The 55918-nt window shown below is 59.3% G+C and carries 54 protein-coding genes and 1 other RNA gene (2 of these 55 running past the window's edge); 32 read left to right on the top strand and 23 right to left on the bottom strand.

Going from position 1 to position 55918, the window contains the following annotated elements; all coding sequences use genetic code 11:
• The 4 genes from FCH38_RS08510 to FCH38_RS08525 all read right to left on the bottom strand — a co-directional run.
• Positions 1-432, bottom strand: partial view of a glycosyltransferase family 25 protein gene (locus tag FCH38_RS08510; protein WP_149900208.1) — the 5' portion only. It extends 381 nt beyond the left edge of the window; only the first 432 of its 813 coding nucleotides appear in the window; it begins with the start codon at positions 430-432; its stop codon lies off the left edge, out of view.
• A 105-nt stretch (positions 433-537) separates the two neighbouring features.
• Positions 538-3012, bottom strand: a complete 2475-nt coding sequence (locus tag FCH38_RS08515; protein ID WP_174373482.1) for an ATP-dependent helicase — start codon at positions 3010-3012, stop codon at positions 538-540.
• 183 nt (positions 3013-3195) lie between these two features.
• Complete coding sequence (locus FCH38_RS08520) at positions 3196-3717, bottom strand: DUF4304 domain-containing protein (RefSeq protein ID WP_153515069.1); 522 nt, start codon at positions 3715-3717, stop codon at positions 3196-3198.
• A gap of 38 nt (positions 3718-3755) precedes the next feature.
• Positions 3756-4166, bottom strand: coding sequence for a carboxymuconolactone decarboxylase family protein (locus FCH38_RS08525; RefSeq protein WP_174373483.1), 411 nt, complete (start codon positions 4164-4166; stop codon positions 3756-3758).
• Positions 4167-4392: 226 nt separating this feature from the next.
• On the opposite strand from FCH38_RS08525, the gene FCH38_RS08530 reads away from it, so the two are divergent.
• The 4 genes from FCH38_RS08530 (at position 4393) to FCH38_RS08545 (ending at position 14051) form a co-directional block, all read left to right on the top strand.
• Positions 4393-5559, top strand: a complete 1167-nt coding sequence (locus FCH38_RS08530; RefSeq protein WP_174373484.1) for an efflux RND transporter periplasmic adaptor subunit — start codon at positions 4393-4395, stop codon at positions 5557-5559.
• Complete coding sequence (locus FCH38_RS08535; RefSeq protein WP_174373485.1) at positions 5556-8705, top strand: efflux RND transporter permease subunit; 3150 nt, start codon at positions 5556-5558, stop codon at positions 8703-8705. The genes FCH38_RS08530 and FCH38_RS08535 overlap by 4 nt, the downstream gene beginning before the upstream one ends.
• Positions 8706-8839: 134 nt before the next feature.
• On the top strand, positions 8840-10252 hold the full coding sequence (locus tag FCH38_RS08540) for an FAD-binding oxidoreductase (RefSeq protein WP_174373486.1): 1413 nt from the start codon (positions 8840-8842) through the stop codon (positions 10250-10252).
• A gap of 91 nt (positions 10253-10343) precedes the next feature.
• Entirely contained in the window at positions 10344-14051 is a 3708-nt protein-coding gene (locus FCH38_RS08545; RefSeq protein WP_174373487.1) for an AsmA-like C-terminal region-containing protein, read from the top strand.
• Positions 14052-14293: 242 nt separating this feature from the next.
• On the opposite strand, the gene FCH38_RS08550 is transcribed toward FCH38_RS08545, so the two are convergent.
• The 5 genes from FCH38_RS08550 to ssrA form a co-directional block, all read right to left on the bottom strand.
• Positions 14294-14623 carry a hypothetical protein gene (locus FCH38_RS08550; RefSeq protein ID WP_174373488.1) on the bottom strand — a complete coding sequence of 110 codons (330 nt, stop codon included), beginning with the start codon at positions 14621-14623 and terminating at the stop codon, positions 14294-14296.
• Between the two features lie 212 nt (positions 14624-14835).
• Complete coding sequence (locus FCH38_RS08555; RefSeq protein WP_065113731.1) at positions 14836-15045, bottom strand: ribbon-helix-helix domain-containing protein; 210 nt, start codon at positions 15043-15045, stop codon at positions 14836-14838.
• 105 nt (positions 15046-15150) lie between these two features.
• On the bottom strand, positions 15151-15354 hold the full coding sequence (locus FCH38_RS08560) for a DUF4169 family protein (RefSeq protein ID WP_149900216.1): 204 nt from the start codon (positions 15352-15354) through the stop codon (positions 15151-15153).
• A gap of 41 nt (positions 15355-15395) precedes the next feature.
• A complete protein-coding gene (locus FCH38_RS08565; RefSeq protein ID WP_174373489.1) occupies positions 15396-15908 on the bottom strand; it encodes an SspB family protein in 513 nt (170 codons plus the stop codon).
• Between the two features lie 229 nt (positions 15909-16137).
• Positions 16138-16510: a transfer-messenger RNA gene (gene ssrA / locus FCH38_RS08570) on the bottom strand.
• Between the two features lie 142 nt (positions 16511-16652).
• Here ssrA and FCH38_RS08575 point away from each other — a divergent pair.
• From FCH38_RS08575 to FCH38_RS08605, 7 genes are all read left to right on the top strand, one after another.
• Complete coding sequence (locus FCH38_RS08575) at positions 16653-16961, top strand: DUF2853 family protein (RefSeq protein WP_153515074.1); 309 nt, start codon at positions 16653-16655, stop codon at positions 16959-16961.
• Positions 16962-17053: 92 nt separating this feature from the next.
• A complete protein-coding gene (locus FCH38_RS08580; RefSeq protein ID WP_174373490.1) occupies positions 17054-17848 on the top strand; it encodes a thymidylate synthase in 795 nt (264 codons plus the stop codon).
• On the top strand, positions 17845-18372 hold the full coding sequence (locus tag FCH38_RS08585) for a dihydrofolate reductase (RefSeq protein ID WP_174373491.1): 528 nt from the start codon (positions 17845-17847) through the stop codon (positions 18370-18372). Before FCH38_RS08580 ends, FCH38_RS08585 begins: the two co-directional genes overlap by 4 nt.
• A gap of 143 nt (positions 18373-18515) precedes the next feature.
• Positions 18516-19637 carry an FtsH protease activity modulator HflK gene (gene hflK, locus FCH38_RS08590; RefSeq protein WP_149900220.1) on the top strand — a complete coding sequence of 374 codons (1122 nt, stop codon included), beginning with the start codon at positions 18516-18518 and terminating at the stop codon, positions 19635-19637.
• Between the two features lies 1 nt (position 19638).
• Entirely contained in the window at positions 19639-20565 is a 927-nt protein-coding gene (gene hflC, locus FCH38_RS08595; protein WP_174373492.1) for a protease modulator HflC, read from the top strand.
• Positions 20566-20849: 284 nt separating this feature from the next.
• Positions 20850-22394 (top strand): Do family serine endopeptidase, encoded by a 1545-nt coding sequence (locus FCH38_RS08600; protein WP_174373493.1) that lies wholly within the window; start codon positions 20850-20852, stop codon positions 22392-22394.
• Positions 22395-22483: 89 nt separating this feature from the next.
• Positions 22484-23233 carry an SDR family oxidoreductase gene (locus FCH38_RS08605; RefSeq protein ID WP_174373494.1) on the top strand — a complete coding sequence of 250 codons (750 nt, stop codon included), beginning with the start codon at positions 22484-22486 and terminating at the stop codon, positions 23231-23233.
• A 24-nt stretch (positions 23234-23257) separates the two neighbouring features.
• Here the strand turns inward: FCH38_RS08605 and FCH38_RS08610 are convergent, their stop codons facing one another.
• Together FCH38_RS08610 and serB are read right to left on the bottom strand one after the other, a co-directional pair.
• On the bottom strand, positions 23258-23830 hold the full coding sequence (locus FCH38_RS08610) for a GNAT family N-acetyltransferase (protein ID WP_174373495.1): 573 nt from the start codon (positions 23828-23830) through the stop codon (positions 23258-23260).
• On the bottom strand, positions 23827-24717 hold the full coding sequence (gene serB, locus FCH38_RS08615; protein ID WP_174373496.1) for a phosphoserine phosphatase SerB: 891 nt from the start codon (positions 24715-24717) through the stop codon (positions 23827-23829). Before serB ends, FCH38_RS08610 begins: the two co-directional genes overlap by 4 nt.
• Between serB and miaA the strand changes: the two genes are divergently transcribed.
• Positions 24716-25612 carry a tRNA (adenosine(37)-N6)-dimethylallyltransferase MiaA gene (miaA, locus tag FCH38_RS08620; protein WP_174373497.1) on the top strand — a complete coding sequence of 299 codons (897 nt, stop codon included), beginning with the start codon at positions 24716-24718 and terminating at the stop codon, positions 25610-25612. The two genes, serB and miaA, sit on opposite strands and share 2 nt — an antisense overlap.
• Before the next feature lie 9 nt (positions 25613-25621).
• Here miaA and FCH38_RS08625 read toward each other — a convergent pair whose 3' ends face one another.
• The gene (locus FCH38_RS08625) at positions 25622-27631 is read right to left on the bottom strand and encodes a helicase HerA domain-containing protein (protein ID WP_174373498.1); all 2010 of its coding nucleotides are present in this window, start codon (positions 27629-27631) and stop codon (positions 25622-25624) included.
• Between the two features lie 381 nt (positions 27632-28012).
• Between FCH38_RS08625 and FCH38_RS08630 the strand changes: the two genes are divergently transcribed.
• Positions 28013-29806, top strand: coding sequence for an acetolactate synthase 3 large subunit (locus FCH38_RS08630; protein WP_153515081.1), 1794 nt, complete (start codon positions 28013-28015; stop codon positions 29804-29806).
• Positions 29807-29825: 19 nt separating this feature from the next.
• Positions 29826-30398 (top strand): acetolactate synthase small subunit, encoded by a 573-nt coding sequence (gene ilvN / locus FCH38_RS08635; protein WP_003513099.1) that lies wholly within the window; start codon positions 29826-29828, stop codon positions 30396-30398.
• Positions 30399-30470: 72 nt separating this feature from the next.
• Here the strand turns inward: ilvN and FCH38_RS08640 are convergent, their stop codons facing one another.
• On the bottom strand, positions 30471-31649 hold the full coding sequence (locus FCH38_RS08640) for a hypothetical protein (protein ID WP_174373499.1): 1179 nt from the start codon (positions 31647-31649) through the stop codon (positions 30471-30473).
• Between the two features lie 326 nt (positions 31650-31975).
• Here FCH38_RS08640 and FCH38_RS08645 point away from each other — a divergent pair, with 326 nt between their 5' ends.
• Both FCH38_RS08645 and FCH38_RS08650 read left to right on the top strand, forming a co-directional pair.
• On the top strand, positions 31976-32344 hold the full coding sequence (locus FCH38_RS08645; protein WP_174373654.1) for an ArsR/SmtB family transcription factor: 369 nt from the start codon (positions 31976-31978) through the stop codon (positions 32342-32344).
• Positions 32337-32870, top strand: coding sequence for an SRPBCC family protein (locus FCH38_RS08650; RefSeq protein ID WP_174373500.1), 534 nt, complete (start codon positions 32337-32339; stop codon positions 32868-32870). Before FCH38_RS08645 ends, FCH38_RS08650 begins: the two co-directional genes overlap by 8 nt.
• 133 nt (positions 32871-33003) lie before the next feature.
• Here FCH38_RS08650 and FCH38_RS08655 read toward each other — a convergent pair whose 3' ends face one another.
• Positions 33004-33849: an aldo/keto reductase gene (locus tag FCH38_RS08655; protein WP_153515084.1), complete on the bottom strand. Its 846-nt coding sequence runs from the start codon at positions 33847-33849 to the stop codon at positions 33004-33006.
• Positions 33850-34012: 163 nt separating this feature from the next.
• Here FCH38_RS08655 and FCH38_RS08660 point away from each other — a divergent pair, with 163 nt between their 5' ends.
• Complete coding sequence (locus tag FCH38_RS08660; protein WP_174373501.1) at positions 34013-34606, top strand: LysE family translocator; 594 nt, start codon at positions 34013-34015, stop codon at positions 34604-34606.
• A 6-nt stretch (positions 34607-34612) separates the two neighbouring features.
• Here the strand turns inward: FCH38_RS08660 and FCH38_RS08665 are convergent, their stop codons facing one another.
• The 3 genes from FCH38_RS08665 to FCH38_RS08675 are packed head-to-tail and all read right to left on the bottom strand — an operon-like array spanning position 34613 to position 36319.
• Positions 34613-35401, bottom strand: coding sequence for an anti-sigma factor family protein (locus tag FCH38_RS08665; protein ID WP_174373502.1), 789 nt, complete (start codon positions 35399-35401; stop codon positions 34613-34615).
• Positions 35398-35955: an RNA polymerase sigma factor gene (locus FCH38_RS08670; protein ID WP_174373503.1), complete on the bottom strand. Its 558-nt coding sequence runs from the start codon at positions 35953-35955 to the stop codon at positions 35398-35400. Before FCH38_RS08670 ends, FCH38_RS08665 begins: the two co-directional genes overlap by 4 nt.
• On the bottom strand, positions 35939-36319 hold the full coding sequence (locus FCH38_RS08675) for a COG4315 family predicted lipoprotein (RefSeq protein WP_369809542.1): 381 nt from the start codon (positions 36317-36319) through the stop codon (positions 35939-35941). The genes FCH38_RS08670 and FCH38_RS08675 overlap by 17 nt, the downstream gene beginning before the upstream one ends.
• A 143-nt stretch (positions 36320-36462) precedes the next feature.
• On the opposite strand from FCH38_RS08675, the gene FCH38_RS08680 reads away from it, so the two are divergent.
• Both FCH38_RS08680 and FCH38_RS08685 read left to right on the top strand, forming a co-directional pair.
• Entirely contained in the window at positions 36463-36825 is a 363-nt protein-coding gene (locus FCH38_RS08680; protein ID WP_174373504.1) for an ArsR/SmtB family transcription factor, read from the top strand.
• Entirely contained in the window at positions 36822-37304 is a 483-nt protein-coding gene (locus tag FCH38_RS08685; RefSeq protein ID WP_174373505.1) for an SRPBCC family protein, read from the top strand. The genes FCH38_RS08680 and FCH38_RS08685 overlap by 4 nt, the downstream gene beginning before the upstream one ends.
• Before the next feature lie 6 nt (positions 37305-37310).
• Here the strand turns inward: FCH38_RS08685 and FCH38_RS08690 are convergent, their stop codons facing one another.
• Complete coding sequence (locus FCH38_RS08690) at positions 37311-37793, bottom strand: DUF2269 family protein (protein ID WP_174373506.1); 483 nt, start codon at positions 37791-37793, stop codon at positions 37311-37313.
• The gene (locus tag FCH38_RS08695) at positions 37793-39079 is read right to left on the bottom strand and encodes an SDR family oxidoreductase (protein ID WP_174373507.1); all 1287 of its coding nucleotides are present in this window, start codon (positions 39077-39079) and stop codon (positions 37793-37795) included. The genes FCH38_RS08690 and FCH38_RS08695 overlap by 1 nt, the downstream gene beginning before the upstream one ends.
• A 124-nt stretch (positions 39080-39203) precedes the next feature.
• Between FCH38_RS08695 and FCH38_RS08700 the strand changes: the two genes are divergently transcribed.
• On the top strand, positions 39204-40331 hold the full coding sequence (locus FCH38_RS08700) for an ATP-dependent DNA helicase (RefSeq protein ID WP_174373508.1): 1128 nt from the start codon (positions 39204-39206) through the stop codon (positions 40329-40331).
• 72 nt (positions 40332-40403) lie between these two features.
• Here FCH38_RS08700 and FCH38_RS08705 read toward each other — a convergent pair whose 3' ends face one another.
• On the bottom strand, positions 40404-41099 hold the full coding sequence (locus FCH38_RS08705; protein WP_174373509.1) for a MerR family transcriptional regulator: 696 nt from the start codon (positions 41097-41099) through the stop codon (positions 40404-40406).
• 233 nt (positions 41100-41332) lie between these two features.
• Between FCH38_RS08705 and FCH38_RS08710 the strand changes: the two genes are divergently transcribed.
• A complete protein-coding gene (locus FCH38_RS08710) occupies positions 41333-42088 on the top strand; it encodes a pyridoxine 5'-phosphate synthase (protein ID WP_149900241.1) in 756 nt (251 codons plus the stop codon).
• Positions 42089-42160: 72 nt separating this feature from the next.
• Entirely contained in the window at positions 42161-43426 is a 1266-nt protein-coding gene (locus tag FCH38_RS08715) for an NAD(P)/FAD-dependent oxidoreductase (RefSeq protein WP_174373510.1), read from the top strand.
• Positions 43427-43504: 78 nt separating this feature from the next.
• Here the strand turns inward: FCH38_RS08715 and FCH38_RS08720 are convergent, their stop codons facing one another.
• Entirely contained in the window at positions 43505-44551 is a 1047-nt protein-coding gene (locus tag FCH38_RS08720; protein ID WP_149900243.1) for an NAD(P)-dependent alcohol dehydrogenase, read from the bottom strand.
• 192 nt (positions 44552-44743) lie between these two features.
• Here FCH38_RS08720 and FCH38_RS08725 point away from each other — a divergent pair, with 192 nt between their 5' ends.
• From FCH38_RS08725 to FCH38_RS08745, 5 genes are all read left to right on the top strand, one after another.
• Positions 44744-45649 carry an AraC family transcriptional regulator gene (locus FCH38_RS08725; protein ID WP_174373511.1) on the top strand — a complete coding sequence of 302 codons (906 nt, stop codon included), beginning with the start codon at positions 44744-44746 and terminating at the stop codon, positions 45647-45649.
• Between the two features lie 387 nt (positions 45650-46036).
• The gene (locus FCH38_RS08730; RefSeq protein ID WP_110760222.1) at positions 46037-46690 is read left to right on the top strand and encodes a TetR/AcrR family transcriptional regulator; all 654 of its coding nucleotides are present in this window, start codon (positions 46037-46039) and stop codon (positions 46688-46690) included.
• A gap of 47 nt (positions 46691-46737) precedes the next feature.
• Complete coding sequence (gene ilvC, locus FCH38_RS08735) at positions 46738-47757, top strand: ketol-acid reductoisomerase (protein WP_149900245.1); 1020 nt, start codon at positions 46738-46740, stop codon at positions 47755-47757.
• A gap of 136 nt (positions 47758-47893) precedes the next feature.
• The gene (locus FCH38_RS08740; RefSeq protein WP_142840208.1) at positions 47894-48148 is read left to right on the top strand and encodes a type II toxin-antitoxin system Phd/YefM family antitoxin; all 255 of its coding nucleotides are present in this window, start codon (positions 47894-47896) and stop codon (positions 48146-48148) included.
• Complete coding sequence (locus FCH38_RS08745; RefSeq protein WP_149900246.1) at positions 48145-48414, top strand: Txe/YoeB family addiction module toxin; 270 nt, start codon at positions 48145-48147, stop codon at positions 48412-48414. Before FCH38_RS08740 ends, FCH38_RS08745 begins: the two co-directional genes overlap by 4 nt.
• 4 nt (positions 48415-48418) lie before the next feature.
• Here FCH38_RS08745 and FCH38_RS08750 read toward each other — a convergent pair whose 3' ends face one another.
• Entirely contained in the window at positions 48419-48868 is a 450-nt protein-coding gene (locus tag FCH38_RS08750; protein WP_174373512.1) for an RbsD/FucU family protein, read from the bottom strand.
• A gap of 276 nt (positions 48869-49144) precedes the next feature.
• Here FCH38_RS08750 and FCH38_RS08755 point away from each other — a divergent pair, with 276 nt between their 5' ends.
• From FCH38_RS08755 to FCH38_RS08775, 5 genes are all read left to right on the top strand, one after another.
• The gene (locus tag FCH38_RS08755; protein WP_149900248.1) at positions 49145-50389 is read left to right on the top strand and encodes a PLP-dependent aminotransferase family protein; all 1245 of its coding nucleotides are present in this window, start codon (positions 49145-49147) and stop codon (positions 50387-50389) included.
• Positions 50390-50727: 338 nt separating this feature from the next.
• Positions 50728-51711, top strand: a complete 984-nt coding sequence (locus FCH38_RS08760) for an ABC transporter substrate-binding protein (RefSeq protein WP_174373513.1) — start codon at positions 50728-50730, stop codon at positions 51709-51711.
• 9 nt (positions 51712-51720) lie between these two features.
• Positions 51721-53415 (top strand): ABC transporter permease, encoded by a 1695-nt coding sequence (locus FCH38_RS08765; RefSeq protein WP_174373514.1) that lies wholly within the window; start codon positions 51721-51723, stop codon positions 53413-53415.
• Entirely contained in the window at positions 53403-54431 is a 1029-nt protein-coding gene (locus FCH38_RS08770; protein ID WP_174373515.1) for an ABC transporter ATP-binding protein, read from the top strand. Before FCH38_RS08765 ends, FCH38_RS08770 begins: the two co-directional genes overlap by 13 nt.
• 59 nt (positions 54432-54490) lie before the next feature.
• On the top strand, positions 54491-55600 hold the full coding sequence (locus tag FCH38_RS08775; RefSeq protein WP_153515099.1) for an endonuclease/exonuclease/phosphatase family protein: 1110 nt from the start codon (positions 54491-54493) through the stop codon (positions 55598-55600).
• Positions 55601-55730: 130 nt separating this feature from the next.
• On the opposite strand, the gene FCH38_RS08780 is transcribed toward FCH38_RS08775, so the two are convergent.
• Positions 55731-55918: the final stretch of a GGDEF domain-containing protein gene (locus FCH38_RS08780; RefSeq protein WP_174373516.1), read on the bottom strand. The gene runs 1552 nt beyond the window's last position; the window shows 188 of its 1740 coding nt (coding positions 1553-1740); its start codon lies off the right edge, out of view; it ends in the stop codon at positions 55731-55733.

Genomic DNA, 55918 nt, shown 5'->3' on the forward strand with positions numbered 1-55918 from the left:
ATTGGAAAGCGGGCGAAACGGGAATTTGCGACCGTTGCTGACTGTCGTCAGCCGCAGCAAATCCCAGTCGCCACCATTCAGCACCGCCTCATCGACTGCATTCAGAAAATCATTGTCGAAGACCACGTCGTCTTCAAGGATGAGCGCGATATCGGCGTCGCCATCCATGAATTTATTGGCGCAGGCGACATGGCTGAGATAACAGCCGATTTCCGGCGGTGACGTGCGCCGGCCATGCATGAGCATGTAGGAAATCTCGCTGAATTCCGGGATCGGATAATTCAGTTCGCGGCCATTGACGCCGGCGATACGCACCGCCTGCAGTCCGATGGCGTCGAGCCGGGCAGTCATATCCTCAAGGCGCTTGGTGGCGCTATCCATGTTGATCAGGAAAACGGCAAGCTTGCGCTGGCTTTTCGGTAAAATATGCAAAGCGGTCCTCGCCCGGTTTTCACTGTCGTGTAGCAATTTCTTTATTGCAACGGCATGACGTGGGCTATGGAAAAAGCTGTCTTGAACCTGTCTTAACCGTTCGAATCAAACCTTTTCCACAAATCCATCCAGCACGCGCTTTTGTCCGGCGCGGTCGAAATCGATGGTCAGCTTGTTGCCCTCGATGGCGGAGATATTGCCGTTGCCAAACTTCATGTGGAAAACGCGGTCGCCGACGAAGAATTTCGACGGGGTATCGGCAACGGACTTGGCCACCAGCTCGCCATCAATCGTGCGGGTGCGCGGGCCGCTTTCGCCATAACCGATCCGCTCGACCGCATGGCCGGAGCGTGTGCCCCAGTTATCGCGGGTGGCGTCCGACTTGTTGGCCTGCGCCCGTTTCCAGCCGGGGGTGGAATAATTATTGGCGAAGGGTTCCGCCTTGTCGAAGCGGGACTGGCCATAGCCGCCGCGTCCGCCATAACCGCCGTAATTGCTGTCGGAGGCCGCAACATCCACATGGGCGGGCGGCAGTTCTTCCAGAAAACGCGAGGGCAGGGTGGATTGCCATAAACCGTGGATACGCCGGTTCGACACGAACCAGATATGGCAAAGCTTCTTGGCGCGGGTGATGCCGACATAAGCAAGACGGCGTTCTTCCTCGAGACCGGAGCGGCCGCCTTCGTCCAGCGCCCGCTGATGCGGGAACAGGCCTTCTTCCCAGCCGGGCAGGAAGACGGTGTCGAATTCCAGACCCTTGGCGGAATGCAGCGTCATGATGGACACGGCATCCAGTTCCGCATTCTGTTCCGCGTCCATGACGAGTGCGACATGTTCGAGAAATCCGCGCATGCTTTCGAAGGATTCCATCGAACGGATGAGTTCCTTCAGGTTCTCCAGCCGTCCGGGGGCTTCCGCCGTCTTGTCGGCCTGCCACATGGCGGTGTAGCCGCTTTCGTCGAGGATCTGCTCGGCAAGCGTGGTGTGCTCGGTGTTTTCCAGGAGGCCCTGCCAGCGGCGGAAATCCTGCACCACATCGAACAGCGCCTTGCGCGCCTTTGGTTTCAACTCGTCAGTCTCGATGATGTCGGCCGCTGCCGCCAGCATCGGAATATCGCGGGCGCGGGCGTAGTCATGCAGGTTGCGAATCGTCGTATCGCCGAGGCCGCGCTTAGGGGTATTGACGATGCGCTCGAAGGCGAGATCGTCGGCCGGCTGGCAGACCAGCCGGAAATAGGCCATGGCGTCGCGGATTTCGAGGCGCTCATAAAAACGCGGACCGCCGATGACGCGGTAATTGAGGCCAAGCGTGACGAAACGGTCTTCGAATTCGCGCATCTGGAAGGAGGCGCGAACGAGGATGGCCATGTCGTTCAGCTTGTGGTTCTTGCGCTGGAGCTGCTCGATTTCTTCACCGACGGCGCGGGCTTCCTCTTCGGAATCCCAGGCAGCATGCACCATGACTTTTTCATCGTCCGGGCTGCTGCGTTCGGTGAACAGGGTCTTGCCGAGACGCCCTTCATTATGGGCGATCAGATGGCCGGCTGTTCCGAGAATATGTTCGGTGGAACGGTAGTTGCGTTCCAGCTTGATGACCTTTGCACCGGGGAAATCCTTGTCGAAACGCAGGATATTATCCACTTCGGCCCCGCGCCAGCCATAGATCGACTGGTCGTCGTCGCCAACGCAGCAGACGTTCTGCGGTTCGCCTTTCGGGCGCTGCGCAAGCAGCCGCAGCCACATATATTGGGACGTGTTGGTGTCCTGATATTCGTCGACCAGAATGTAACGGAACTTCTGGTGATATTCGTTCAGGATATCGGTGTGACGACGGAAGATGCTGATCGGGTGCAGCAGCAGATCGCCGAAATCGCAGGCGTTCAGCGTTTTCAGCCGCGCCTGATAGGCGGCATAGAGTTCGCGGCCCTTGCCGTTGGCGAAGGCACGGCTGTCGCCCTCCGGAATATCCGGCGGCGTCAGGCCCTTGTTCTTCCAGCCGTCGATCATGCCGGCGAATTGTTTGGCCGGCCAGCGCTTGTCATCAAGACCTTCGGCCTGGATGAGCTGTTTCAAAAGCCGCACCACATCATCGGTATCGAGAATGGTGAAATCCGACTTCAGGCCGATCAGTTCGGCATGGCGGCGCAGAAGCTTGACACCGATGGAGTGGAAGGTGCCGAGCCACGGCATGCCCTCAACGGCGCCACCGACCAGAACGCCGATACGTTCCTTCATCTCGCGGGCGGCCTTGTTGGTGAAGGTCACGGCAAGGATTTGGCTCGGATAGGCGCGGCCGGTCGCCAGAATATGGGCGATGCGGGTGGTCAGAACGCGGGTCTTGCCGGTGCCGGCGCCGGCCAGCACCAGAACAGCGCCATCCAGCGTTTCCACGGCCTCACGCTGTTCCGGGTTGAGGCCCGAAAGATAGTCGGGTGTCGGCCGGGCCTGATCGCGCGCCGCCATGGCGCGCGCGGCAATGCCAAGCCCGCCGCCGCCTTCCGAAGGGGCATTGTTCGTCGCCCTGCGCGGCGTCACGGGTTCTTCATCGAAGAACGGCATATCGTCAAAACTATTGCTCATGCGGCCCAATGTAGTGATTCGGTATGTAAAGGCCAGAACTCTGTTCTGCTTTTATTCCGGTATCAACCGTCAAAACGCCTATTCCAAGGCATTTTCTTTGCGACGTGCTGGAGAACACGACGCAAAACAGCAATGGCGCAGATCCGGTCGCGACGTGAGTAGCAGCGGTTTCAGCTGGGATGCTCAATCCTTTACAACGCGCGCTTCTTTCAATTTCTTGAGGTAGATCGCGCATTGTTTCGAAGTCAGTCCCGGCGACCTATCTGATTCCCACAATGCAATAAGCTCATTGATGTTGAGATAAGGTTCGAGGTAAGGCGCGGCCTTGTCGGCTATCAGGCCAGAAACTTCATTCGCCAATGCAATTGGATCTGTTGCGCCGGTAATCTCCCACCATTTGTCATGCGGCTCCGGCAACAGCCGACCTATTCTTAACCTCAAATGGCCATCTGTGCTTGTCGTCTTTTCCAGGTGAGAGCACGACCCTTCCTGAAGTTCGCCATAAACAACTGCGAGATTGACGGTGAAAAGCAATCTTTCCGATGTGTTGGACCTGCTTTTCTGAAATTCGATGATTGCAACATTGTCGTCCATCCTCTTCCTGAGGGAGTTACGGCGTTTGACAAATCCGCTGTTCACGACTTTTCCAGCGGACGAACCAATGACGTGCTTAAAAATATCTGGAATGGGGTTAAGCTTCGTCATCTATCTCTCACAATGGATTGCAGGTTTGATCATTCACTTTAAGCCTGCCTGTCGGCATCGAAAGCGGCATCCACCGGCAATTGCAGTGCCACGGCGAGCTGGTTGGTCTTGGCGGCAAGGGCGATGACACGCAGCAGGTCGGCATGCTGTTCGGTGGTCATGCCCTTGGCTTTTGCGGCCGCCGTGTGGGAATGGGCGCAATAGGAGCAGCCATTGGTGACGGAGACGGCGATGTAGAGCATTTCCTTCACCACGGGATCGAGCGCCGAAGGTGTCGCCATCACGGCCTTGACCTCGGCCCAGGTCTTTTCAAGCAGGTCGGGATCAAAGGCGAGATAGAGCCACATATTGTTGATGAAATCCGATTTGCGGGTGGTGCGGATATCATCGAACACGGCTTTGACGCGTGGGTCGGCTTGCGGGTTTTCGGCTTTCGTCACGGTGCTCATGGCTTCCTCCGGGAATGGTTTTCGGCTTTTAGAGTAACCGATCGGCGGAGATTTGCGACAGAAACGGTTGCGCGATGCTTTCCGACGAAAATTCATCACAAATTACAATTATGTAAGGAACGGTTTTGTGCGTTGCCTTCGTTAAGGCAAGCAGGAATACTTTGCGCGTTCCAACAGGGTTCGGTTTGGAACTCCATTTTACTGAGCGGATCAACCGGAGAAATATATGCGGGTCTGGAAACAGGTGGGTGTCAGTGTTGCCGTGGTGGGAGCGGGGCTCTGTCTTTGGGGCTTTTATTCGCCCGAAGCCCGCAATGTTCTCGCTGCCATCGGGCTTGGCAAAATGCCGGCCGGCTCGATCGAGGTTGCCGCATCCGGCGCCGGAAGCCCTAGCACGCCAGCGGGCCAGAATGCCGGTGGTGCGCGTCGCAACAGCAACGCGACCTTGGTGGTGATGGCTCCCGTCAAAAAAGGCACGGTCAATGATCGCCTGAATGCCATTGGCAACGGCGAGGCGATCCAGTCGGTCGTCGTCATGCCGCAGGTCTCCGGCACCGTTTCGGAAATCCGCACCTCCTCCGGTGCCCGTGTCGTGAAGGGGCAGGTCCTTGCAAGGCTCGATGATGAGGAGCAGGTGATCGAACGGGACAAGGCGCAGGTCACGCTGCGCAGCGCGGTTGAAAAATCCAGTTCCTATAAGAACCTGAAATCCGTCTCCCGTCTTGACGTGCTGGATGCGGAGATTGCCGAAGAGGCTGCCAAACTTGCGCTGAGCACTGCTGAGCTGAACCTCAAGCGTCGCGACATCGTCGCGCCGATCGAAGGCGTTGCGGGTATCGTCGCTGTCAATATCGGTGACAATGTCACCACGCAATCGACCATCGTCAGCATTGACGACCGCTCCGAAATTCTCGTCAATTTCTGGGCTCCCGAGCGTTTCGTAACCGCGATCAAGGTCGGCATGCCGGTGGAAGCGACGTCGATTTCCCGGCCCGGTGAGACCTTCAAGGGTGAGATCGAGGCCGTCGATAACCGCGTTGACGAGGCAAGCCGCACGATCCGTATCCGGGCGAAGTTTGGCAATGAGAAGGATGAGCTGAGGGCCGGCATGTCCTTCGGCGTCACCATGCGTTTTGTCGGCGAAACCTATGCCTCGGTCGATCCTCTGGCCGTGCAGTGGGACGCGGAAGGCTCCTATGTCTGGCGCGTTGCCGATAACAAGTCGCACAAGGTGCGGGTACAGATCGTGCAGCGCAACCCCGATGCGGTTCTGGTCAAGGCCGAGTTGGCGGAGGGCGAGCCTGTCGTGATCGAGGGTCTGCAGCGTGTGAGAGAAGGCGGCGCGGTTCGCGTCGGCAATCAGCCAAAGCCTGAAGAGGTTGCCAGCCAATGACGACGCAACCGCCTGCCGGTCAAGATTCCAAGATCGCCTTTACCGCCTTGTTCGTCCGCCGGCCTATTCTGGCGGCGGTTCTCAACACTTTGCTGGTTGTTGCCGGCCTTGCCGCGCTGGTCGGCGTCGAAGTGCGCGAACTGCCTGATGTCGACCGACCGACGATCAGCGTCAGGACCACCTATGAGGGGGCGGCACCCGAGACCATCGATCAGGAAGTGACGCAGACCATCGAAGGCGCGGTTGCGCGTGTCAGTGGCGTCAAATCCATCTCTTCCAATTCGCAGTTCGGCACAAGCCGTGTGACACTGGAATTCGGCGACAATGTCGATCTGCCGGTTGCCGCAAACGACGTGCGCGATGCCATCGGCCGCGTCACCAACCAGCTGCCTGACGATGCCGACGAGCCGCAGATCATCAAGGCGGATTCCGACAGCCAGCCGATCATGCGCCTTGCCGTCACCTCGACCACGCTCAGCATGGAAGACCTGACCAAGCTGGTGGATGACGAGATCATCGACCGTCTGGCCGCCGTCGACGGTGTAGCGGATGTGGAGCTTTACGGCGATCAGGAAAAGGTTTTCCGCGTCGATCTCAATCAGGCGGCACTTGCCAGCCGTGGGCTGACGGTCACGGATGTTTCGAACGCGCTCGCGAGTGCTGCCCTCGACGTGCCGGCGGGATCGCTAAAAAGCACGACGCAGGATATCGTCGTGCGCGCCACGGCCAGCCTGACGAAGCCCGAAGATTTCTCCAATCTTTTGATCAAGAACAATATTCGCCTGAGGGACGTCGCGACCGTCATGCTGGGCGCGGATGATGAATCCACCTCGCTGCGTTCCAACGGCGTGCAGGGCGTCGGTCTCGGCGTCATCCGGCAGGCGCAGTCGAACACGCTCAGTATTTCCACGGGCGTGAAGGCCGCTGTTGATGCCATGTCGGCCAACCTGCCGGAGGGCACGCGTATTGTTGTTACCAGCGATGACGCCGTCTTCATCGAAGGCGCGCTGCACGAGGTCGAACTGGCGCTCGGACTTTCCGCGCTTATCGTCGTCGTCGTGCTTTACCTGTTCCTGCGCGACTGGCGTGCCACTCTCATTCCAGCGATCACCATGCCAGTGGCGCTGATCGGCACCATTGTCGCCATCTATATGGTCGGCTTTTCGGTCAACATCCTGACGCTGCTCGCCATCGTTCTGGCGACCGGTCTCGTGGTCGACGACGCCATCGTGGTGCTGGAAAACATCGTGCGCCGCCGTGCGGAAGGCATGGGGCCGCGGGCCGCAGCCGTTCTCGGCACGCAGGAAGTCTTCTTCGCGGTCATCGCAACGACGGCGACGCTTGCCGCTGTGTTCATTCCGCTTTCCTTCCTGCCGGGCCAGCTTGGAGGTCTGTTCCGTGAATTCGGGTTTGTGCTGGCCTTCGCGGTGGGCTTGTCTTCAATTGTGGCCTTGACGCTTTGCCCGATGCTGGCCTCGCGCATGCTCAAGGAAGGGTTGAAGGAACCGACGGGACCGCTTGCCTGGTTCGGCAATGTCTTTGCCTCCACCTATAAGACGACGCTTGCCGCCTGCCTCAACAATCCGCTGATTGTCATCGTTGTGGCGCTGATCTTTTCCGGCCTGTCGTGGATCGCCTTCGGCATGATCCAGAACGAGCTGACGCCGCGCGAGGACCGTGCATCGATCATGATGCGGGTGACAGCGCCGCAGGGCGTCAGCCTCGAATATACCCGCGACCAGCTGCAGCGGATCGAGGAAAACCTGCAGCCACTGCGCGACAGTGGCGAAATCCGCAATATCTACTCCATCACCGGCATGAACGGGTCTTCCAATACCGGTTTCATGGTGCTGACGCTCGCCCCGTGGGCCGATCGTGAGCGCACGCAGAACCAGATCGCTGCCGACGTCACCTCCGCCGCCAACAGCGTACCGGCGCTGCGCGGCAATGCGATGCAGCCGAACAGCCTCAGAATTCGCGGCGCCGGCAACGGGTTGCAGATGGCTATGGTCGGCAGCAATTATCCGGCGCTGACGGCGGCGACGCAGAAATTGCTGCTTTCCATGGAAGAAAGCGGCCTGTTCGACACGCCGCGCTTCGACAACGAGCCCAATCAGGCGCAAATCTCCGTCTCCATCGACCGTGAACGCGCGTCGGATCTCGGTATTGATATCACCGGCCTGTCGCGCGCCATGCAGTCGCTGCTGGAAGGACGCTCGATCGTCGATGTCTTCGTGGATGGCGATGCGATCCCGGTGCGGCTGCTATCGTCTACCCGGCCGATCAACGATCCGACCGATCTTGAAAACGTTTTCCTGAAAACGGGCGACGGCAAGATCGTGCCGATGTCGGTCATTGCCACGCTCAAGGAAAATGCAGTTGCCCCGCAGCTGAACCGCGAGCAGCAGCTTCCCTCCGTCGGCTTCACCGCCAACCTCAAGGACGGCGTTTCGCTTGGTGAGGCCCTTCAAAAGGTGAATGAGCTGTCGCAATCGGTAATGCCGCCCGGCGCCCGCCTGCTGCCGCTCGGTGAAGCGGCGACGCTTGAGGAAAATTCGAGCGGCATGTTGCTGACCTTCGGTTTCGCCATCGCCATCATCTTCCTCGTGCTCGCCGCACAGTTCGAAAGCGTGCTGAGTTCGGTTATCATCATGTCCACGGTGCCGCTCGGTCTTGCCTGCGCGGTCATCGCGCTGCTGGTTACCGGATCGAGCCTCAACGTCTATAGCCAGATCGGTCTCGTGCTGCTCGTCGGCGTGATGGCCAAGAACGGCATCCTCATCGTCGAATTCGCCAACCATCTGCGCGATCAGGGCGCAACCGTGCGCGAAGCCATCGAAAAGGCCACCAGCATCCGCCTGCGCCCCGTGATGATGACGATGATCGCCACCATTCTCGGCGGCGTGCCGCTGGTGCTGGCGCAGGGGGCGGGTGCGGAAGCGCGCATCGCGCTCGGCTGGGTCATCGTCGGCGGTCTCGGTTTTGCGACGCTGGTGACGCTTTATATCACCCCGGTCTCCTACCTGCTGATCGCCCGCTTCGCCAAACCGCAGGCGGATGAGGAAATCCGCCTCCACCGCGAACTCGAACTTGCGGCCCGCCGCAAGGCGCTGGAAGAGGACAAGCCGCTGCTTGCGGCGGAGTAGAACGAGGTTTTCGCTAAACCGCGTCCGGCGCAATTCCGATGCTGGACAAAGGGTTAACCTTATCCCATACCACCTGACGGAATTTTGTGACGGATCTGCTCCGTTACGGGCGGATGTTGCTGTGGAGATGGATGATGGCGCTGAAAGATGTGGTGGCGGGTGAGCGGAACGAAGAGGGTATTGCCTCGGTGCTCGCAGTGCTAAAACAGCAGCTGGGCGAAAGGCTCCAGACCGGACAGGCGTTTCGCGAGCAGCATGGCCACACCACAACTTACCTGACCCTGCAGTCGCCGGATGGCGTTGTCTTTGCCGAAAGCGCTGACGATGTGAAAGCCGTGGTGAAGGCCTGTGCGCAATATAAGGTGCCGGTCATTCCCTTTGGAACGGGGTCTTCGCTCGAAGGTCAGGTCAACGCGCCGAATGGCGGAATTTGCATCGATTTCAGCCGGATGAATCGCATCATTGAGGTGAATGCCGAAGATCTTGACGTGACGGTGGAGCCGGGAGTGACGCGCGAGGACCTCAATGTCTACCTGCGCGATACCGGCCTGTTTTTCCCGATCGATCCGGGCGCCAATGCCTCGATCGGCGGCATGGCCTCGACGCGGGCTTCCGGCACCAATGCCGTGCGTTATGGCACGATGAAGGACAATGTGCTCGCCGTTACCGCCGTTGTTGCCAATGGCGAAGAAATCCGCACCGCGCGCCGCGCCCGCAAGTCGTCGGCCGGTTACGATCTGACCCGGCTTTTTGTCGGGGCCGAGGGGACGCTCGGGGTTCTGACGTCGGTGACGCTGCGGTTGCAGGGCATACCTGAAAAGATCGCCGGTGGGGTCTGCACCTTCGACAGTATCAAGGCGGCCTGCGACGCCGTCATCATGACGATCCAGATGGGTGTACCGGTTGCCCGCATCGAATTGCTGGATGAGGTGCAGGTGCGCGCCTGCAACGCCTATTCCGGTCTGAACTACGCGGAAAAGCCGACGCTGTTCGTGGAGTTTCACGGCACGGAAGAGACGGCGGCGCTGCAATCGCAGCAGTTCGCCGAGATAGCCGCCGAATGCGGCGGCGTCGATTTCCGCTGGACGGGCGATGCCACTGAGCGCAACAAGCTGTGGAAGGCGCGGCATGATGCCTATTGGGCCGCGCGGGCGCTTGCGCCTGATCTCGATGCGCTTTCCACCGATGTCTGCGTGCCGATTTCGCGGCTGGCGGATTGCGTGCTGGAAACGCAGCAGGATATTGCTGAAAACGGCTTCTTGGCGCCAATCGTCGGCCATGCGGGCGACGGGAACTTTCATGTCCTTATTCTGTTCGATGGCAAGAATGCCGAAAGCGTTGCGAAAACCGAAGCTTTCGTCGCCCGCCTCAACCGCCGGGCGATCGCCATGGATGGCACCTGCACCGGCGAACATGGCATCGGCCAGGGCAAGATGAGTTTTCTGGCCGAAGAGGCAGGAAATGCGCTGGATGTGATGCGCATCATCAAAACGTCGCTCGATCCGGATAATATCTTTAATCCGGGCAAATTGTTCCGTCTTGTCTGATCATCCTCACATTTGATTGGTACAAAAGGCTGCTTGCCGTTAAGGCAGAAAAGAATAGGTTTGCAGCGTTCGCGAAGGGAGATGCAGGTCAGTGCTCGGGCGTATTCTGGTTTTTCTGGGCGGACTGCTGGCCTTGGTGCTGTTTTCGGCGCTGCTCATTCCCTATTTCGTCGACTGGACGGATTTCCGCCGCGATTTTGAAGACCAGGCAAGCCGCATTCTGGGCAAGAAGGTGGTGGTGCACGGTCGTGTCGAGGCGCGTATCCTGCCTTTCCCTTCGGTGACGCTGCATGATGTGCGCGCCGGAACGGATGCGGATGGATCGCCGCTGATCCAGGTGGCGCGTTTTTCCATGGATGCCGAGTTGGCACCTTTCCTTTCCGGCGAGGCGCGCATCTTCGACATGCGCATTGAGGAACCCAAGGCCAAGATTCGGCTGTTGAAAGACGGCACGCTGGACTGGATGCGTGGCAGCCGGGCGGAAATTCCCGCCCGCACCGTGGTTCTGGAAAGCGTGCAGATCGAAGGCGGGCAGATCGAATTCATCGACGAGCAATCCGGCCGCAACCGTGTCGTGACCGGCCTTAACGCCGACATGTCCGCCAATTCGCTGGCCGGGCCGTGGAAGGCGGAGGGCCGCGCTGCCGTTGACGGGCATCCGGGTTCCTTCTCGCTCTCCAGCAGCGAGCCGGATTATGCCGCTGGCCGCATGGGCCTCAGGGTGCGCGTGGTGCCGGATGAACATCCGGTCGAGGTCGATCTGGACGGCGCGATTGCCGCGACGGCCGGAAAACCTGCCTTTAGCGGCTCTTTCTCGTTTATCTTCCGCGAAGACGAAAAGCAGAAGCAGCAGGCCGGGCAATCGCTCTTTTCTTCGCCGCGCACCCGCGGCAGCTTCGAACTGACGAACGAAAGTGTGCGCATCCCGAGCTACCGTATGGAACTCGGCGGCAGCGAAAATCCTTACGTCGTGACCGGCGAGGCGACGCTTGATACCGGCGCCAAGCCGGAATTCCTGCTGACGGCGGATGGCCAGCAGATCGATGTCGCCCGCTTTGCACCACCCGTCGTGCAAACGGGCAAGACCTCGCGCCAGCCGACCGTCTCGGTGCGCCAGCGCATCGAGGCCTTTGCGGCCATGGTGGCGCGCATTCCGGTGCCGCAGGTGCCGGGCAAGGCGAGCATCAGCCTTCCGGCGCTGGTTTCCGACGACACGACCATTCGCGACATCCGGCTAGATGTGCGCCCGGAAGGCAGCGGCTGGCAGGTGGTGAATGCGGTTGCGACGCTGCCGGGCAGGACGCAGCTGGAAGCCAAGGGATCGCTGACATTGCTTGGCGGCCCGGCCTTCAACGGTAATCTGCTGTTGGCCTCCAACCAGCCATCGGGGCTTGCCAACTGGCTTTCCGGTTCGGTCGATCCGGCGATCCGGCAGCTCAACGCTGCCGGTTTTTCCGCAGATGTTTCGCTGACGACGCTCAACCAGCGGTTCAGCAATCTCGAGCTTGCCATCGGCGACGCTTCGCTGAAGGGTGAGCTGGAGCGGCGCTCCGATGGCAAGACCTCCAATCTTTCCATCGATCTTGCCGGCAATGAAATCGATCTCGATGCGCTGAAGGCGCTCGGCAGTCTGGCGCTGGGCGATCAGGTTGGAAGCTCGGTTCTCGATCATCGCATCGACGCCAAGTTCAAGGCCGACCGGTTCAACATGGCCGGCGTGACCGCAAACCATGTCGAAACAGCCTTCACCATGGCTGGCGGTGTTCTGACGCTCGAAAACATGACGGCTGGCGATATTGCCGGCGCCGAGGTCAAGGCCACAGGGCAGTTGCAGGGCTCATTGCTGAAATATGCGGGCAAGGGCACGGTGAACCTGCATGCGACGGACATGCAGCCGTTCTTTACCATGTTGCAGCAGAAGTTGCCGAACCACCCATTCCTCAGCCGTCTGGCGGCGAGTGCACCGTGGTACGCCAATTCCGACCTTGCCGTCGATGTTTCGGTGAATAGTGAAAATGGCGGGGCAAATGTTGCCGTGTCAGGCACCGTCAACGGTAGCCGGCTGTCAGCCGTCGCCAAGATGCCGGATTTTCTGTCGATCACCGATGATACGGCGATGTCGCTGGAAGCGGTGTTGAAAAACCAGTCGACGGCGATCCTGTTCGGACAGGCGGGGCTTGACCCGTTGCCGTTCGATGCGGATGGCGAGGGGCTTCTCTCGGTCAAGCTCAATGGCACGCTCGGCTCACCCGCCCAGACCGATATCCGCTTCTCGACGGAGCGGACGCATTTTTCGATGAACGGCTCCTTTGCCGTGGCTGCCGCCAATTTTGGCGAAGGCAGCGCGGATGTGGCGCTCGAAAGTGCTGATATCGAGCCCTATCTCATCATGAATGCGGTGGGGTTGCCGCAACTCGGCGGCGGCATGGCCGTGAAGGCCAATGCGAAAGTGGCGATCGACGCGCAGAAAATCGCTTTTTCCTCCGTTGGCGGGCAGGTGGGTGGCAATCCGTTCTCCGGCAATCTCGCGGTTCAGCGCGCCGCGCCTTATCCTGTCAGCGGTGATCTGTCGGTCAGGACCGCCGATCTCGCCTGGCTGGGGGATGCAATCTATGGGCCGGTGATCGATCCGGAAAGCGGCGCGCTCAACGCCAAGCCGCTGGCCATGGCCGCTTTCCCGCAACTCAAGGGCTCGCTGTCGCTGAAGGCGGAGAATTTCGAAGCGGGTCCGTTTGGCACGATCACCGGTCTGGCGGCCAAGGTCACGCATGATTCGGGCAGTCTTTCGCTCGATGATGTCACGGGCGGCTTCATGGGCGGCAAACTGACGGGCCGGCTTGCCATGTCCACGGGTGAAGGGGCGGGGATTTTCCGCACCAAGATCGCGGTGACCGACGCCAATCCTGAGCCTATCCTGTGGGCGAACGCCAATGGGCCGGTGGCGACCGGCCGGGTTGCCATCGACCTGACGGCCGAATCGACGGGCAAGAGTGTCGGTGAGATTCTGAAATCGGCAGGTGGTTCAGGTGAAATCCGCGCCGGCGGGCTGGTGCTGAAGGGGCTCAATCCCGGCGCCCTGCCGCCAATCCTGCAGGCGGCGGATGGTTTGCAGCAGCCGATCGATGCGCCCAAAGTGCGGCCGCTGGTGGACCAGAACCTGTGGCAGGGTGAAATCGGGCTCGGTGATGTGGCTCTGCCGTTCTCGCTGAATGGCGGTGCGCTTCATTTCCAGAATCTGCGCGCCGGGATCGATCCGGTCACGCTTGCCGGTGATGCGACGGTGGATATTGCCGCATCGACCGTGAATGGTGATCTCGATCTTCTCTTCAATCCCGGTGCCGAAGCGGTTGCGGGAGCCGAACCTTCGCTACGCCTTAACTATAACGGTCCGCTGGCTGCGCCTGCATTGACGACCGATGTTTCGGCACTCAGCAATTACCTGTCGCTCAGGGCTTTCGAAAAGGAGCGCCGCAGGGTGGAAGCCATGCAGGCCAGCGTTCTTGAAAAGCAGCGCCTGCGCCGCGAAGTGGCGCTTTACCGCTCCCAGGCGGCCGAGCGGCAGGCTGAAAAGGAGCGGGTGGAGGCGGAGGCTAAAGCAAAGGCGGAAGAGGAGGCCCGGCTGAAGGCTGCCGCCGAGGAACGTCTTCGTCAGGAAAAAGAACAGCAGGAACGGTTGCAGCAACAGCAACAACAGCAGCAGCCCGTGCCCGAGCGGCAATCTGCGCCAGTTCTGGTCGTGCCGCCGACGGAAAATGCGATCCGGGACCTGGCGCCGGAAAATGCGCCAGTCAATCCATAGCCTGTTTGAAAAGTGAAGGTAGATCGCATTCAGATTTGCAGGATGTGGAATCTGGCACCCAAAAAACGGGGTCATTCCTTTTCCCGGGGATCTATGGCCATCGTCGCGCCCGATTGCGCGACCTCGGGTCAAGCCAGAGGAGGGTGTCTGGCAACGGATCATGACATTGGCTCAGGACAAATGCTGGCGCCATCTGGATACTTGTGTTTTTGGCGGTCTTTCCCGAAATACCCGGCAGCCGATCAAATCCAGCTCTCGCGTTCGCCGAAGGGCGTGTCGGCATCGAAATTTTTCGTGCCAATCCTGCTGCTCTCTCCCGACAGGCTGGGCTTATCCGCGCTGCCGCCTGAAGCTGCCGATTTGTCGGCGCTGTTTTCGAGAGTTTCAAGCTGAGCCTTGAGCGATGCGATGGCGCTTTTCAGTTCTTCCTGGACCTTCGCTTCGGTGGTCTGGGCCAGTTCCGACTGCTTTTCGGCAATCTGCGATTTCAACTCGGAAACGCTTGAAGAGGAGGTGGATGAAGAGGAAAGGACGGAAACAGCGGCGCTTGTTCCCGAAACGGCAGAAACCATTGGTCGCCTCGTGGCGGATGTGTGGATTGGAAAACTATGAAACAAAGACTGAAAACAAGGCTACGCAATACGGGAATGCCTTGCAGCGCAGATTAGGCTGCTAATGTTTAATGAATGCTTTCGCGACGTTACGAGTTTTTTGGCAGGAATGTTTGTAGTCTGTGGGCTGGAAGATCAGGGCCGGTGCACACGTCGTCGGCTGGAGGGAAAAATCACCGGGTCTTCAGCCAGTTCAGCACATAAACGCGCAAAGACGAGGACAGATTGCTGTCGGCGGGCCGGTTGTCATCTATTTCCGCGAGCAGGGCGGCGAAGCTGATCTTGCGCTTTTCGGCAATCGTCTTCAGTTCTTCCCAGAAGGCATCTTCAAGTGAAATGCTGGTGCGGTGGCCGTGCAATGTGGCTGAGTGCTTGCGGATCATCAGATCGGCCTCCGGCTGGAAATCTGAATCATGTTTCTCCGGCAAGCCTCTGTTTCGCGATTGATTTCCGATTTTGCGGGGAGTTCGCTGCGGCAGGTCCGATCGTCAGTCCCTGTCGGCCCCGCCATCATCCTTTTCGAGCCGTCCCTGATCGAGCGCTTTTTCAGCTTTCTCATTGAGGGCCGATGTAAGATTTTTTTCGGTCTTGCTGCGGCCGAAGGACAGGCGGTTCTGTTCCGCCTGTTTTTCCTTTTCGTTACGGGCTTTCTGCTTCCGAAACTGACGCAGATTGACGATATCGGCAGCCATGCGGATATGTATCCTTGGGTTTCGGGGGCGAAAAAAGGCCGTTATTGTTTCTTGCGGAAGGCATCCAGTGAAACGACGGAGCCTTCCTTCTTTTCCTCACCGGCCTTGGGTGCCTCGGAGGTGGAAGCGGGCTTTGCCTCGTTGGAAACGGGATAAGCGGTGATTTCAGCCTCTTCCATCTCTTCTTCGTCGGCCAGGGGCACGTCGAATTCAAGTTCGAAATTGACGGAAGGATCGTAGAAACCGCGAATGGCGTTGTAGGGAATGACCAGCTTTTCCGGCGTATCCGAGAAGGACAGGCCAATTTCGAAGCCGATTTCCGTCACCTTCATGTCCCAGAACTGGTGCTGGATGACGATTGTCATCTGCTCGGCGTATTTCGACTTGAGGTGCTGGGAAATCCGCACACCCGGCGCGCCAGTCAGGAATGTGATGAAGAAATGATGGTCGCCCGGCAGGCGGCCGGTTGCGGCCACTTCACCCAAAACCTTGCGAATAACGCCGCGAAGGGCATCCTGTGCGAGAATGTCGTAACGGATATGATCCTGCCCCATGCGGTCCTGTCTTTCCCTTATTCGAACGTCTTTTAATGCGCTGCGCGCCTTGCGCGCCAAGGACGCTGTAACACTTTGAATCTTTGCGCAATCCTGAACCGGAGATCGAACTCGATCCAGACGGCTGCGCTTTGCCCAAGTATACGCAATGTCCTGAACGGCAGCAACGGAAAAGCCGATGCCGTTCGCAAGTCAGCTATCATATAACCAATTCAGGCAAAATGGAGAAGGTGGAGGTTTCTGTTGCCAGGTACCTCCGAACCCCGCCTTACGGGGCTAACCGTAAGGACTTAGAGCGGAATTCCCGCACCGCCATTAGGCAGCGAGAGCGTATTCCTTAGCGTTGTTGTCGTTTGCAACTACACTTGTGACCCGATAACGGCGGTATCATGCCGAGCAAAAGTTCGATCTTTACGCCCTTGTCGATCCTATTTCGCCCCCATCAAAAGCCGGCCTCGTTCTCACAAAGCCCGCCGGTTTTTGGTGGAGGCGCCGGGTACCGCCCCCGGGTCCAATAGGTTTATTACATCGTCCGTTTATCGCCATAGCCGGGTTGCCCCGGCAAAGCTCATATAGGCGTTTCGCCCGGCGGAGAAAAGGGGGGCTATGACAATTCGATGAAAAGGTTTCGTGTTTGACCTTGGCTATTTAGACAATTCTTGACGACGAGAGATTGCTGACACATTCTCCATGCAACCGGTCACCAGAAGCAACGTGGCGCCGGGGACACACGAAGGAGTTGATATGACCGACTATCTCGCAGATGTGAAGAAATACGATGCGGCAGCCGATGAAGCCATCGTTGGCAAAATCGTCAAGCATCTCGGCATTGCGTTGCGCAACCGGGATTCATCGCTGGTGTCCGCTACCGATCCGGAAGAGCTCGCGCGCGTCAAGACAAGCTGGTGCGGCAAAAAGCTCGGCGTGACTGACGATAGCGCCGACAAGGCGATCGACGCCGTCTGCAAGACCATGGCCGCGGACCGCTCCAAGTCGCGCGTCACCTTTTATTATCTGGTGGCCAAGGAACTGGGCAAACTCCAGTCGCTTTGATTTGAGCCGGGGATAAGCCCGCATTAGGTGATTGGTTCTGCCGCCCTGTGCTATTATATTCTCCTGACATCAGGGAATCGGCGGCAGAACGCATGAAACAATATCTCGATCTTCTCCGGCATGTGATGGATACCGGCTCCGACCGCGGAGACCGCACCGGCACCGGCACGCGCTCGGTCTTCGGTTACCAGATGCGTTTCGATCTTTCGCAGGGCTTTCCGGTTCTCACCACCAAGAAGCTGCATCTGCGCTCCATCATCCATGAATTGCTGTGGTTCCTGAAGGGCGACACCAATATCGCCTATCTCAAGGAAAACGGCGTTTCCATCTGGGATGAGTGGGCCGATGAGAATGGCGATCTCGGCCCGGTCTATGGCGCGCAATGGCGCTCGTGGTCGGCCCCGGATGGCCGGCATATCGACCAGATCGCGCTTCTGATCGAGGCGCTGAAAACCAATCCCAATTCCCGCCGCCACATCGTTTCGGCCTGGAACCCGGCGCTGGTGGACGAAATGGCGCTGCCGCCCTGCCACTGCCTGTTCCAGTTCTATGTTTCGGATGGCAAATTGTCCTGCCAGCTTTACCAGCGCTCGGCCGATATTTTCCTCGGCGTGCCCTTCAACATTGCTTCCTATGCGCTGCTGACGCTGATGGTGGCGCAGGTGACCGGTCTGAAACCGGGCGATTTTGTCCATACGCTCGGCGACGCGCATATCTACGCCAACCATTTCGAACAGGCGCGGCTGCAGATGACGCGGACCCCGAAGGCCCTGCCGACGATGCGCCTCAATCCTGACGTGAAAGACCTTTTCGGCTTTAAGTTCGAAGACTTTACGCTGGAAAACTACGAGGCCGATTCAAGCATCAAGGCGCCGATCGCGGTATGAGTGAGCCGCGCGTCACCATCATTGTCGCGGTGTCGGAGAACGGCGTTATCGGCCGTGACCTCGACATGCCGTGGAAACTTTCCACTGACCTCAAGCGCTTCAAGGCGATGACGATGGGCAAGCCGCTCATCATGGGCCGCAAGACGTTTCTGTCGGTCGGCGAGCGTCCCCTGCCGGGCCGGCCGCATATCATCGTCAGCCGTAATGCCGATTACAGGCCGGAGGGCGTTGATGTCGTCTCGTCGCTGGAAGAGGCTTTGAAGCTCGCCAAAGACAAGGCTGCGGAACTTGATGTGGATGAGGTTTTTGTGGCTGGCGGCGGCGAGATTTATCGTCAGGCGATGCCGTTTGCCGATCAACTTTCCGTCACCCATGTGGCGGTAAAGCTCGATGGTGACACTTTTTTTCCGGATATCGATCCCGCCGTCTTTGAAAAAATCGACGAGAACGCCGTTCCCGCAGGGGAAAGGGACAATTATCCGGTTCTGTTCACCACTTATTTGCGAAGAGCCGCGTCAAAGTGAACTATTTACCGCGATTGGGTATTTAGTTACCACCTCTGCGTTGAAACGGACGCTTCTCCTTCTTATAACGGGTCGATATTCCCGCCGCACGCGAGCAATCGCTTTCGAACGGAACCGGGAGAGGCTTTTATAAAGAGGTATTGATGCCCTGGAGCAATCAGAATGGCGGCGGCGGCCCTTGGGGCGGCGGCGGTGGAGGAAACAACCAGGGCGGCGGTGGCGGCCCATGGGGACAGGGGCCTAACCGGCCTCGCGGCGGTGGCGGCGGCAACAATGGCGGCCCGCCCGATCTGGAAGAGATCATCCGGCGCAGTCAGGACCGTTTCAGGAATGTCCTGCCGGGCGGCTTTAATGGCGGCGTGGTTGCGATCCTCGTTCTCGTCGTGCTCGTTTTCCTCGGCATTCAGTCCATCTATACCGTCCAGCCGGACGAGCGCGGCGTGGAGCTGCGTTTCGGACGTCCCAAGGACGAAATCTCGATGCCGGGTCTGCATTTCCATCTGTGGCCGATCGAGACGGTTGAAATCGTCAAGGTCACCGAACAGCAGCAGAATATCGGTTCGCGCGCCTCGTCTTCCTCATCGAGCGGCGTGATGCTGACCGGCGACCAGAACATCGTCAACGTGCAGTTCTCGGTGCTCTATACGGTTTCGGATCCGAAATCCTATCTCTTCAACGTCGACAGCCCGGCGGAAACCCTGCAACAGGTTTCCGAAAGCGCGATGCGTGAAGTCGTCGGTCGTCGTCCGGCACAGGATATTTTCCGCGATAACCGTCAGGCGATTGCGGGCGATGTGCGCGCCATCATCCAGTCCACCATGGACGGTTACGGCGCCGGCATTTCCATCAATGCGGTCGCCATCGAAGATGCGGCACCGCCGCGCGAAGTGGCCGATGCCTTTGATGAAGTGCAGCGTGCGGAACAGGACGAAGATCGCTTCGTTCAGGAAGCCAACCAGTATGCCAACCAGAAGCTGGGTGCGGCACGCGGTCAGGCAGCACAGATCGTCGAAGAGGCGAACGCCTACAAGTCGCGTGTTGTCAACGAGGCCGAGGGTGAGGCGCAGCGCTTCATCTCCATCTACGACCAGTATCGCACGGCACCTGATGTGACCCGTCAGCGCATGTTCCTTGAAACCATGGAACAGGTCCTGAAGGGCTCCAATAAGGTCATCATCGACGAAAAACAGGGCGTGGTGCCTTATCTGCCTCTGAACGAGATCATGCGCGGCAATACAGGCGCAGCACAGCAGGGAGGCAACTGATATGAGCAACCGTCTTACGGCCGTTCTCGTCGGTCTCGCCGTCCTGCTTTTCCTCGGCTATTCGTCGATCTTCGTCGTCAACGAACGCCAGCAGGCAATCGTTGTCCGCTTCGGTCAGATTCAGGACGTGAAAACCGCGCCGGGCCTCTACTTCAAGATGCCCTTCGCCTTCATGGATGCCGACCGGGTGCAATATGTCGAGAATCGGGCCCTTCGCTTCGATCACGACAATATCCGCGTTCAGGTTTCCGGCGGCAAGTTCTATGAAGTAGATGCCTTCGTCGTCTATCGCATCACGGACGCACGCCGGTTCCGCCAGACGGTCTCGGGTGACCAGATGTCGGCGGAATCGCGTCTTCGCACCCGTCTCGACGCATCGCTGCGCCGGGTCTACGGTCTTCGCGGCTTTGAATCGGCGCTTTCGGACGCACGTGCATCGATGATGCAGGAAGTGCGTGACGATCTGCGTCCCGACGCGGAATCGCTCGGTATCAGCATCGTGGATGTCCGCATCCGCCGTACTGACCTGACGCAGGAAGTGTCGCAGCAGACCTTCGAGCGCATGAAGTCGGAACGTCTGGCTGAAGCCGAACTGATCCGCGCCCGCGGTAATGAAGAAGCCCAGCGTCGCCGCGCTATCGCTGACCGTCAGGTTGTCGAATTCGAGTCCGATGCGCGCCGCCAGTCCGAAGTCCTTCGCGGTGAAGGCGATGCGAACCGGAACCGCATCTTCGGTGAAGCGTTCCAGCGCGACCCGAACTTCTTCGAGTTCTATCGCTCCATGGCGGCCTATGCCACGTCGCTGAACGGCACCGGCACGACGCTGGTCCTGTCCCCGGATTCGACCTTCTTCCGTTATTTCAACAATATCGACGGTGCTCCGTCTGCGGCTCCAACTGCCCCTGCAGCGCCCGCGCCGGCGAATTGATAGCGGATAAAATGATATTGGAGGGGCCGGTTTTTACCGGCCCTTTCTTTTTTGGCAAAGCTATCCTCATGCTCGACGGAGCAGGGGCTCGACCACCAATGTTGGTAATTTGAGGACTGGTTTTGGCCGGCCCTTTCTTTTCACTCCGTTTTCGTGCCAATGCTGTAAGCACCGGGCAAGGCGGCATCCGCCTGTTCACGAAAAGGTATTTTTACACTTCATCATTCCGCCTTATGCTTTGTCGATATATGCAAAGCGAGACTATTTGAAACGCGAGGACGCTTATGGCCGTGACCCTTCTTTCGCCTTTTCGCAGCAGCATTGCCGCAGTCGCGGGCATTGCGCTTGTGGCGGGTAGCCTTTCGGCACCGGTTGCGGCATGGGCGCAGAGCCATGGGCCGGAATCGGTGGCCGATCTTGCCGAGCCGCTTCTGGATGCGGTGGTGAATATTTCCACGTCCCAGAACGTCAAGACCGAGGGCAAGGGGCCTGTTCCGCCAAAGCTGCCGGAGGGGTCGCCCTTCCAGGAATTCTTCAAGGATTATTTCGACAGCCAGAAGCCGGAGGGTGGTGAAAAGGTCAACTCGCTGGGTTCCGGCTTTGTCATTGATCCCGCCGGTTATGTCGTCACCAATAATCACGTCATCGAGGGTGCTGATGCCATCGAGGTGATTTTCCCGAATGGCTCGAAGCTGAAGGCAACGCTTGTTGGCACCGATACCAAGACCGACCTTTCGGTTTTGAAGGTAGAGCCGAAAACGCCGCTGAAGGCCGTCAAGTTCGGCGATTCGCGCAGCATGCGCATCGGCGACTGGGTGATGGCGGTCGGCAATCCCTTCGGACTTGGCGGGTCGCTGACGGTCGGCGTCATTTCCGCGCGCGGCCGCAACATCAATGCCGGCCCCTACGACAATTTCATCCAGACCGATGCGGCGATCAACAAGGGCAATTCCGGTGGTCCGCTCTTCAACATGAAGGGCGAGGTGATCGGCATCAACACCGCGATCATTTCGCCGAGCGGCGGTTCGATCGGCATCGGTTTTGCCGTTCCGACGGAACTGGCGCAGAATATCGTGCAGCAGCTGATCGAATTCGGCGAAACCCGTCGCGGCTGGCTCGGCGTTCGCGTCCAGCCTGTTACCGACGATGTGGCCGCGAGCCTTGGTATGGACAGCGCCAAGGGTGCTCTGATCTCCGGCGTCGCCAAGGGCGGGCCGGTGGAGAACGGCCCAATCCAGGCTGGCGATGTCGTGCTGAAATTCGACGGCAAGGACATTCATGAAATGCGCGACCTTCTGCGGATCGTGGCGGAAAGCCCGGTTGGCAAGGAAGTTGATGTGGTGATCCTGCGCGACGGCAGGCAAGAGACCGTCAAGGTCAAGCTCGGGCAATTGCAGGATACGACCGACGAAAAGGCCGCGACCGAAGACCCGCAGGCCGAGGATGGCGATGGCGGCGTGGTTGCGCCTGAAGATGATGGCGGCACCGACGATCAGGCGCAGGACCAGACGCCGGAAGTGCGTGAAGCGCCGCAGAGCGTGCTTGGCATGAATCTGGTCGTCCTCAGCAATGAACTGCGCACGGAAAAGGGCATTGCCGAAAGCGTCGAAGGTGTGCTGGTTGCAAGCGTCGATCCGGGTTCGCCCGCCGAACAGAAGGGCATGAAACCGGGCGATATCATCGTCGAAGTCGGCCAGGACTTCATGGAAGTTCCCGGTGACGTGCTGGTGCGGATCAACGGCCTGAAATCCGAAGGCCGCAAGAATGCGCATATGATGGTTGCCGATGCGCAGGGCAATCTGCGCGTGGTGGCGCTGGCGCTGGAATAGAGCGCTTTCCACCCGGTTCGGCAGGAATCGGGTGGTTGTGATCCCGGCCTCTCTCTAATCCTTGGTCTCCATCAACGGAGGCCAAGGATATGAAATTACTCGAAAACAAGGTTGCCATCATCACCGGCGCGTCATCCGGCATCGGCCGGGCGACGGCGAGGCTGTTTGCCGCTGAAGGGGCAGCCGTCGTCATCAATGCGCGGGGTTCGGCGGCGCTGGAAGAGGTTGCCGCTGAGATTCGCGAGATCGGCGGCCGGGTCCATGCCGTTGTCGGCGACGCCAATCTTGAGGAAACTCATACCCGACTGGCGAATGCGGCCGTGAGCGTTTTCGGCGGTCTCGATATCGCCGTCAATAATGCGGGCGCGGTTGGAGCCATGAAGCCGATGGCGGAGATTTCCGCCGAGGAATGGGATCATGTCCTCACAGCCAATCTCACTTCCGCATATCTCGGTGCGCGTCACCAGATTCCGTTGATGCTTAAGCGGGGCGGTGGCTCGATCATCTTTATCTCCAGCTTCGTCGGCACCAGTGTCGGCATCCCGGGCATGGCGGCCTATGGCACGTCGAAGGCGGCGCTGATGGGGCTGGTGAAAGGCATTACCGCCGATTATGCCGTGCAGGGCATTCGCGCCAATGGGCTGCTTCCCGGCGGGGTAGACACGCCCATGGCCGGAGATGCGGCCCAGAAGGAATGGGCTGCGGGCCTGCATGCGATGAAACGCATCGCGGAGCCGGAAGAACTGGCGCAGGCAGCACTTTTCCTCGCCAGCCCGATGTCGAGTTTCGTCGCCGGATCGGCCCTGTTTGCGGATGGCGGCAATGCGGCGGTGAAGTAAGGTTCGAGACCGGCGGGGAGGGCGTTATTGCGCTTGCCGTTCCCGCCATTCCGTCAGCGTCAGCGCATAGGTCACATGCGGACGCAGATGCGGATGGGTGTCATCAGGCACGCGCGGATGGTCGAAATCGCGTGACGGGTCACGTTTCAGGCCGATGCGCTCCATCACACGCGTCGAACGCTCATTGTTATGGACAGCGAAGGAGACGATCTCAGGCGTTTCCTTTTCATCGAAGGCCATGACGAGCAGCGATTGTGCGGCTTCGGTGACATAACCATGGCCCCAATAACGGGTAGCCAGCCGCCAGCCGATCTCCATGGTGCCGAGCGGGAAAGGGGGATCGAGGTTCATGACGGGCGATATGCCGCAGAAACCCATGACTTCGCCGCTTTCGCGCAGTTCCATGGCGTAAAAGCCGTAACCGCTGCCGCGGATCATACCGTTGATGGTTTCCAGAACCGCATCCGCTTCCGCATGACTGCGGCGGAAGGGGAAAAATTCCATGACCTTTTCGTCGGCGTTGATTTCGCGGAACAGGTCGCGGTCGCTCTCCTTCCACTCGCGCAGAATGAGCCTTGGTGTTTCGCGGATGATCATGGAGTGACAAAATCCGTCTTGCGGTAGCCCTGAATGTAAAGAAGTGCGGTCAGGTCGCCATGGTCGATGCGCATTTGCGCCTCAGCCGCAACGGCAGGCTTGGCGTGCAGGGCAACACCCGCGCCAGCCAGATGCAGCATGCCGAGATCGTTGGCGCCGTCACCAACCGCCATCGCCTCTTCCGGCGAGATGCCAAGCTTTGTGGCAATGTCGTTCAGCGCGTCCACCTTGGCCTGTTTGCCGAGGATCGGTTCGGCAACGGTGCCGTCAAGCTGTCCATTGGCTTCTCCGAGCAAATTGGCGCGGTTCTCATCGAAACCGAGCATGGCCGCGACGGGGCCGGTGAAGACCGTGAAGCCGCCGGAAACGAGGGCGGTGTAATAGCCCTTGGCCTTCATGGTGGCGATCAGTTCCTTGCCGCCTGATGTAAGCGTGATGCGCTTTTCGATGACGTCGTCGATCACCGAGACCGGCAGGCCCTTCAGCAGCGCCACGCGCTCCCTGAGTGCCGGCTCAAAAGCGATCTCGCCATTCATGGCGCGGGCGGTGATGGTGGAGACCTTGTCTTTGAGGCCGACTTCGGCGGCCAGCTCATCGATGCATTCCTGGCCGATCATGGTCGAATCCATATCGGCGATCAGAAGTTTCTTGCGGCGGTTATCTTGTTCCTGAATGACGATATCGATTGGCTGGCCAGTGAGAGCGCCGACAATCACGTTGCGCGCCTCTTTAGCATTGGTGCCGGAAGGCAAAGCAATATCGCAGGCGATACCATCCGCCAGCCAATAAAGACCCGATGCGTTGACGGCCTTCGCGGCCGCTTCGCCGAGGGCCGGCGTCAGAACAGGATTTGACGGATTGGCGATAAGCGTGGCAACGAAAGCCATGATGAAAAACCTTGATGAGAATTTTGATGCGATCCTGATAACCGGCCCGACGGCAAGCGGCAAGTCCGCGCTTGCGCTTCGTCTGGCGCGAGAGCGGAATGGCGTCGTCATCAATGCCGACAGCATGCAGGTTTACGACACGCTACGGGTGCTGACTGCCCGGCCACCGCAAGAAGAAATGCAGGGCGTGCCGCATCTGCTTTACGGCCATGTGCCGGCGAGCAGCCTTTATTCCACGGGGGAATGGCTGCGGGATATTTCCGTTCTGCTTTCGGATCTGCGCAAGCAGGGGCGGTTTCCCGTCATCGTTGGCGGCACGGGGCTTTATTTCAAGGCGCTGACCGGGGGATTGTCGGACATGCCTGCCATCCCCGACGAAATCCGCGACAGGCTGCGCGGCCGGCTGATTGAAGAGGGGGCAGCGATTCTCCACACGGAATTGTCGCGACGCGATCCTGCGATGGCGGAGGGTCTGCAGCCGGGAGACGGCCAGCGTATTGTTCGAGCGCTGGAGGTAATGGAGGCGACCGGAAAATCGATCCGGGATTACCAGAAGGCCAGCGGCCCGGTGATCGTTAATCCCGACCGGGCGCAGAAATTCGTCGTTTTGCCTGAGAGGCCGGTGCTGCATGACCGCATCAACCGGCGGTTCGAGGCCATGATGGAAAGTAGTGCGGTGGAGGAGGTCGAGGCGCTTCTGGCTCTCAAGCTCGCGCCCGATGCGACGGTGATGAAGGCGATCGGCGTTTCTCAGATCGCTGATATGCTGGCCGGACGCATCAGCGAGGCGGAGGTGATCGAAAAATCGGCTGCTGCGACCCGCCAATATGCCAAACGGCAGATGACCTGGTTCCGCAACCAGATGGCGGAGGACTGGACGCGCATCCAGCCCTGAAGGCTGGCGTCAGTCCTTGCGATAGAGACTGCCGAGCGGCTTTTTCAAGAGGCTTTCGCGCAGCGACGGGCGTGTATCGGCCGGCGTGGGACCACTTTGCGTCTGCATCTGGAAACCGGCTCGGCGCAAGTCGTTGACGGCGCCAGAGGCGCTGTCCATCCTCTCCGGGTTTTGTGGCTGTGGCGATGTGCGTCCGGGCAGCATGTCCGGGCGGTAAGGCTCATAGCCCTCCGTTGCGGGCGTTCCCAATTCTCGCTTCCAGCGATCAATATCGTCCGCTTCTCCGGGTGCCACCAGCGATTCCGGCAGATCGGAAAAGGCCGCTTCAACGCTTTGCTGGAAGCCGGTGATGACTGGCCTCGCTGTGGCCCGCATGCGGGTGACGATGCTGTTGAGGTCGACGGTGTCGGGTGTTTCGTGGGGCGCGTGGCTCACCGTACCGCTCGCCTTCGGTAATTTGATTGTCGGCACACGGTCGAAGCGCATGCGCATCGGCACGCCTACCGCTTCACCGAAGGCGATCGCCTCGCCATTGCCGATGGAGGAAAGAAAGCTGGTGGTCGAGGCCGAGGCGTTCGGCACGGCCGACAGAATGATCTTCTGGTCGATCTCGTTTGACAGCCGCATGGCAAAAACGGTCGAGCATTGCGACAGGATGGTCTGATCCAGCTCGCTTGGCCGCTGGCTGATGACGCCGAGTGAAATGCCGTATTTGCGGCCCTCCTTGGCGATCTGGGCGATGGATTGCCGGGTCGGGAAAAAGCCGCGCTCGGGATCGGCCGGGACATAACGGTGGGCTTCTTCGCAGACGACAAGCATATGCAGCGAGCCGCGTGCCAGAACCGCTAGTTCGAACGACATGCGGCAGAGAACGGAGACCACCGAGTTCACCACTTCGGAGGGAATACCCGACAGCTGGAACACTGAAATCGGCTTGCCTTCCCCCGGAATACGGAAGATATGCGCCACCGTTTCCAGAATGGTGTCGCTGATCGTATTGCTGGAGAACATGAAATTATAGCGCGGGTCGTTGATGGCCGAGAGGATGCGGCCTTTCAGGGAGCGGAGCGCCGGCTTTTCGCCGCGTCCTTCCAGCCGCCCGATACGCTCGTCGATGGAAGCCAGAAGATCAGCCATGCGGTAGGGCACCGGCGAATCCGGTGTGATCGCGCTCTTGTCGGAGGTGCGGCGGACGGCGGAACCATCCGTTCCGCGAAATACCTTTTTCGCCTCGGGTATGACTTCACGCAGGACATCCATCTCTTCCGGCACGGGCTTGCGACCACGGAAAACCACTTCCGCGAATTCCTCAAGGCGCATCAGCCAGAAGGGAAGGTCGAGCGTATCGGTATCGATGACGACCGAATGATCGGGAAAGGCGGCTGCGAATTCATTGTGCGGATCGAGAATGAGGACGCGCAGTTTCGGGTCCGTTTCGATCGCCTTGTTCAAGAGCAGGGAAACCGCAGTGGTCTTGCCGACCCCGGTCGAACCGACGACGGCGAAATGTTTCGAAAGCATCTGCGGAATATTGATGGCCGCGCCGATCGTATCATCCTGCGTCAGCTTGCCAATGACGCAGCTGTCACGTTTGCCGCTGTCGTAAATCTTGGCAAGGTCGGCGGTGCGGATGCGATGCGCGACTGCGCCGAGATAGGGGTAACGGGAAATGCCGGTGGAAAACCGTTCGCTGCCGTCTTCGGTGCGGTAAATTTCGCCCACCAGTTCCACGTCGATCAGCAACCTGTTCGACTTCTCCGACGACCAGTATTCTTCGCCGGTGCGCATGGAAAAGACCAGCGCCGTAACACGGCTCGTGCCCATTTCGATGGAGATCAGGCGCCCGACAGACCAGAGCTGGGCGACATCGGTTGAGCCCATCTCTGTTTCGGCGGCGATGGTCGCATGGGCGCCATTGCAGGCGATGACGCGGCCAAGCATGCGGTTTGCCGGTTGCTGGCCGGATCGCCGTTCGTTGTCGTCCATGGGGGACGCTTTATGAAACTCGTCGTTATTCACGTCTTATCCCGGTACATGCGGATGATCGCGGTGGTTCGGGCAGTATCTGCGCTTTCGATCATAAAAGATTATATTTAACAACAGGTGTATCAATTGGGTTCGAAAATTTCGTCAACGGTACTTTTTGGGTAATAAAAGAAGTGGCTGCCGATTTTTTCCGCAATATGCGTTGACGGCTTATGGTTTTGTGGCTAACACTCCGGCCCATGAAAAATCTTAACGTACTTATCGTGGTGGGACGGCGCATGGGCAGGATGGTGTAACCATCCGGCGAAAGCACCCATGCGCTGAACGAGGCTCCTCTAGGGGCCTTTTTTTATGTCTTCAAACAGGCCTTCGGGCTCCTCGATATCCAAAGCCAATGCGGGATGGAAACAGGCAATGACGGATAAGGACAATACGGAAAACAGCAATCGCATGACAGGTGCGGAGATCGTGCTCAAAGCGCTGAAGGACAATGGCGTCGAGCACATCTTCGGTTATCCCGGCGGTGCCGTGCTTCCGATCTATGACGAGATTTTCCAGCAGGAAGACATCCAGCATATTCTCGTTCGCCACGAGCAGGGTGCCGGCCACGCCGCCGAAGGTTATGCCCGCTCCACCGGCAAGGTCGGCGTCATGCTCGTCACGTCAGGTCCCGGCGCCACCAATGCGGTAACGCCGCTGCAGGATGCGCTGATGGATTCCATTCCGCTCGTCTGCCTTTCCGGCCAGGTTCCGACATCGCTGATCGGTTCTGACGCGTTTCAGGAATGCGACACTGTCGGCATCACGCGCCCCTGCACCAAGCACAACTGGCTGGTAAAGGACGTCAACGAGCTGGCTGGCATCATCCATGAGGCCTTCCGCATCGCCCAGACGGGTCGTCCCGGTCCCGTCGTTGTCGATATTCCGAAGGATATCCAGTTCGCCACCGGCACCTACACGCCGCCTTCCGCTGCCGTTCAGCAGAAAAGCTACAAGCCGAAGGTTCAGGGCGACCTCAATGCCATTCACGCTGCCATCGACCTGATGTCCAAGGCGAAAAAGCCGGTTTTCTACACCGGCGGCGGCGTCATCAATTCCGGCCCGGACGCGACCCGGTTGTTGCGCGAACTGGTGGAGCTGACCGGTTTCCCAATCACCTCGACGCTGATGGGTCTCGGCGCTTATCCGGCATCCGGCAAGAACTGGCTCGGCATGCTGGGCATGCACGGTTCTTACGAGGCCAATATGACGATGCATGATTGCGACGTTATGGTCTGCGTCGGCGCGCGTTTCGACGACCGGATTACCGGACGCCTGAATGCGTTTTCGCCGAACTCCAAGAAGATCCATATCGATATCGACCCGTCCTCGATCAACAAGACGGTGCGTGTCGAGGTGCCTGTTATCGGTGATGTCGGCCATGTTCTGGAAGATATGGTTCGCCTGTGGCGCGCTTTGCCGAAGAAGCCGGAAAAAGCCCAGACGGCGGACTGGTGGTCGCAGATCGAGCGTTGGCGCGCCCGCAACTCCTTCGCCTACAAGAATTCCAAAGATGTCATCATGCCGCAATATGCCTTGCAGCGGCTTTATGAGGCATCGAAGGGACGCGAGACCTTCATCACGACAGAAGTCGGCCAGCACCAGATGTGGGCGGCGCAGTTCTTCGGTTTTGAGGAGCCGAACCACTGGATGACGTCGGGCGGTCTCGGCACCATGGGTTACGGCCTGCCGGCGGCGATCGGCGTGCAGGTCGCGCATCCCGAAGCGCTGGTCATCGACATTGCTGGCGATGCCTCGATCCAGATGTGCATTCAGGAAATGTCCTGCGCCATTCAATACGGCCTGCCGGTGAAGGTTTTCATCCTCAACAACCAGTATATGGGCATGGTGCGGCAATGGCAGCAATTGCTGCACGGCAACCGCCTGTCGAACTCCTATACCGAAGCCATGCCTGATTTCGTCAAGCTGGCGGAGGCCTATGGTGGGGTCGGCATGTATTGCGACGATCCGAAGGAGCTGGACGACAAGATCGCCGAGATGATCGCTGTCAACAAGCCGGTTATCTTCGATTGCCGCGTTGCCAATCTTGCCAATTGCTTCCCGATGATTCCGTCTGGTAAAGCCCATAACGAGATGCTGTTGCCGGATGAGGCGACGGATGAAGCTGTTGCCAACGCCATCGATGCCAAGGGCCGTCAGCTAGTCTGAGCCGGGAGAGGAAAAGGACATGAACGCACACCTACAACCCACCGGCTCCGCCTATTTCATTCAGAAGGAAACGGCTGCCGTCGAAAATCACACGCTGTCGGTTCTCGTCAGCAACGAGCCGGGCGTTCTCGCCCGGGTCATCGGCCTGTTTTCCGGCCGGGGCTACAATATCGAAAGCCTGACGGTTTCGGAAACGGAACATGAGGCGCATCTGTCGCGCATCACCATCGTCACGCGTGGCACGCCGATTGTGCTGGAGCAGATCAAGGCGCAGCTGGAGCGTATCGTGCCGGTGCACCGGGTTCTCGATCTCACCGTCCGCGCCCGCGAACTCGGGCAGGAACGGCCAATCGAGCGCGAAGTGGCGCTCATCAAGGTCGCCGGTTCGGGTGAGGCCCGCGCCGAGACGCTTCGCCTCGCCGACGCGTTTCAGGCCAAGGTAGTGGATGCGACTGTCGAGCATTTCATCTTCGAAATCACCGGCAAGTCATCGAAGATCGACCAGTTCGTCGCCATCATCAAGCCGCTCGGCCTGATCGAGATCTGCCGCACGGGGATTGCCGCGATGAACCGCGGTTCGCAGGGGATGTAATCTCCGCACGTCAGGCAAATGCCTCGGAATTATCCAAGCCCGCGCTACGTCGCGGGCTTGTCGTTTTCCTAGCTACCGTCCGGTGCGTTTTCCAAAGGGAATGATGCGTGCGTTTCCGGTCCTGCCTGGGTTTTGCGGCGGGTCATCCGCAGGACGCGTCACGACGAGACGGCCGCCGGTACCTTCGGCCAACGCCTCGCTTTCTCGCATTTTGCGAAGCCTGGCTCGGGCTTCCGGCGTCGCCGTGCCGATCAGTCGTTCAACGCCGTTGACGCCACCCGGGACCGTGAGCCGGCGTTCGAGATCCTGCGCCATATAGCCATGTTGACGAGAGTAGCGAAGGGTTAGCTGATAGCAATCCGGCATGCCTTCTTCGGCGTTCGCTTCGACATGGCGAACCCGGTAGGAAACGGAGTCGTCTTCTATCCCGAAGATGTCGCCATCGGGGATGATATATCCGTTTTTCTGGGTGGCAATTTTGATGAAAGTGAGCGCGCCTTCATACAGTTCGGGCCATGGAACGGGAGCGGCTTCCACATGGATTTCCCGCCCGATATAGTCTGCCGCCCCCAAGGTATGAATGCCGACATATTGCCCCGTCGTTCCCCGGGGCGGCTCCTCACCGCAAATGCAGGGATGAACCGTCAGCGGGCCGATAGGCTCTCCCACCAATGTCGTGAAATTGTCGGGCGAAAACACCATGTTGCTCTGGGTCCAGTGGATCAGGCTTGCCGACATGCCTGTGCAGATCGTTTCGCAGGCAATTGACAGGACTTTGATCCGCTCGAGAAACTCGGCAAGCGAATGGCCGGGTTGGTGCATGCCGAGTTCGTCGAACAGGCTCGAAATACCTTTTTCCCGGATCACGCCGCCAAATACACCGTGCTGTACATAGACGAGCAGATGGGATTTGTGATGTCTGATACGGTCTGTGGCATCGGGCACCAGCATGGTGGAGATTGGTGAGCTGAGCGTGCCAGCAAAAACGCTGTGATCCGCCGACCCGGCTATGAATTCGACGGTGACCTGAAGATCGTTCGGCCCGAACATCTGTACATAGGACGAAGACATTCCGGGGCATGTCAGGGGAATGCCGAGCCGGTTGAACACGGTCTGGAACTGCTTGACCAGATCCGGTAGTGGCGAGGAGGGGATGTTGCCTTCCAAAAGGATGGCTGCTTGCATCTGGTTGGTATATTTCCCGATCATAATACTGGTGATCCCGATGAGTATGACAGTATCATCGTGCATCCGGGTTGCGCTCTCGTAAATAGAACTCACGCAATTTAATCAATGTAACATTTTTTATTTGTCTGTAATTAAGATCATTAGCATTATTGTATATTTATATATGTCGTGCGTATATTTCTTTCTTTTTGCCTTGGTATCTACATTTCAAAGACAGCCCGTCGGGCATTGGAGTTTCTCCAAATCCGGTTCCGCTCCGAAAGCTCGATCCGCCGCTGTCAGCCGTTCGGCCTGCGGTTTGTCGCAGCCATCCCAGCGCGCCTTCGGTTGATGGATTTATATTCAACCATATGGTTGACTTTCTGGGTCGGTGGGTTATATTCAACAACATGGTTGAATTATCTGTTCCACAACTCGACACTGTCTTTCATGCTCTTGGCGACGCGACGCGACGCACGATGCTGCGGGACCTTTCTTTTGGCGAACGAACGGTAAGCCAGTTGGCCGAGCCGTTCGACATTTCGCTCGCCGCAGCCTCCAAGCACATCAAAGCGCTTGAGAATGCCGGGCTTATCCGCCGTGAGGTGAGGGGGCGCACCCATGTGTGCCGACTTGCGCCCGAACCTCTGGCGCAGGCGCATGAATGGCTGGGCTTCTACCGGCAGTTCTGGAACAGCCGTCTCGATATTCTTGAGCAGATGCTCCGGGAGGATGAGCAGGGGAAAACCCCTGCAAATGGAGGAAATGACAATGGCTGATATCGCAATACCCGACATCTATGGCCGGCTCGTGGAGCCTGCGACCCTGAAGATCGAACGGCTGTTGCCGGGACCGATTGAGCGGGTGTGGGCCTATCTGACCCAAAGCGATCTTCGTCGCCGCTGGCTGGCATCAGGCGAAATGCGGCTGGCGCCCGACGCGCCATTCGAACTGGTCTGGCGCAATGACGAGCTTTCCAATCCGCCGGGTCGCCGGCCGGAGGGCTTTTCCGAAGAGGAAAAGATGGCGTCCCGCATCATTACCGTCGTTCCGCCGCATCGCCTTGTCTTCAGCTGGGGCGAAGGCGGGGAGGTGTCGATCGAACTCCAGTCCCGCGGCAGGGATGTGCTTCTGACGCTGATTCATCGTCGGCTTTCGGATCGGAAGAGCAAGCTCGATGTCAGTTCCGGCTGGCACGCGCATCTCGATATTCTTGCGGACCGCCTTCAGGAAAAGGAGCCCGGCCCCTTCTGGGATGCATGGCTGAAACTGAGAAAAGAGTATGAGCAGCGCATAACTTCATAAAATACGTCAAGCCTGACGGCGCGGCTGGTCCGCGCCGTTCAAAGGGAGGCTTAGCGCGGTAGCTCCGGCTCTCACCTTCTGATTCAACCGCCTCAGCGCCCGATTCCGAAATGTCTCTTAACCCCTTGCTCCATCAGAGCATTTCCAGTGCCGTCTTTCGCGTTGGCAACGGGAAGGCGGCATCGAGAGCGGTCCAGTCTTCGTCACTTATTTCAAGATCGGTCGCACCGCGGTTTTCTTCCACACGGGAGGCGCTGGCGGATTTCGGGATGGCGATGACGCCGTCTCTTTCCAGCAGAAAGGCCAGCGCCAGTTGCGCCGGGGTCGCCTGATAGGCCTTGGCGATGCGGATGAGTTCGTGGTTCTTCAGGATGCGGCCCTGCTCGATGGGGGAGTAGGCCATCAGCGGTACACCGCGCTCTTGGCACCAGGGCAGCAGCGAGAACTCGGGGCCGCGCCGCGACAGGTTGTAGAGGACCTGATTGGCGGCGCAGTTTTTGCCATCTGGCACCGCGAAAAGCTCTTCCATGTCGTCGGTATCGAAATTGGAGACGCCCCAGTTGCCGATCTTGCCGTCGCTCTTCAATCTTTCGAAAGCCGCCACCGTTTCGTTCAGCGGGTGTTCGCCACGCCAGTGCAGCAGATAGAGGTCGATATGATCGGTGCCGAGCCTTGCAAGGCTGCGCTCGCAGGCCTCCACCGTGCCTTTGGCGCTGGCGTTCCACGGATAGACCTTGCTGACCAGAAACACGTCGTCACGATGGCCGGCAATTGCCGTGCCGACCACCTCTTCGGATCGGCCATCGGCATACATCTCGGCGGTATCGATCAGCGTCATGCCGAGATCGATCGCCTTGCGGATGCTGTCGATCTCCTGAGACGCGGACGATCTGTTTTCTCCCATGTTCCAGGTGCCGAGGCCAAGGGCTGGAACCTCTTTTCGAGATGGCAGGGTAACGGAAGGAATGTCGTCATACATTGTTTCGCTCCAGCGGTTGTCGGGGGAGAATAGCCCTTTGTGCTGACTTCTCAAACCCGGCACGGGTGGGATCGATCCATCAAAAAAATTGACCCCGGCCATCGGCTTGCCGGGCTGGTTTGATAGTGGTCGGGTGGGTAGGGTCTCTTTCACAGGAGAAATCATGACCGTTGAAACCTTCGCTGCACTGGTGTTGTTTGCCTTCACCACCTCCATCACGCCCGGCCCAAACAATATGATGCTGTTTACCTCTGGCGTGAATTTTGGGTTCCGCCGCACCATCCCGCATATGCTGGGCATCGGCGTGGGGTTCTTTTCGCTGCTGATCGGTGTCGGTTTCGGTCTAGGTGCGGTGCTGCATTCGGTGCCGGCGCTTTACACCGGGCTGAAATTTGCGGGCGGGCTGTATCTCGTCTGGATCGCGTGGAAGATCGGTACTTCCCGCAGCCTGAACGAGGGGACGGCCGCATCGCAGCCGATGAGCTTCCTTGCCGCCGCTGCCTTTCAATGGGTCAATCCGAAGGCCTGGGTGATGGCGGTGACGGCAATGGCGACCTATACCAACGAGGCGCAATATTTCGTCACTGTTCTGGTCGTCGGCGTGGCCTTCGCCGCCGTCAATCTTCCCAGCGTTTCGACCTGGGCGGGCTTCGGCTCTGCGCTGCGCGACTGGCTTTCCGTGCCGGTCCGGCTCAAATGGTTCAACATCACCATGGCCGCGCTGCTCGTCGTCAGCCTTTGGCCGATGCTGAAATAACAGCCTTTACGTCGGGAATTGCCGATAACATTCCTCGGCGATCTTCTGCACTTCGTCGCGCGTCAGTTCGGCGGAAACGGCATAGCCCAGTTCGTTGTCTATCCAGTAGAAAGTCTCGATGCCGTCGGCGCTCGCCATGCGGAAACTGGTGGTGCGGTTTTCCTCGTTATGACCAATCAGCACCGTCACGCGTTTGCCGGTCTTGTCCTGATACATCAGCATTGCGCCCGGCTTGCCGCTGACGGGGATGAGGCGTCCGCCGACGAGGTCGTATCCGATCTTGGAAAGATCAGGGATCGCAAAGGGATAGCCGAGCCGCTTGCCGAGCCATGTCGCAAGATGCTGCTGCTCTCCCGCGCCAACCTCGACGGGGTGGCGCACTTCGCTTGCATAGATGAGATAGGCGGATTTTGCCTGTGCCGGAATATCCGTCGTCAGCGACGCCAGCGTCACGTCCTGCGGTGTGGAGACGGATGCCGGCAGAAGTCGGCCAGCTGCGGCGCCCGCAGCAAAGATCATGAGGGCGGCTGCTGTTTTCGCAAGAGCCGGTTTCAGCCGCCATGTACGGTCCGGTTTTGGTGGGCTGAGCATCGATGCGTCGTGCGGATGGGCGGCGGCATAGGAAGCGAAGGCATTGCGAAGAATCTCGGCCTGCTGTTTCCAGTCCTGCACACGGGCCTGCTCTTCAGGTCTTTCTGCGAGCCACGCCTCGACAGCCGCGCGGTCATCGTCGGAAAGAAGCCCGTCGACATAGGCGTGCAGGTCGTCTTCGGTTATGGCGTCGGGCCGTTTCATCGTGGTCTCCGCAGAGGAATGATATTGTCCGCCGCCAGCTGCTGGCGAAGGGTTTCGCGGGCGCGGGACAGTCTGGACATGACAGTGCCGAGCGGGATCGACAGCGTCTCGGCTGCCTCCTGATAGCTGTAGCCTTCCACCGTCACCAGCATCAGCACGGCCCGCATGTCAGGCGAAAGAAGGGCGAGCGCGCCGTGCAGCCGGTCGTTCTCCAGCGTATCGGACAGCTGATCGGTGACGGCGATGGTCTCATGGCCATCCAGGCTCTCGGACGGGTGGCGTTTCTCGGCGCGATGGCGGTTGCGATAAAGATTCGTCATTATCGTGTAAGCCCATGATTTCAAACTCGTTCCGCGCCATTGCCTTTTATTGACGAGCGCTTTTTCCACGCAGTCCTGCAAAAGGTCTTCGCCATCGGCGTCCGAGCGGGAAAGGCTGCGGGAATAACGGCGCAGCATGGGTATCAGCGCCAGCACCTCCGCTTCGAAGGTGCCGGCTGCGGGGGAGTGGCTCCCCCGCGTTTTGCCATTCATGCCATCAGGGTTTTGCGGCATCCCATACACCGTTCATACCGTCACCGGTGGCGTCGCCTTTTTTCATGTCCTTGACCCAGTAATAGAGCGGCATGCCGTCCTTGGCCCATTGCATCTTGCCGTCCTTGCGCGTCACGGTCGTATAGGCTCCCTCGGCCTTGTCGCCCATGCTCGCGAAAAACGGCGGCCAGTTCGTGGCGCATTTGTCATAACAATTGGATACGCCCTTCTTGTCGTTCTTGAAAGTGTAGAGCGTCATGCCTTTTTCGCCGGCAAGTACATTGCCTTTGTCGGTCTTGACCGTTTCGACCGCCGGGGCCGCATAGGCCGTTCCGGCAAAAGCCAGAATGAGGGCGGGAACGATAAAGCGGATCTTCATGGACATATCCTCCTTGGTTCGGGCGGGCTGTGCCGCCAACAGATCAAGAGACACCGCAGGTGGCAGGTTTATTCCCTGTCGCGACACGATTTTTTGCGATTTTAAAACTTATCCATTGAGCTAAGTATTTTATCGTGATAGTTAGCCTTATGGAAAACTATTCAGACGCGCTCGACGATATCTTCCAGTCTCTTGCCGATCCGACCCGCAGGGCTGTGATTTTGAGGCTGGGCGGTGGGGAGGCGAGCATCGGAACGCTGGCCGAACCTTTCGATATGGCTTTACCATCGTTTATGAAACACATTCGCCAGCTGGAAGAGGCCGGGCTGATCGTGACCCGCAAGCAGGGCCGAGTGCGGTTCTGCTCGTTGGAGCAACAGCGGTTTTCCATGCTCGATGGCTGGTTGTCGCAACAGCGCGCCATCTGGGAAGGCCGCACGGACCGGCTCGAACAATTCGTCATGGCGCAAAAAGATATGGCCGCCACACGCAAACGGGAGAATGACACATGACCGAAACTTTCAATCCCGATCTCGACCTTAAAATTTCAAGGATCATAAGGGCGCCGCGACAGCTCGTCTGGAATGCATGGGTCGATAAGAACAGTCTTGAACAATGGTGGGTACCGCATCCCGGCCAGTGCCGCGTCGAGAAGATGGAGCTTCACCCCGGCGGCGCGTTCGAGACACGCTACAGCGAGGACGGCACGGCATTTGGCGACCATATAAGCGGCTGTTTTCTGGCGGTGGATGATGGCGAGCGTCTGGTTTTCACCGATGCGCTGATCTCGGGTTTCCGCCCCTCCGCCCGCCCGTTCCTCACCGCCGTGATGACTTTCAGTGATCACCCGGAGGGTATGGAATATGTGGCCTATGCGATGCACAGAAACCCTGGGGATCGCGATAAGCACGCGGAGATGGGTTTCTTTGACGGCTGGAACACGGTTGCGGAGCAACTGGCGCGGCTTGTCGAAAAGCAGGCGGCCCATTGAGCGGCATCAGCCGAACAGGGCGATATCCGGTTTGGCGAGCATCAACCAGATGATGCCGACAACCGCGAAGAAGGCGGGGAAACCGCAGGCGAACCAGATGCGGTAAAGACGGAACCACTGCGCCGGCAAGGCCTGTCCCGTGGCGGCGCAGTCTCGAGCGATATTGCGCAGCCGGATCTGTATCCACACCACCGGCAACCAGAAAATGCCGGTTAAGACATAAAGGCCAAGCGAAAGGGCGACCCAGCCTTCGGTCAGCGGCCAGCCGATGATGCGCGCGAGAAAATAACCGGTCACCGGCTGGATGATCGCCGCCGTCGCGGTGAAGATCGTATCGGCAATGACGACGGTGCCGGCGACATGGGCGATCAGCGCCGGGTTTGCCGTTCGCCGTGCCATGACCATGAAAAATGCGATACCGGCACCGGTGCCGAACAGCACCGTTGCACCGATGACATGGGCAAGCCGCAGCAGTTCCTCAAGCGTCATCAGCGTTCATCCAGTGTGGCGAAGGCAACGAAAGCCAGGGCGATGGAAGGCAGGACCTTGACCAAGGGGCCGAGCGGATCGAGCCACAGGCCCGGCTCCAGCAGGCTGCCGCCGGCTAGGTAAGCAGCGCTGACCAGCAGCATGCCGATGAGCGCCTTTCTGGCGAGCGACCGCAGCAGGACGGTGACGCCGAGGGCGATATCGATGAGGCAGGTGGCGAGTGTGAGGGTCACGGCCGGTGTCTGCGGCATGAAGGGCAGAAAATGCGCCGCTGCTCCATTGATGTTCAGCAGCGGCACGAGGCCGGACAGCAGCCAGAATAGAGACAGGCAGAGGATGACCAGCGGTTTGAGCAGATATAATCTGGCAAACCACAGGTCCTGCACGCCGGAGGGGTGGGCGGCCAGCGTTTGCGTCAATGTCTTGAGCGACAACGTCCTCGGTCGCGCCTCATCCTCCGTCACGATGCCTTCCGACATGACCGTCATGGCGGTCGAACGCAGCGGCGAGCGCCAGCCGAGCGCGCCCGCGGCATCCGCCACAAGGCTGACGGGCCGCATGAAGGCTGCCGGAAGGTTTATGACAGGGGCAGGGGGGAGGCCGAGCCATTGCCGGTGGGTGACGACCACATCCTGCAATGTCAGTGCTTCGTCTGCAGCAAGTTCGAGATCGCTGCCCGGTGGAATGTCGCCGTTGATCGCCGCGTTGACGGCTTCCGCCACATCCTCGACTGCGACCGTGCGGACCGGCATCGTCCCATTGACGAGCGGCAGCATGAGGGGAAAGCTGGCAAGCGCGCGCACCAGTGCCGTGCCGCCATGGGCATTGCGCCCGACAACCAGCGCAGGCCGGAGAATGACATAAGGCAGGCCGCTTGCGGCCAGTGCTCCATCGGCGCGGCGTTTGGTGGCGAGAAAGGGCAGGTCGGCTGCCGCTCCCGCCGTGCGGGCAGATATCTGGATCAGCAGCCTGCCGCCCGCCTGCGCCGCCGCCTCGTAAAGCGCCAGCATGGCTTTTTCCTGCGTCGCGGCAAGATCGTCCGAAAGACCGTCCTGAAGCGCGCCGGCGCAATTGACGATGGCGTCATGAGCCCTGACCAGCACTTCCCAGTCTGGGGCTTGCGTCATGCGGGCGAGATCGGCGGAAATCCAGTTCGCGAAAGGCCACTTGTCTTTGCCGTGTCTGACGGAGCGGGCCAGCCCGGTGACGGAATGGCCTCCGCCATGGAGACTACGCATCACCTCCGAACCGATGAAACCTGTCGCGCCGAGAATCAATATCTTCATGCACGGCATGATAGCCGCCGTGGTTTAAAAACCAGCCGTGTTTTATTGCCGCATTATGGTCTCACGATTCATCTTTCGTTCTTTTTCTGTTGCGCAGGGTGCTCGAATCCTGCGATGAGGGCGCATGTTATTTTCACCGCAACAGGACGAAGCGCTCAAGGCTGTTTCCCGCTGGCTGAAGGAAGGCCGGACGCCGGTTTTCCGGCTGTTCGGTTATGCCGGAACGGGCAAGACGACGCTTGCCAAACATTTCGCGGAAAATGTCGATGGCGAGGTGCTGTTTGCGGCCTTCACCGGCAAGGCGGCGCAGGTGCTGCGTTCGCGCGGGGCGACCAACGCCCGCACCATCCATTCGCTTATCTACCGACCGCGTGGCGAAGAAACTGTTGAAGACGAGGAAACCGGCAAGACCTCGGTCGCGCCGATGTTCTCCATCAACCGCCAGAGCCCGCTTGCCAAGGCGGCGCTGATCATCATCGACGAATGTTCGATGGTGGATGAACAGCTTGGCAAGGATCTGATGAGTTTCGGCACGCCGATCCTCGTGCTTGGTGATCCGGGGCAGCTGCCGCCGGTATCGGGCGGCGGTTATTTTACCGAGCAGGAGCCGGATTATCTTCTGTCGGAAATTCACCGTCAGGCCAAGGACAATCCCATCATCCATCTTGCCATGGATGTGCGCGAAGGCCGCGAGATCATGCGCGGCGACTACGGCACGGCGCAGGTGATTTCGAAATCCGAGGTGACGCAGTCGCTGGTGCTGGAAGCCGATCAGGTGCTGGTCGGTACCAATCGCACGCGCCGGCGCTATAATCAGCGGCTTCGCGAACTCAAGGGTTTTTCGGCCGATTACCCGCAATCGGGCGACAAGCTGGTCTGCCTCAGGAACGATCCGGCCAAGGGCCTGCTGAACGGCTCGCTCTGGCAGGTGATGAGTTCGTCGCGCGAGACGGTGAAGCCCGGCATCAATCTGATGATCCGGCCGGAAGACGACGATATGGATCGCGGTGCAGCCAAGATCAAATTGCTGAAGGCGGCGTTTGAGGATGTCGAGACCGAAATACCGTGGACCACCCGCAAGCGCTACGACGAGTTCGATTTCGGATATGCGCTGACCGTGCACAAGGCGCAGGGTTCGCAGTGGAACAATGTGGTTCTTTTCGACGAGAGCTATGCGTTCCGGGATTCACGCGAAAGATGGCTTTATACCGCCATTACCCGCGCGGCAGAGACGCTTACCATCGTTCGTTGAGATAGAGCATTTGCTCAATCTCCTTTTCTGCGCCTTGTCCGGACGTGCTGCGCACTTTTCCTGCACATGCTTTCAAGCCCGGATAATGCCAAGCAGAACCGCCTTGGCGACCGCCTGAAAACGGTTGCTGGCGCTGAATTTGCCGATGATTTTTGCCTCAAGCAGGTTGAGATCGCTGCCCGAAAGGCCAAGAGCCCGGGCGAGCCGCACCGGGGCATAACCTTCCGCCATCAATTCCAGACATTTCCGTTCGGTATCGGTGAGGGCGATGTCGTTGGCCGGACCGCGTTCAGCGCCGTCGAAGCCATCCGCATCGCCATCGCTGACAAGCAATTCCTCGATCTGCTGGGCCTGGCGCTGAAGGGTGGAAAGCTCGGCGGTCAATTCTCTCTTGCGCTGCCTTAGCGCGACGTGAAATATGTCGTCCGCCTCTTCCTGCGACAGCGAGCGGACGAGTTTTTCCATGATCTCGGTAATGGCGGCAACCGAAATGCCGACTTCGCGGCAGACATTGATGACGGCCATGCGCTGGACGTTGCGGTGGGTATAGACCCGCATCTGGCCGATGCGCTTCGAGGTTAGCAGCGCCTTTTCTTCGTAAAAATGAAGCGTTCGGTGGGTCACTCCAAAGATATTGGCCATATCGGCAATGGGCACCGGTTCGGCGGGCAGGAAAGAGGGCAGGCTTATGTCCGGTAAAAAGCTGCTGAGCCTTAGATTGGGTTTGTCCTCGTCGCCGTTTTCAAACGGCATACGGCCATCCTGCATCGTTTCCCCCTTTGCGCTCTTTGGCGGCGTGCCTGCTTTTAAAAGACATCCGTCGCTTGTTCCCCCGCAACGGTCTGTCTTCTGATCAAGACATCATGCCAAACGCTACATAAGAACCGTAACGTGTATTGTGTGTTTTCGTTCCCGTATTCCAAAAAATTTTATCGGCCTCCTTGCGGTCAGCGTCAACCTGCGTGAAACAGGATGCAGATTCCGAACCGGAGCCAGACGCCATGCCCGCAAAACTTTCCGTCAATCTCAATGCAATCGCCATGCTGCGGAACCGCCGCGATCTTCCGTGGCCGGATGTTGCGCATTTCGGACAACTGGCACTCGCTGCGGGTGCAAGCGGCCTGACTGTACACCCTCGTCCCGATCAGCGCCATATCCGCTTTTCAGACCTGCCGGTGCTGCGCGCTTTGATCGATGACAGCTTCCCCAAGGCGGAGTTTAACATCGAAGGCTATCCGACCGAGGATTTTCTCGTTCTTTGCGAAAAGACCCAGCCGGAACAGGTGACGCTGGTGCCGGATGATCCCTCGCAGGCAACGTCGGACCATGGCTGGGATTTCCGCAAGCACGACGTTTTCCTGAAGGAAGTCGTCGGACGCCTGAAGGCCGGCGGCATGCGGGTTTCGCTGTTTGCCGATGGTGACGGGGAACGCGAGCCGGTGGAACTGGCGGCTGAAACGGGTGCGGCGCGTATCGAGCTTTACACCGGCCCCTATGGCGGCTGCTTTGACGATCCGCAAAAGGGCGAGGCGCTTCTTGAGAAGCTGGGACAGACGGCGGACCATGCTGCGGCACTCGGGCTTGCCGTCAATGCCGGCCATGACCTGACTGTCGCGAACCTGCCCAGGCTGATGAAACGCATTCCTTATCTGGCTGAAGTTTCCATCGGCCACGGATTGACGGCGGATGCGCTGGAATATGGCATGGCTGAAACAGTCCGGCGTTTTTGTCAGGCCTGCGGTCAGCCTATTTCATAACCAAAGTCAATTTTTTCGCCTATGCTTTGGCTTGCGCATGCTCCGTGCGCGCGCTTTTGAAGGCAGAGACATATGCAAGAACATCATGTTGTCGTCGTGGGTGGAGGCTTCGGCGGTTTACAACTGGTACACGGGCTGGAGGGAGCCCCTGTCCGCATCACACTGATCGATCGCCGCAACCATCACCTGTTCCAGCCCCTGCTTTATCAGGTTGCGACAACGGCGCTGGCGACATCCGAAATCGCCTGGCCGATCCGCCATCTTTACCGCGACCGCAAGGAGGTAACGACCCTGCTTGCGGAAGTGACCGGCATAGACCGGGCGGCGCGGACCGTGCATTTAAGTTCGGGCCAGGTGATCGGTTTCGATACGCTGGTGCTGGCCACCGGCGCGCGCCACGCCTATTTCGGCCGCGACGAGTGGGAACGTTCCGCCCCCGGCCTCAAGACGCTGGAGGATGCGACGACAATCCGCCGCCGTCTGCTTCTGGCCTTCGAACGGGCCGAGCTTGCCACCAGCGAAGAGGAACGGCAGGCGCTGCTGACCTTCGTCATCATCGGCGCCGGACCGACGGGCGTGGAAATGGCGGGCATGATCGCCGAACTGGCCCACAAGGCGCTGCCGCCGGAATTCCGCAATGTGGATACCCGAAAGACCCGCGTGCTGCTTGTCGAGGCCGGCCCCCGCGTCCTGCCTGTTTTCACCGAGGATCTTTCTGCTTATGCCAAGGAAGCGCTTGAGAAGCTCGGCGTCGAGGTTCTGCTCGGTACGCCGGTGACGGCCTGCAGCGATGAAGGCGTGACGGTGGGCGAGACCCATTATCCCTGCCGCACGGTTGTCTGGGCCGCCGGCGTGCAGGCGTCTCCCGCTGCTAAATGGCTGGATGCCGCCGCCGACCGGGCCGGGCGTGTCATCGTCGGACCTCACCTCAATCTGGAAGATGACGCTGATATTTTCGTTATTGGCGATACGGCCGCCGTCAATCAGGAAAACGGCAAACCGGTGCCGGGCATCGCACCTGCGGCAAAGCAGCAGGGCGCCTATGTGGCGAAGGTCATCAAGGCCCGGCTCTCCGGCAAACCTTCGCCTGGACCCTTCCGCTACAGCCACCAGGGCAATCTCGCCACCATCGGCAAACGCGCAGCGGTGATCGATTTCGGCAGGTTCAAGCTCAAGGGCGTTCTGGCATGGTGGATCTGGGGCCTTGCCCACATCTACTTCCTGATCGGAACGCGTTCGCGGCTGGCTGTGGCGTGGAGCTGGCTGTGGATTTATCTGAGCGGCCAGCACAGCGCGCGGCTGATTACCCAGAAAGAGACGCTGAAGGACGAGGCCTGAGGGCCGGGCCGGCAAAGGACAAGGGCGGGAAGCATCGCTTCCCGCCCTTTTTTAATCAGTTGGCTGTCTTGATGCCCATCACGCGTCGAGCGACGCCATGTCGATGACGAAGCGGTAGCGCACGTCGCTTTTCAGCACGCGCTCATAGGCTTCGTTGACATCCTTGATATCGATCTTTTCGATTTCCGACACGATGTTGTGCTTGCCGCAGAAATCCAGCATTTCCTGGGTTTCCTTGATCGAGCCGATCATGGAGCCGGCAAGCGAACGGCGGGCCGGAATGACGGAGAAAGCATGGACGGGGATCGCATTTTCCGGCACGCCGAGCAGCACCATAGTACCGTTGACCTTCAGGAGATTGAGGTAGGCGTTCCAGTCGATTTCAGCCGAAACGGTGCAGAGGATCAGGTCGAATGTGCCTGCTAGCTTTTCGAAGGTCGAAGCGTCGCTGGTGGCGTAATATTCCTTTGCGCCCAGCTTGAGGCCGTCTTCCTTCTTGGACAGCGTCTGCGACAGGACGGTGATATCCGCGCCCATGGCCGAGCCGATCTTGACGCCCATATGGCCAAGACCACCCATGCCGACGATCGCGACCTTTTTACCCGGACCGGCATTCCAGTGGTGCAGAGGCGAATAAAGCGTGATGCCGGCGCAGAGGAGCGGCGCGGAAGCGTCGAGCGGAAGGTTGTCCGGAATGGACAGAACGTAGTCTTCCCTCACGACGATGTGGTCGGAATAACCGCCCTGCGTGGCGGTCTTGCCGTCTCTATCGACGGAGTTATAGGTTCCGACAAGACCGGGCATGTACTGTTCATTGTCGAGATCGCGGGTGGCGCAGCCGACGCAGGAATCGACGAAACAGCCGACGCCGACGTGGTCGCCGACCTTGAACTTCGTGACCTTGGAGCCGACAGCCTTGACGACACCGGCAATCTCATGTCCGGGAACGATCGGGTAGACGGCATTCTTCCATTCGTTACGGACGGTGTGGATGTCCGAGTGGCAGATGCCGGCATATTTGATGTCGATGACGACGTCGTCGTCGTTCGGCTCGCGACGTTCGAAGGTGAACGGGGTAAGCGGCTTGGACGCGTCGGTCGCAGCGTAACCTCTTGCAGTAGCCATTTGAATATCCTTATCGAGGGGTTGGGGACGGCGGAATATGCAATGGAAGTGCGGGGCGGCGTTAGAGCGATCCTCCGAGCTTTTTGCACGATCCTGCAAAAAATATGCGGGCATGCTCTTTGCGGAAGTCCGGTGGCTTTCTAGATAAGTGGCATCTGACGCGTCTCTTCCTTCACTTAAGGGATTCCCCTCATGTCCTTGCCGTTCAATGTCTATCAGGAGATCGCCTCCATCGCCGCGCGACATGCCACCCGGGACGGTGAGGTGCAGACGGCCATCGAATCCCTCGGCATCAGCCGGCGCACCGCGCCAAGCGCGCCGTGTCACGGCAGCTACCGTCCCTGTCTTGCGATGGTGATACAGGGGTCGAAAAGCGTTCAATTGGGAACGGATACCATCAATTACGGCGCCGGCGACTATCTGCTGACCTCGCTTGAGCTGCCGGTCGCCTGGCGGGTGGTGGAGGCGAGCAGGGAGGCGCCGCATTTCTGTATCGCGCTTGCCATCGACAGCGAGAAGTTGCTCGACCTCATGCGTCGCGTGCCGATTGATACGCCGACGGAGCCCGCGAATGCGCAGCGCGGTATCGTCGTTAATGCCGCCACGCCGGAGCTTCTGGATGCGGCCATCCGTCTGTTGCGTTTGCTCGATCGTCCGACAGAGATTGCCGCCATGGCGCCCTTGATCGAGCAGGAAATCCTCTACCGCATCCTGACCGGACCAGCCGGCGGGCAGCTGATGAACATCATCGCGGCCGGCAGTCAGGGCAATCGCATCGCCCGCGCCATCGCCTGGCTGCGTGAGAATTTCGCCCGCCAGCTGCGCATCGAGGATCTTGCCGAGCATATCGGCATGAGCGTTTCGTCCTTCCATCACCATTTCAAGACGATCACGGCCATGACGCCTGTTCAGTATCAGAAGCAGTTGCGGCTGCATGAGGCACGCCGGCTGATGCTTGCGGAACGGCTGGATGCGGGCACGGCCGGCCATCGGGTCGGTTACCAGAGCCCGTCGCAGTTCAGCCGCGAATATAGCCGCTTTTATGGGTTGTCGCCGTCGCGGGATATCGACGCGTCGCGCGAGATTGCGGCTGGGTAGATGTCCATTCACGGCGGGGCGATGGCGCGTGGGGCTTACCCCCCTCTGCCCTGCCGGGCATCTCCCCCACAAGGAGGGAGATCGATATGCCGCTACGCTTCGCCCATCTTGAGGACAGAGAATGAAGCAGGGCCAAAGCTGCTTGCCGATCTCCCCCCGTGTGGGGGAGATGCCCGGCAGGGCAGAGGGGGGTAAGCCCCACGCGCCATGCTCCGCACCAACGCGCAACCGCCCAAAGAAGCCCCCACGCCGCCATTCCTACTACGCCGCACCGCGTCAATTCTTCTCACCGCCGAAGAATCCGCTTGACCGCAACGCTGCCTCCGCTTAAATGGCGCTCGAACCGTACCGTACGGTACATTAATCGAGCCCCTGGAGTGGAAAGACTTGGCTTCCGACCCGATCACAGCGCAGGAATTTTCGCCGCGTCAGAACGCTGTTCTGGACCAGGCATTGCGTCTTCTGGTCGAGGGCGGCGAAAAAGCGCTCACCACATCGGGGCTGGCGCGCGCCGCCAACTGTTCCAAGGAAAGCCTCTATAAGTGGTTCGGCGACCGGGACGGCCTGCTGGCGGCGATGATCACCTTTCAGCAGAGCAAGGTCCGCACTTTCGAGAAGGCGGGTGACCGCGTTTCCGCGCCGCAGCTTGCCGATCATCTCGAGGTTTTCGCCCATGATCTGCTCGATGTGCTCGCGGGTGACGTGTCGCTGGCGCTCAACCGTCTGGCGATAGGGCAGGCTAGCCGTGACGGTTCCAAGCTCGGCGATCTTTTGCTGGAACGCGGCCGTCGCCAGATCGATCGTCGCGCCCGTGGACTGATCGAAGCGGGTCGCCGTTCCGGCTACCTGCGTTTCGATGATGCCGAAGAGGCATATCGCGGTTTTTACGGTCTCATCGTTTCGGATCTGCATGTGCGCATGCTGCTGGGCGAGGCGCCGGACAAGGATTTTTCCGCCCGGGCAAAGAAGGCGGTCGTCGCCTTTCTGACCCTCTACGGCACGGAAAAGGTACATTCGGAACTGGGTGGCAAGGTCGCTTAAGGTTCCGGTTAAGACAACAGATACAAGTATCAGGGAAGGACCATAAAATGCGCGTTTATTATGATCGTGATGCCGATCTCAATCTCATCAAGGCGAAGAATGTCGTCATCGTTGGTTACGGCTCCCAGGGCCGCGCCCATGCGCTGAACCTCAAGGATTCCGGCGCCAAGAACGTCGTTATTGCGCTCAAGGCCGGCTCGCCGACCGTCAAGAAGGCCGAAGCCGACGGCTTCAAGGTCATGACCGTTGCCGAAGCCGCCAAGTGGGGCGACCTCCTGATGATGGCGACGCCTGACGAATTGCAGGCCGACATCTACAAGGCCGACATTGCCGGCAACATCCGCGATGGCGCAGCGATTGCTTTCGCACACGGCCTCAACGTCCACTTCGGCCTCATCGAGCCGAAGGCATCGCTCGACGTCGTCATGATCGCACCGAAAGGCCCCGGCCACACGGTTCGCGGCGAATACCAGAAGGGCGGCGGCGTTCCCTGCCTCGTTGCCGTTCACCAGAACGCTTCGGGCAACGCTCTTGAACTCGCTCTCTCCTATGCCTGCGGCGTTGGCGGCGGCCGTTCGGGCATCATCGAAACCAATTTCAAGGAAGAGTGCGAAACCGACCTCTTCGGCGAACAGGTCGTTCTGTGCGGCGGTCTCGTCGAACTCATCCGCGCCGGTTTCGAAACGCTGGTCGAAGGCGGTTATGCGCCTGAAATGGCCTATTTCGAGTGCCTGCACGAAGTGAAGCTGATCGTCGACCTGATCTATGAAGGCGGCATCGCCAACATGAACTACTCGATCTCCAACACGGCAGAGTGGGGCGAATACGTCACCGGTCCGCGCATCATCACCGCTGAAACCAAGGCTGAAATGAAGCGCGTTCTGCACGACATCCAGACCGGCAAGTTCACCACCGAGTGGATGCAGGAATGGAAGGCCGGCGGCGCTCGCTTCAAGGGTATCCGCCGCAACAACGACTCTCACCAGATCGAAGAAGTCGGCGCCAAGCTGCGCGGCATGATGCCCTGGATCGGCAAGAACAAGCTGGTCGACAAGGCCGTCAACTAAGCTTCATTGTTTGGTGGAAGATATGGAGGCCGGGGCGAAAGCTCCGGCTTTTTCGTTCCGGGCTAAACTACGTAACCTTGACTTTCGTCGTCAAATACGTACATAAATCTGTACATATTTCCGAAAGGCAGCTTCCATGGCAAATGTGCGATTTACGGAATTCCGTCAGAACTTCGCGACCCATTTCGACCGGGTTCTGGAGACGCGCGCTCCTCTTCTTGTCACGCGGCAAGGCAAAGAGGCGGTCGTTGTTCTTGCAGAAGGGGAATATGAAAGCATGCAGGAAACGTTGCATCTGCTATCCAACCCTGCAAATGCGTCACGGCTTCGTGCTTCCATGCAGGAGCTTGAACGTGGTGATACCGTCGAGCGGGACCCGACCGAAGAATGAAACTCGTCTGGACCACGAGTTCATGGGACGATTATGAGTTCTGGCAGAGAACCGATGCGCGGATGGTCGAGAAAATCAACGACCTTATTCGAAATGCGAAGCGAACACCCTTTTCGGGGCTTGGAAAGCCGGAGCCCTTGAAGGGCGACATGGCTGGTTACTGGTCACGGCGGATTACCGGCGAGCATCGCTTTGTCTATCGGGTGTCCGGGTCTGGAAGCGAGCAAAAGCTGGAAATTATTCAGTGCCGCTTCCATTACCAGTAGCCGCTTACTTCGGCTGGATGACGCCCTTCGTAAGGAGGAAGCAGCCATAAAACCGCGTCTCGCCAGTGGTGATGACGCAATAGGCCTGCTTCGCTTTTTCGTAAAAGGCAAAGCGTTCGATGCCATACATAGGAGCGGACTTCCCCTCGGCCGCGTCGATTTCCTTCTGCACCTCGGCCTGGACCGGCTCCAGCTGATCGGGTGCGCCCATCACTTCCATACGGCCGACCGAGGGCTGCAACGGCGTATCGAGCGGCAGGACGGACAGGATGGCTTTCATGGCGCACGCGGCGGAGACATTGTCGATGTGTAGCGCCTTGCCGACCGTGGTGTGACGGGAAACCGAATCGGATGGGAAATTGGTATCGGAGATCACCAGCGTATCGCCGTGACCCATGGCGCGCAGCGCATGCAGCACATCGGCATTCAGCGCCGCGTCGATATTTTTCAGCATGTCGTCTCACTCCCATGGATGCTTTCGCCGCGTCGCGGCCTGGCCCGCAATCCACCCGGAAAAGCTTGCCGCGTCAATCGCAAACGGAAGATTGTTAAGCTTTGCGGGAGGGTGTATTTGGCTTTGTTCGCCAAAGGCGGCCCCAAATGCCGGTCGGCTGCGGGCAATGTGCAGGGAGGCAGAAATAATTCGAAAAACTGATAAGTCAGTATTGCTGACATATCGACATTTCTGTAAAGATGCACGCATAAAAACGACACAAGAGGAAACGTACCCATGCTAGATTGGGAACAAATTTTCGCCACGCGCTCTTCGCGAATGAAAGCGTCTGAAATCCGCGAGCTGCTGAAGCTGCTCGAGCAGCCCGACATCATCTCCTTTGCCGGCGGCATTCCTGATCCGGCTCTCTTCCCCGCAGAGGAATTCCAGCAGGCTTATGCGGAAATTTTTTCCGGCGCGCAGGTCAATGCAGCGCTGCAATATTCTGTCAGCGAGGGTTACAAGCCGCTGCGCGAATGGCTGGCGGGTGAGATGGCCGAGATCGGCATCGACTGCACCGCCGATAATGTCTTCATCGTTTCCGGCTCGCAGCAGGGTCTCGATTATCTCGGCAAGCTGTTCCTGTCGCCGAAGGACACGGCGCTGGTGACCTGGCCGACCTATCTCGGCGCGCTTTCCGCCTTCAACGCCTATGAGCCGAATTACGATCAGCTCAATCCGGGCGGCAACCGCACGCCGGAGGCTTATCGCGAAACCGCCGCCAAGCATGGCGGTGCGGTGAAGTTTGCCTATCTCTCGGCCGATTTCTCCAACCCGACCGGCGAAACCGTCGATCTGGCCGGCCGCGAGAAGGTTCTGGCGCTGGCCGACGAGCTCGACATCGCCGTCATCGAAGATGCCGCCTATCAGTCGCTGCGTTACGATGGCGAGGCGGTGCCGCCGATCATGGCGCTCGACATTGCCCGTTCCGGCGGCATCGAGAACACCCGCACCATCTATTGCGGCAGCTTCTCCAAGACGCTCGCCCCTGGCCTTCGCGTCGGTTACATCGTCGCTTCCGCACCTGTTATCCGCAAGCTGGTGCTGATGAAGCAGGCCGCTGACCTGCATTCCTCGACCATCAACCAGATCGCCATCGAACGCGTTGCCTCGCGCGGCTTCGACAAGCAGGTGGCCAAGATCAAGGCCGCCTATAGCGCCCGCCGTAATGCGATGCTGGCCGCGCTCGACAAGTACATGCCGAAGGGCACGCACTGGACGAAACCGGAAGGTGGCATGTTCATCTGGGTCACGTTGCCGGAAGGCATGGATGGCGCCGCACTGCTGGCAAAATCCATCGCCACGGAAAAGGTGGCCTTCGTTCCCGGTCGTGCATTCTTTGCGGATGGCTCGGGTACGAACACGCTGCGCATCAGCTTCTCCTGTGCCAACGAGGCGATGATTGAGGAGGGGATGATGCGGCTGGGTCGGTTGATTACGACGGCGCAGGCGGAAACGGGTGAGGTGCTTCCGGCGATTTGATGTCGGCAGCTTACGGCAGCGACAGAGGTTGTGGCTTCACCCCCTCTGTCCTGCCGGACATCTCCCCCACAAGGGGGGAGATCGACCCGTGGCGAGGTATCGCCCATCTCAACGTTAGAGAATGAAGTGGTAAGAGAGCCTCTTGCCGATCTCCCTCCTTGTGGGGGAGATGCCCGGCAGGGCAGAGGGGGGGTAAGCCACACTCTCCAAGAGGAGTTGTACTCTCCTGCCTGACACTCCCATGCATTAAAGAGATCACACCCCTAAAATCCCACCTGTCACATACATGTTATGCAAGCATGTTTAAGCGGTCCCACCAAACAACAGGGACCGACCCCATGAAAACGCTGCTCTCCGCTTTCACCGCCATCGTATCGCTCGGCTTTATCGCCACCGCTGCCAATGCCGCCGATCTGGTGCTCTATACCAGCCAGCCGAACGAGGACGCGCAGGCGACCGTTGATGGTTTCAAGGCTGCCAATCCCGGTCTGGAAGTCGAATGGGTGCGTGACGGAACGCCGAAGATCATGGCCAAGCTGATGGCTGAGATCAGCGCCGGCAATCCGGTTGCCGACGTGCTCTTGATCGCGGACACCGTAACGCTCGAGCGCATGAAGCAGGCTGGCCAGTTGCTGGCCCACAAGTCTGCTGAAGCCAAGAACATCGACGCTTCGCTCTATGATGCGGATGGCTTCTATTACTCCACCAAGCTCATCACGACGGGTATCATGTACAACACCGCTGCCGCGATGAAGCCGACGAGCTGGAAGGATCTGGCGAAGGCCGAAGCCAAGGGTCTCGTGACGATGCCAAGCCCGCTGACCTCGGGTGCGGCGCTGATCCACGCGCAGACGCTGGCAGCCGCCAACGGTCTCGGCTGGGACTATTACAAGCAGCTGAAGGCCAATGAAGCCATTGCCGGCGGCGGTAACGGTGCGGTTCTGAAATCCGTCGCTTCGGGCGAAAAGGCTTATGGCGTGGTCGTTGACTACATGCCGATCCGCGAAAAGGCCAAGGGCGCACCGGTCGAGTTCGTTTTCCCGGAAGAGGGCGTGTCGGCCGTGACCGAGCCGGTCGCCATCATCAAGGGCACCAAGCACGAAGAAGCCGCCAAGAAATTCGTCGACTACGTGCTTTCGGAAAAAGGCCAGCAGGGCTTCGTCAAGCTCGGTTATATCCCCGTGCGGGCTGACGCCGGCATGCCGGAAGGTTTCCCGGCCCGCGACAAGATCAAGGTTCTGCCGCTCAGCGCCGCTGATGCGCTGAAGAACTCCGAACAGGACCTGAAGACCTTCTCCGATATTTTCGGCTCCAAGGGCTGATATAGCGGCATGTCCCGTTCAAGTGCCTATGGAAGCAGCCAGCCGCGCTGGCTGTTTCCTTTTGTGGTGAGTGTTGTTTTCGCACTCAGCGCCCTGCCGCTCGGCCGGCTCGCCTATACCGGCATCATCTCATCACTCAATGGTGACATATGGCGGCTTCTCGCTGATCCCGCCCTTTGGGATGCGGCGCTGAACACGCTCTCCACCTCGTTTTTCGGCATGGCTATCTCGCTGGCGATTGGCGGCGCTTTTGCGCTTTCGCTGACGCTTTGCGATATACGCGGCAAGTCGATTTTAAGTTTTCTATTCATGCTGCCGATGATGATCCCGCCGCAGGTGACGGCGCTGTCGTGGATCGGCATGACCGGCCCGTCGAGCACGCTGTTGAAGGCCATCGGTCTTGCGCCGCCGATGGGATCGCCGCAGCCGCTCTATTCCATTGCGGGCATCGCGCTGCTGCTCGGCGTGCAGCATGCGCCGCTCGTCTATCTGTCGCTGCGCGCCGGTCTGTTGGCCCTGCCGCAGGATGGCATCGAGGCCGCCAAGCTTTCCGGTGCTTCGCCGCGGCGTGTGCTGGTCGATATCATCCTGCCGCTTTCCACGCCGGGGCTGATTGCCGGCGCGGCGATTTCTTTCGTGTCCAATGTTGGCAATTTCGGCATTCCGGCCATCCTCGGCATACCTGGCTCGATCTTTACCTTGCCGACGCTGATTTACAGCCGTTTCGCCAGTTTCGGCACCAGCACCTTCGGCGATATCGCCATCCTCTCCACCATGATCGCCATCATCTCGGTCGCCGGGCTTGCGCTTCAGGAACGGGCGATGAAGGGCAGGGACTATCGGATCATCGGCCTTTCCGGCAAGGCCGCGACGTTTGGGCTGGCGCGCTGGCGGGTCCCGGCGGAGCTTGCCCTGTGGCTTGTGCTGTTCTTCATGCTGGTTGCGCCGCTTGCCGCGCTGATGGCAAGCTCGCTCGCTCCCGCTTACGGCGTGCCGCTCAGCCTCAAGACCGTGACGCTGCATGCCTATGAGGAACTGCTCTACCGCCAGAGTGTCACCCGTACCGCCTTCCGCAATTCGCTGTTTCTGGCAACCGCCACATCGCTTTGCCTGCTGGCGGTGACGGTGCTGACCGCTTATTTTCTGGTGCGCGGCAAAAGCCGCTTCATGTTCCTGCTCTCGGCGCTGGTGGATATTCCCTATGCGCTGCCGGGCGTAGTTATCTCGGTGTCCTTCGTGCTGCTGTTCGCAGCCCCCATTCCGCTGCTGGGCTTCACACTTTACGGCACGATCTGGATCATTCTGCTCGCCTATTTTTCCTCCTTCTTCGCCGTCAGCCTGAAACCCATGGTCAGCGCCTTCCTGCAATTCGATCCGTCGCTGGAAGAGGCCGCACGGCTGTCCGGCGCCGGTTTCTGGCGGCGGCTCACGGATATCATCCTGCCGCTGGTCGGGCCTGCGGCGGGGGCGTCGGTCATCCTGGTTTTCCTGATCGCCTGCAACGAGCTGACGGTTTCGGCGCTCCTGTGGTCGGCCGGCACGCAGACGCTCGGCGTGCTCATCTACAATCTTGATGACAGCGGCAGCTTCGATCTTGCTTCGGCACTTTCGGTGCTCGTCGTCATCATGGTGATTTTCCTCATGTTGCTGCTCGAAATTCTGGGGCGCTATCTGCCGAAAGGAGTGGTCCCTTGGCGAAACTGATCCTCAACCGCCTGTCGAAAAATTTCGGATCCGGATCGAAGCCCGCCGTCGACGACGTGTCGCTCACCGTGCGCGACGGTGGCTTTCTCGCCTTGCTCGGCCCTTCCGGCTGCGGCAAGACGACGGTGCTGCGCATGATTGCCGGTTTTGAACAGCCGACCGACGGCTCCATCCTGCTTGGCGAACGCGTGCTGGCCGATGGGGGCAGCATGGTGCCGCCGGAGCGGCGCAACATGGCGATGGTGTTCCAGTCCTATGCGCTTTGGCCGCATATGTCAGTTGCTGACAATGCCGGTTATCCTTTGAAAGTCCGCGGCATTTCGGGCGAGAAATATCGCGAAAAGGTGCGTCAGGCGCTGGCAGCCGTGCGTCTCGAAAGTTTTGCGGACCGCCGTCCTGCCGAATTGTCCGGCGGTCAGCGGCAACGCGTGGCGCTCGCCCGCTGCCTCGTTACCGAGCCTGATGTGGTGCTGCTCGACGAGCCGCTCGCCAACCTCGACCGGCATCTGCGTCAGGAGATGGAGGAGACGTTTCGCGAATTCCACATCCGCTCCGGCGCGACGATGATCTATGTCACCCATGATCAGGCCGAGGCCATGGCGCTTGCCACCGATGTTGCCGTCATGTCGCAGGGCAAGCTGTTGCAGGTGGCGGCACCGGCGGAGCTTTACGCGCGGCCGGAGGGCCGGCTGGTCGGCTCGTTGGTGGGGCAGGGGGCGATCCTGACCCTCCCGGTAGCGGAAGGGGTTGCGCGCGATCTTGACTGGACGACACTTCGGGCGGCGATGGAGAGTGGCAGACACTTGCCGCAGGCGGATATTCTCGTGCGGCCGCAGGATGTGGTGCGGGACGCGGAGGGTGTCAGCTGCACAATTACTTCGGTTCTTTACGAGGGCGAGCGTTATGCTCTCCGTCTCGACCTGCCAGACGGGCAGGCGCTTCGGGCCTATTCCCGGGAAGCGGTCGCTGTCGGAGATCGCGTGCCGGTTGCGATTCGTGCGGCGTGGCGTCTTTAGACTATTGGCGAGGCGGGGTTGGAGCGGCTAAGCTCCTATTCCAGCAACAGGAATGAAACATGTCGCTTCGGCTTGCCACCTTCAATATCGAAAATCTTCTCACCCGTTTCGATTTCACCGGTTTTCGCAACCAGACGCGGCGCGACAGGGCGATCCAGCTGTTCGATATCAGGGACGAGGCGACTTATCAGGCGCTGGAAAGCGCGCGGACCGTCTCCTCAACTGACGATACGCGCCAGCTTTCGGCGCTCGCCATAGCTGACGCGGATGCTGATATTCTCTGCCTGCAGGAGGTCGATAACATGGCCGCGCTGCAGGCCTTCGAATATGGCTATCTTTACCGCATGGTCGGCAATGGCTATCTGCAGAAATATCTGGTCGAGGGCAATGACAGCCGCGGCATCGATGTCGCCGTCGTCATGCGGGAGCAGACCCGTGATGGCGACAAGATCGAGGTGGTCGACATCAAGAGCCATGCGGCGCTGACCTATCGCAATCTCGATCTCTTCAATCCGGCGCTGGCTGCGACCAACCAGATCGATGACAAGATTTTCAAACGGGATTGCCTGGAAATCGACCTCCGCATCGGCGGCAAGCCGCTGACGCTTTACGTCACACATTTCAAATCCATGACCAATTCCCGCGACCCCGTCGATGCCCGGCTCGCCACCATGCCGATCCGCGAGGCGGAAGCCATGGCCGTGCGCCGTATCATCGAAAACCGCTGGGGTGTCGGCAATACGCGCAACAAGAATTTCGCCATCTGCGGCGATATGAACGACTATCAGGAGCGTGTGGCGATTTCCGGCGACCGGCGCAACGGCTATAGTTTTGCGCCCGTCGAGGAGGCGAGGAGCGCGCTCGATGTCTTCACCGCCGATGATTTCGTCACCAATCCGATGCTGCGCCGCGATGTCATGGATCGCTGGACACTCTACCATTCGCGTGGGCCGCAGGAGCAGCACCTGTGCCAGCTGGATTATATCTGGCTTTCACCGCGTCTGGCTGAAATCAATGCTACAAGGGCTCCTGAAATCATCCGGGCGGGCCAGCCGTATCGCACCATCTTTCCGCCTGGGCAGGAGGTGGAGCGTTATCCGCGCACCGGTTGGGATCGCCCCAAGGCGTCCGACCATTGCCCTGTCGTGATGACGCTGGACTTGATCTAGAGAATTTCTGAGTCTCTTCAAAACGTGAAAGCGCTATAACTATTTGTTTTTAAGTATTTTTCCAAAATAGAAGCGATTCCGTTTTTAGTGGAAATGCTTTAGCCGCCGGCAGCATACCGATTGATGCCGGCTATCCGTTGGCGACCTTTGGAAAATAGGTGGCCCAGACTCGGTTGCGGCCGGCGCGCTTGGCTTCATAAAGCCGGTCGTCGGCGATTGCGATCAACTCGTCCCAGCTGCTTATCGCCCGCGCTTCCTGCCACACAACGCCAAAGCTTGCCGTCAGCGATAGGCCGCTCTCCTCATCGATCATCTGCG

The sequence above is a fragment of the Agrobacterium tumefaciens genome, from assembly GCF_013337285.1.
GTDB classification, from domain to species: Bacteria; Pseudomonadota; Alphaproteobacteria; order Rhizobiales; family Rhizobiaceae; genus Agrobacterium; species Agrobacterium burrii.

Coding starts and splice junctions, on each gene's coding strand:
- FCH38_RS08515 (WP_174373482.1), bottom strand. CDS start 3,012: ATGAGCAATAGTTTTGACGATATGCCGTTCTTCGATGAAGAACCCGTG.
- FCH38_RS08520 (WP_153515069.1), bottom strand. CDS start 3,717: ATGACGAAGCTTAACCCCATTCCAGATATTTTTAAGCACGTCATTGGT.
- FCH38_RS08525 (WP_174373483.1), bottom strand. CDS start 4,166: ATGAGCACCGTGACGAAAGCCGAAAACCCGCAAGCCGACCCACGCGTC.
- FCH38_RS08530 (WP_174373484.1), top strand. CDS start 4,393: ATGCGGGTCTGGAAACAGGTGGGTGTCAGTGTTGCCGTGGTGGGAGCG.
- FCH38_RS08535 (WP_174373485.1), top strand. CDS start 5,556: ATGACGACGCAACCGCCTGCCGGTCAAGATTCCAAGATCGCCTTTACC.
- FCH38_RS08540 (WP_174373486.1), top strand. CDS start 8,840: ATGGCGCTGAAAGATGTGGTGGCGGGTGAGCGGAACGAAGAGGGTATT.
- FCH38_RS08550 (WP_174373488.1), bottom strand. CDS start 14,623: ATGGTTTCTGCCGTTTCGGGAACAAGCGCCGCTGTTTCCGTCCTTTCC.
- FCH38_RS08555 (WP_065113731.1), bottom strand. CDS start 15,045: ATGATCCGCAAGCACTCAGCCACATTGCACGGCCACCGCACCAGCATT.
- FCH38_RS08560 (WP_149900216.1), bottom strand. CDS start 15,354: ATGGCTGCCGATATCGTCAATCTGCGTCAGTTTCGGAAGCAGAAAGCC.
- FCH38_RS08565 (WP_174373489.1), bottom strand. CDS start 15,908: ATGGGGCAGGATCATATCCGTTACGACATTCTCGCACAGGATGCCCTT.
- FCH38_RS08575 (WP_153515074.1), top strand. CDS start 16,653: ATGACCGACTATCTCGCAGATGTGAAGAAATACGATGCGGCAGCCGAT.
- FCH38_RS08580 (WP_174373490.1), top strand. CDS start 17,054: ATGAAACAATATCTCGATCTTCTCCGGCATGTGATGGATACCGGCTCC.
- FCH38_RS08585 (WP_174373491.1), top strand. CDS start 17,845: ATGAGTGAGCCGCGCGTCACCATCATTGTCGCGGTGTCGGAGAACGGC.
- hflK (WP_149900220.1), top strand. CDS start 18,516: ATGCCCTGGAGCAATCAGAATGGCGGCGGCGGCCCTTGGGGCGGCGGC.
- hflC (WP_174373492.1), top strand. CDS start 19,639: ATGAGCAACCGTCTTACGGCCGTTCTCGTCGGTCTCGCCGTCCTGCTT.
- FCH38_RS08600 (WP_174373493.1), top strand. CDS start 20,850: ATGGCCGTGACCCTTCTTTCGCCTTTTCGCAGCAGCATTGCCGCAGTC.
- FCH38_RS08605 (WP_174373494.1), top strand. CDS start 22,484: ATGAAATTACTCGAAAACAAGGTTGCCATCATCACCGGCGCGTCATCC.
- FCH38_RS08610 (WP_174373495.1), bottom strand. CDS start 23,830: ATGATCATCCGCGAAACACCAAGGCTCATTCTGCGCGAGTGGAAGGAG.
- miaA (WP_174373497.1), top strand. CDS start 24,716: ATGATGAAAAACCTTGATGAGAATTTTGATGCGATCCTGATAACCGGC.
- serB (WP_174373496.1), bottom strand. CDS start 24,717: ATGGCTTTCGTTGCCACGCTTATCGCCAATCCGTCAAATCCTGTTCTG.
- FCH38_RS08630 (WP_153515081.1), top strand. CDS start 28,013: ATGACGGATAAGGACAATACGGAAAACAGCAATCGCATGACAGGTGCG.
- ilvN (WP_003513099.1), top strand. CDS start 29,826: ATGAACGCACACCTACAACCCACCGGCTCCGCCTATTTCATTCAGAAG.
- FCH38_RS08640 (WP_174373499.1), bottom strand. CDS start 31,649: ATGCACGATGATACTGTCATACTCATCGGGATCACCAGTATTATGATC.
- FCH38_RS08645 (WP_174373654.1), top strand. CDS start 31,976: ATGGTTGAATTATCTGTTCCACAACTCGACACTGTCTTTCATGCTCTT.
- FCH38_RS08650 (WP_174373500.1), top strand. CDS start 32,337: ATGGCTGATATCGCAATACCCGACATCTATGGCCGGCTCGTGGAGCCT.
- FCH38_RS08655 (WP_153515084.1), bottom strand. CDS start 33,849: ATGTATGACGACATTCCTTCCGTTACCCTGCCATCTCGAAAAGAGGTT.
- FCH38_RS08660 (WP_174373501.1), top strand. CDS start 34,013: ATGACCGTTGAAACCTTCGCTGCACTGGTGTTGTTTGCCTTCACCACC.
- FCH38_RS08665 (WP_174373502.1), bottom strand. CDS start 35,401: ATGAAACGGCCCGACGCCATAACCGAAGACGACCTGCACGCCTATGTC.
- FCH38_RS08670 (WP_174373503.1), bottom strand. CDS start 35,955: ATGCCGCAAAACCCTGATGGCATGAATGGCAAAACGCGGGGGAGCCAC.
- FCH38_RS08675 (WP_369809542.1), bottom strand. CDS start 36,319: ATGTCCATGAAGATCCGCTTTATCGTTCCCGCCCTCATTCTGGCTTTT.
- FCH38_RS08680 (WP_174373504.1), top strand. CDS start 36,463: ATGGAAAACTATTCAGACGCGCTCGACGATATCTTCCAGTCTCTTGCC.
- FCH38_RS08685 (WP_174373505.1), top strand. CDS start 36,822: ATGACCGAAACTTTCAATCCCGATCTCGACCTTAAAATTTCAAGGATC.
- FCH38_RS08690 (WP_174373506.1), bottom strand. CDS start 37,793: ATGACGCTTGAGGAACTGCTGCGGCTTGCCCATGTCATCGGTGCAACG.
- FCH38_RS08695 (WP_174373507.1), bottom strand. CDS start 39,079: ATGAAGATATTGATTCTCGGCGCGACAGGTTTCATCGGTTCGGAGGTG.
- FCH38_RS08700 (WP_174373508.1), top strand. CDS start 39,204: ATGTTATTTTCACCGCAACAGGACGAAGCGCTCAAGGCTGTTTCCCGC.
- FCH38_RS08705 (WP_174373509.1), bottom strand. CDS start 41,099: ATGCAGGATGGCCGTATGCCGTTTGAAAACGGCGACGAGGACAAACCC.
- FCH38_RS08710 (WP_149900241.1), top strand. CDS start 41,333: ATGCCCGCAAAACTTTCCGTCAATCTCAATGCAATCGCCATGCTGCGG.
- FCH38_RS08715 (WP_174373510.1), top strand. CDS start 42,161: ATGCAAGAACATCATGTTGTCGTCGTGGGTGGAGGCTTCGGCGGTTTA.
- FCH38_RS08720 (WP_149900243.1), bottom strand. CDS start 44,551: ATGGCTACTGCAAGAGGTTACGCTGCGACCGACGCGTCCAAGCCGCTT.
- FCH38_RS08725 (WP_174373511.1), top strand. CDS start 44,744: ATGTCCTTGCCGTTCAATGTCTATCAGGAGATCGCCTCCATCGCCGCG.
- ilvC (WP_149900245.1), top strand. CDS start 46,738: ATGCGCGTTTATTATGATCGTGATGCCGATCTCAATCTCATCAAGGCG.
- FCH38_RS08740 (WP_142840208.1), top strand. CDS start 47,894: ATGGCAAATGTGCGATTTACGGAATTCCGTCAGAACTTCGCGACCCAT.
- FCH38_RS08745 (WP_149900246.1), top strand. CDS start 48,145: ATGAAACTCGTCTGGACCACGAGTTCATGGGACGATTATGAGTTCTGG.
- FCH38_RS08750 (WP_174373512.1), bottom strand. CDS start 48,868: ATGCTGAAAAATATCGACGCGGCGCTGAATGCCGATGTGCTGCATGCG.
- FCH38_RS08755 (WP_149900248.1), top strand. CDS start 49,145: ATGCTAGATTGGGAACAAATTTTCGCCACGCGCTCTTCGCGAATGAAA.
- FCH38_RS08760 (WP_174373513.1), top strand. CDS start 50,728: ATGAAAACGCTGCTCTCCGCTTTCACCGCCATCGTATCGCTCGGCTTT.
- FCH38_RS08765 (WP_174373514.1), top strand. CDS start 51,721: ATGTCCCGTTCAAGTGCCTATGGAAGCAGCCAGCCGCGCTGGCTGTTT.
- FCH38_RS08775 (WP_153515099.1), top strand. CDS start 54,491: ATGTCGCTTCGGCTTGCCACCTTCAATATCGAAAATCTTCTCACCCGT.